This is a genomic window from Gemmata palustris, from assembly GCF_017939745.1.
Taxonomy (GTDB): Bacteria; Planctomycetota; Planctomycetia; order Gemmatales; family Gemmataceae; genus Gemmata; species Gemmata palustris.
Genome location: NZ_JAGKQQ010000001.1, coordinates 1785462 through 1843132, shown reverse-complemented (window position 1 = coordinate 1843132; position 57671 = coordinate 1785462). Strand labels below are relative to the sequence as shown.

The window sequence follows — 57671 nt, the reverse complement described above, 5'->3', positions numbered from 1 at the left end:
CAATGATTCCGGGCGCTGTCGGGAAGGGCGGTTCGCGGAACCGGTGGATCTACTGGCGCCTCACGGGTGCGACAATCGCGGTGGGACTGTTCGTGCGGTCGCCGAAGTGCGGGAGCCTGTGTTCTGGATCGCGGGATGTGGAGAAGTGGCTGCGCCCGGCGCCTGGGCGGATACGGCCGGTGTTGCCGCTCGCCGCGCGCTGTTCATTGGCCGGCGAATGACCACCGGCCGTTCACACCGGCCGTTCACCTAAATATTGGCTACTCGCCTTCACTTGCTCGGTTTACCAAGCTTCTTGCGCAGGTAGTCGAGGGCCTTGTGCCGGTACGGGTCGAGCGCGGGGTCGTCGAAGTCGAGGCCCTCGGTGCTGTCGAACGGGCGCAGCGCGTGCAAGTCGGCCCAGCGCCGCAGTTCGGCCGATTTATCCCGAGTGACCGGCACTTCCAGCCCCTCGTCCGGCTTCAAACCCCAATCGTCGGTCGGCCCACTATCGGGCTTTCGCTGGCGCGATTTCCCGTTCGGGCGGAACGATTCGCCGGTCGTCACTTTGAAGTTGAGCCCACCGAACCCGGCATCAACGACGTGCTGAATGGACGCGCGGCCCACCGTGCGCTGGCCCATCAGCACGCACCGGTTGTTGTCCCGAAGGGCCGCGGCGATCAGTTCACCACCGCCGGTCGTCTCGTTGCCGACCAGCACCACTAGTGGGTACGTGGGCGGGCGTGCGGGGCCGAAGGTGTTGCGGTACTCGGTTTCGCTGCCCGCCCACTGCGGGTTGCGGTACTTCATTTGGGCGATCGGCGCGTTGTTCGGCAGGAACAGGCCCGCGATCCGCACGCCCGGGTCGACGTACCCGCCGGGGCACCAGCGTAAATCGAGGATCAGCGCGCGGCACCCTTTTCGGTCGAGGTCCGCGAGCATTTCGCCCACCTTCGTATCCAACCCGGATTCCACCGCGCCGAGCCGGATGTAGCCGATCTTGTTCGCGCGATCGAGTAAGCACTCCCATTTGTCTTCGGGCGTGCGCGTCGCGCCGAAGGCGCTCGCCGGCGTGTAGGCCTCGCCTTTCAACTTCACGGTGAACGGCTTCGCACCCGCGCGCCGGAACGAAAGCACCCGGTCCGGCACGATGTCCAGCCCGGTCTGCGGGTCGATCATTCGGGGCGGGAGCGCGAACTGGCCGAAGAGCTTGTTCGCGTTGTCGGCCGTGATCTCGGTCCGGTTCAGGTGCGTGATAATGTCGTCGGGCTTGATGCCCGCTTTCTGGGCGGGGCTGTCCGGGATGACGCGCTTGACGCGCCACAGAGAGCCCGCGGGCGCCGGTATCGCTTCGGCGCGCGGTGCCTGTTCGAGCCAACCGGTGGTCGAGTAGTACCCGAGCGCGGTCTTGTACTCCACTTGGTAGACGAGCCACGGGTTCCCGCTCACGCCCTCCAGCTCGATCCCGACGCCGAAATCCATGTCAATAGACGCGAAAGCGTTCGCCCGCGGGCTGGCGAGTTGGCACGCCGGCTCGGTCGCCTGGCGGAAGCCGTTCATCGCCGCGACCAGCGCGCGGGGGCCGCGCAGCGCGGGCTGGTCCGCCAGGAGCAGGCGCACGTCCACAAGTACATTCAGTAGCTCGTGCCCGCTCGTGTCGCGCAGGGCCTGAGTCACCCGGTCCGGCACCGTCGCGCCGCACTCGTCGTAAAGCCCCTTGATTGCCGCTTCGATCAGCTCCTTGACCTCGACGGGGCGCGCGTACCGGAACGCCACCTGGTCGGCCGCGTTGTACACGATGCGCGCGAACTCTTGTGCCCGGAAGCGGTCCGCTTTTGGCACGGGAACCGCGGGCTGCGCGGGGACGGGGGCGGCGGGTGCGAGGAGCATCAGCCCGAGTGTGGTGATCCCGACCATAACCCCTCCGAGAAGTGTTGGGTGTTGGGCGGCGTGCGAATCGGGAGTAATGGGTCGAGGGACGAAACACAGATGGGGTTTAGTTTCCCTTCTTTCCCATTCCACCACAAGGCGCCATTCGTAACTAGAGACGAGTCGGCCTCACGGAACGAACTTATGAATGCAGCAGAGCGAACATCACCCGTGGTACCCGGAGCCCCCGATCCCCGGCGCGCGGCCGTGGTGTGGCTCGTCCGGCACGCGGAAACGGCCGCACCGACGATGTTTCACGGTGCGGAATCCGACATCGAGCTCGGTGAGCACGGCCACCGCCAGACGAGCGCCGCGATCGAGTGGTTCTCGGCGCTGAACCCCACGGCGGTCGTGTCGTCCGAGATGCAGCGCGCCCGGCAGACGGCTGCGCCCATCGCATCGGCACTCGGGGTGCCGCACCTGTTCGAGCCGCTGTTGCACGAGCGCCGGGTCGGGCCGCTGACGCGCAAGCCGCGCGCGGAGGCCGATCACATCTGGGACGAAACGACGCGCCACTGGGTGGGCGGGAACACGGCGTACTCGTTCCCCGGCATGGAATCGTTCGACGAACTGCGGGACCGCACGCTGCCCGCGTTCAACCGCGTGGTTGCCGCACATCCGGGCGGGCGCGTCGTGATCGTGTGCCACGGCGTGGTGTGCAAGGTGCTGCTGCTCTCGCTCTTGCGCGGGTACAGTTCGGCGAACTGGGCCACAATCGGCCGCGTCGTGAATCTTGCGGTCAGCGAAATCGTGCCCGACGGCGATCTCTGGGCGCCGCGACAACTCCTCGTCGTGCCGCCGCAAGTGGCCGCCATCAACGCGGCGTTCGAGGAAGTCGGGGTGAAGAAGACCGAGGCGTGAATAGAAGGCAAAAGGAAAAAGTAGAAAGGCAAAAAGGGAAGGAGACGAGCAAGGCAAAAAATGGGGAGTGGTGCGCTGCGAGAGTTTCACCCGCCCGTTAGCACTCGCGGGTTGAACTTCCACACAGGCCAGAGGTCTGTGCCACGAAAATCAGCCCAAACGCATCAGCTCAACCGGGTGCCGCTTCAGTTTTTCCTTTCTCCTTTTTCCTTTTGCCTTGTCCCCGGTTCCGATTGTGCGGTTCGTATGAAGTGTTCTCATCGGAGCAGTCGATACCACAGGCGAGCGGACCGTACAGTCCCGCCCGGAGTCGGCCCGGGCGATCGCCCGGAAGGGCGGTCGGGATGGTGACGGGAGCCGCGGTGCCGACAGTGAATGCGGTTCGTGCGCGGTTCGCGTGAGTCCGGTAACGGCGGCGAGCGCCACGGCCGAGGGGAGTCGAATCGATGACGAGCGAAGACGTGCTGGCTCCGGTCAGTGAAACCGAGGCGCTCCGGCAACAGTTACTCCAAGCCCAGAGGCTCAGCAGTGTCGGCGAACTCGCGTCCAGCATCGCACACGAATTTAACAACATTCTTACGACAATCATTAACTCCGCCAAGCTCGGCAGCCGGAACCAGGACCCGGCCGAAAAGCAGCTCGCGTTCGACCGCATCGTGAAGGCCGGGCAGCGGGCCGCGGCGATCGCGGGCGGGATGCTCGGGTTCGCCCGCAAGAGCGCCACGCACCGGCAGCACTGCGACATCGCCCGGCTGGTCGAAGAGGTGCTGATCCTCACCGATAAAGACCTGTCGAAGAACCGCGTTCACGTGGAAACGAAGTTCCACGCTCGCCCGGTGGCGTGGGTGGTGCCGGGGCACATCGAGCAGATCCTGGTGAACCTGATTCTTAACGCGCGCCAGGCGATGCCCAACGGCGGGCGGCTGAAAATCGAAGTGCGCGACAACGTGGACAGCGAAACGGCGGAGATCAAGGTCTCCGATACGGGCCTCGGCATCGCGCCGGACCAGCTCCGCATGATCTTCGAGCCGTTCTACACCACCAAGCTGCCCGACGAGTACGGCCGCGGCGGGACCGGGTTGGGTCTGAGCGTGTGTCGCCAGATCATCGAGCAGCACCACGGGCGCATCCGCGTCGAGAGCGTGGTCGGCAAGGGCTCGGCCTTCACCGTGAAACTGCCGAAGCGCCTCACCGACGACCCGGAATAAGGATTTTGGGTTGTGTGCGAGAAACCAACACGGGTGCCGAGCCCGTGTTGCTGCGTTTCGGGATGTGGGGTCCGCGCTAGGCTGAACCTGGGACCGCGGACGTCCCGTCTGCTCTTCGCTGCCAATGTCTGGAAGAGCGGACGGGACGTCCGCGGTCCCAAGGGCAAACCCCTCAATCCTCACCAATCTTCACGACGTGAACGATCGCGTCCTTTGCGGCGACGTTTTCCGGCCAGTGGTAGACGACGCGGGCGCCGGGCCGGGCGGCTTGTTCCTGTGCGAGGGGCAGCACCGGGAGCCGCGAGTGCGGGGTCGCGGCCTTGTTCTCCATCACGATGTACGTGGCACGCGATTCGGGCGGGTTGTACCCGTCCGGCCGGTAGAGCGTGCGCCCCGCGTACCACGCGGCCCAGCAGAACGGGTCGATGAGCGCCTCATCGGGCTTCATGTTGGCCGCGAGCCAGTGGCCCGCGTGCTTGTGGCCCACGCGGTTCGGGTGCATGGGCTTGAGTGCGAACGGGAGCGACGCGACCACCAGCGCGACCAGAAGCCCCGCCGCAGTGACGCGAACGCCGAGCCGCTCGACGCGCGGGAATATTTGCCCGATCCCGGTCGCCAGGAGCGGCAGGCCCGCCGCCGCGAACGGGCACGCGAGCAGCGTGAGCAGCACCGTGTGGCGCTCGGACACGTACCCGACGCGGGTCGCGAGGTACAGCAAGAGCAAGAAGTTGCACGCGGCGATGATGACCAATACCCACGGCCCGGCTTCGGCCGCGAACCGCCGGCGCAGTGCCAGAATCGCGAAGAGCGCGAGCGGCCAGATCGCGTAGTTCGCGCTCTTGCTCACCTCTTTGAAAACGGCCTGAACTCCCCACACCGTTTTCGACTTCCCGCTATCCTTTTCATCGTTCCACCACTCGGCGAACAGCGGGCCGGTGGTGGTCGTCGCGGTCGCGGCCTGCGCACCGGAGTAAACCGGGCGCGGCGGCGCGAACGGGTTCAGGAGCTCGTTCCCGGCCGGTTTGTGCGTGAACTTCCCGATCAGGACCATGTACGGCACCGCGACGAGGCACGTACCGACCACGAGCGCCGTAATGCGGCCAAAGGCTTGATCGCGCGGCCACCGGCGCAACAGCCCCAGCCAGAGGGCCACGGCCCCCGGTCCCGCGGCGATCATCAGCCCCTCCGGGCGCACGAGGTAGCTCGTTCCGGTCGCGAGGCCGCACAACAGGAACCCGCTGATGCGCGGGACCATCACGGCCCGCACTCCGAGCGCCACGGCCACGGTCGTCGAGAGCAGGTACACGCCCTCCGTGAGGCCGTCACTGGTGATCCGCGCGGGAACCGGTAACACTTGGAAGAGCAGGGCGGCTGCGAACCCGATATTTCGCCCGAACAGCATCCGCCCGATCAGGTAAATTGGGATCACGAGCAGCACGGCGGCGAGCGCGTTGGCCAGTTGTGCGGCGACCAGCGCGCGGTCCGCAACGGGCGCGGTCGACACGAGCCCCAACCCCTTATAAACCGCCAGGATCGCGAGCGGGTAGCCGGGCGGGTGCTCCGCGGTGCGGACGAGGTCGATCGCGTTCTTCGGGTGCCCGCCCTTGTCGGCATCGTTCGGCGGCGCGGCCGCTGGGGTCTCGAAACATAACGCTTGCCGCGCGAACCCGAGGCTGTCGCGGGCGGTCAGAGCGGTGTGCGTGAGGAGCCAGGCGTGGACCGCGACCGCGACCAGCACGAGTGCGGCCAACCGGAGGTAGTCCGGGCCGAACAGGGACCGCTCCGATGTAACCGCTTCCAGGCGCCCACCGACTGAGGAACTCATCTGCTGCGCTCCGTAAGTAGCGCGATTCGCGCCGGCGGACGATAGGCAAACTGCGCTGGCCCGTCAAGCCGGAGCGGGATTGACCGCCCGGGGAACGCGGGTGTATCGCACGGTTGTTGGAACTCAAGGAACTGTGCGGAATTCAGGCGGGGCCAAACACCCGCACTTTGACGAGAAACTCACATGCTCCCGATCACCGAGACCATCACCATCGCGGACGACGAACTGGAGTGGAGCTTCGCGCGCGCCGGGGGACCGGGCGGGCAGAACGTGAACAAGGTCGCGTCCAAGGCGGTGCTGCGGTGGAGGTCCGCGACCACGACCGCCGCGATCCCGGCGCCCGCGATCGCGCGGATGAAAACCACGTTCCCGAGCCGATTCACGACCGAGGGTGACGTGGTCATTCAGTCGCAGAAGTACCGCGACCAGGAGCGGAACAAGGAAGACTGCCTGTTGAAGTTGACGGAGATGGTGCGCGTTTCGCTGGTCGAGCCGACCGTGCGCAAGAAAACGAAGGTGTCGAGGGGGGCGAAGAAGCGCCGCGTGGCCGACAAGCGCCGGAACTCAGACAAGAAACAGTCGCGCCGCGCCAGCGGGGGCGATGATTGATCGCACAAGCAAAGATCGCACAGGGCTTCCGCCCGGTGCTACGAACGTCGGCCCCTCCGGGGCGAAGACAGAAAACCATGTGCCCAAAAGCGCACCGCACTGGGTGCTTCCCACGGCAGACGGCGCCCTCCGGGGTGAAGACAAATACCTTCAGTGCCTTTCCGCCCCGGAGGGGCCGGCGTTCGTAGCACCGGGCGGAAGCCCTGTGCGCTCTCCGAGGGCGAGTAATGACGGAAGCAGAATGGCTGACGTGTGTGGAACTGAAGCCAATGTGGTCGGCACTACCTCTCGAAACCTGCCTACGCAAGTCCCGGCTCTTCATGATTGCCTGCTGCCGGCGTCATTTCCACAGGGCTGTCGATCAAGAATGCAAGGAGGCGATCGAAGTTGCCGAGCGGTTCGCGGATGGCTCAGAACAGTTGCAAACACTCACTCGACTTGGGGAACAAATACCACCGTCTGATCAAGACGACTACGGAATGCCGCCTCCATTCCCTGCGGCTGCAAGATGGATTACCCGCGGCGAGTTCACACAGAGCAAAGACATACGATTTCTAATGGATCAGGTGACGCTTTTAATGCAGGATGCTGGCGGTCGGGGTGAACAGGCAGCCCAGGCCACCCTCCTCCTCGACATCTTCGGCAACCCCTTCCGCCCTATCGCTCTTGAGTCTGAATGGTTAACCTCAACAGTTCTCGCTCTCGCCGAGGGCATTTACCAAGACCGTGCCTTTGACCGGATGCCGATCCTGGCCGACGCGCTCCAAGACGCCGGGTGCGATAGCGACGACGTCCTCACCCACTGCCGCGGTCCAGGACCACACGTTCGCGGATGCTGGGTTGTGGACGTGTTGACTGGTCGGAAGTGACGGTGCTACCCACCGCCCTTGCGGGCGGGGTTCACCCCACCGCAGGCACGACCGGCGCCTCGGTCTGAGCACTGGCACCTTCTTCAGCCGTGGGAACCGCTTCACTGGCGATGATCGGCTCCAAACGCGCAATCGCCTCGCTTAGTAACTGCGCAAGATCAGGATCGGTCTCGCTCGTGGCGCGCTCGCGGAGCACTTGAAGCACGGCGGGCGCGGCCGGGGGAATCGATTCGATCATCTCGAAGGCCGCTTTGCGGACGCTGGAAGCCGGGGCCACGAGCGCATCGACCACGGCCGCGGCGGTCGCGGCATCGGCCGGGTCATCCGTGAGCAGCCGGCGCGCGGCAATGAGCCGCAACCGCGGACTGGGGTCGTCGAGGAGCGGGTGGAGGGCGTCGGCCGCGGCCCGGCCCGGAGCGGCCTGGAGCGCGAGCGCGGCGTTCAACCGCAAACCGGCGTCGGGCGCCAGCGCGCACTCCGCGAGCAGCGGAACCGCTTCGGGCGGTACCGGGTCCAGTCGGCTGATCGCGTGGGCCGCGTTCGCGCGCACCAGAACCTCGGGATCGTGAAGCGCTTCGATCAACACCGGAACGGCTTCCTCCGGGATCGCCCCCGCTTTCCGCCAGCCCGCCGAGGCCAGCTTGCGCACGCTCGGTTCGGCGTCGCGCAACCCGGTGGTGAACGCGGTCGCGGCTTCGGGCGGCTGGGCGACCGCCAGCGCGCGCATCGCTTCCTCGCGCAGCCCGGCCTCACCCGTCTGCGCGGCCCGGAGCAGTGCCGGCCCCGCCGGTGCCGCCGCCGATCCGAACTGCCCCAGCGCGCGAGCGGCTTCGGCCCGGACCCAATCGCTGTCGTCGGCCGTGAGCCGGTGGTCGAGTGCTTCGATCACTTCCGGGGTACCTTTGACCAGTCGGGGGAGCACCCGCACGACGCGCACTTTCACCTCATCGTTCGCATCGTCGAGGAGCGCGAGCAGTTCGCTCTGGAGTGCCTCATCGACCTCCCCCCACGCGCCAAGCGCTTCGGCCGCGGCCGCGCGGGTGTGCGGGTCGGGGTCCGCGAGCGCGGCACGAACCACACTTGTTGTCGAAGGTGTCGGCGCGCCGATGATGCCCAGCGCGTAGATGGCTTGCGCCCGAACCCCGCTGTCTTCGTCCGTCGCGGCCCGTTCGAGAGCGGATACCGCCGGGCGCCCGCCCGCGCCCAATTTCCCCAGTGCTTCCGCGGCGTTTGTGCGCACCTGTGGGTTCGGGTGCCGGAGCGACCGCGTCAGCGCCGGAATCGCTTCGTCGGCGGCAGCGCCCATCTCGCCGAGCGCTTCGGCCGCGAGTGCGCTCACCCAGTTGTCCGGGTCGCGCAGCGCTCGCACCAGGTGCGGGACCGCGATCTCTGCGGCGGCTTCGCCCATTTTCCCGAGCGCTTCCACGGCCTTGGCGCGCACGCGGTCGTTTTCGTCGGTGGCGGCTTCGACCAATGCCGGGGCGACGTCGGCTGCGGCTTCGCCGATAGTTCCGAGGGCTTCCGCCGTTCGCGCGCGCACCACGTTGTCGGTGCTGCTCAACCCCTCCGTGAGTGTGTTCGTCGCGGCTTCGCAAAGTGTGCCGATTTTGCCCACGGCTTCGGCCGCGGCCGTGCGGACCGCTTCGTCCCGGTCTTGAAGCAGCGGCACGAGGTGCGAAACGGCTTCGCAGGCCGCAGTTCGTAGCGCGCCGAGTGCGCGAATAGCCGCGATCCGTATCGCGGGGCTGGGGTCTTGGAGCAACCCCACTAGCGCGGCTATCGAAGCCGGGTCGCTGGCCCCCAACCGACCGAGCGCCTCTGTCGCGCGCTCGCGGACGGTTTCGTCGGCGTCCGCCAGGAGCCCCAGAAGGTCGGGCGCCACTTCCGCTGCGAGAGTCGGACCCAACTGGCCGAGAGACGCGGCCGCGGCCGCGCGAACGGACGCCGCAGAATCCCTGAGCGCGTTCCGGAGTGCGGGAACTACCAGCGCGACCGGGTCGCCGTGGGGCGGTGTGTTCCAGCGCCGGACGGCGATCACTCTCCACACGCGCCACTCCCCCCGGCGCCGGCGTGCGCGCGGAAGGGCCGGCGCGGACGCGCTCACGATTTCGCCCAGCGCCTGAGCGAGACTCAGGCGGACCAGGTCGCTCGAATCGTTGGCACGCGCGATCATCTGCGGGAGCCCCGCGGCCGCGCGCAACCGGCCCAGAGTGGCGACCGCCACCGCGCGGACGTGCTCGTTCGGGTCGTCGAGGTGGCGGATGAGGTCCGGCACGGCGGCCGGGCCGATGGTCGCGAGTACCTGCGGGAGCTGGTCCCGCTGTTCGCGCGTCAGGGTGTCGGTGGCGCGGAGCGACAGGAGCAGCGGCCCGAGTGCCACCGCGCCGTACTGCGGGAGCGCGGACCGGGCGCGCTCGTGGATCGGCTCGTGCGGGCTCCAGAAATCGGAGACTGTTTCGGTCAGCAGTCGGCCGTTCCGCACCGAGGCGAAGATCTGCTGGAGCAGCACCAGAGTGAAGAACGATTTGAACATCGCCAGCATCGTGCCGGCCGGGGCCGCTGCGGGCCGCGCGACGACGACCCGCGCGAGGTGGTGCGTGTCGGCCAGATTGAGCAGATCGACCACGCTCAGCATGTGAACGAGCACCGACGCGATGAAGTCGGAGTAGATCGGATCGGCCGCGGGCGAAGTGTACCACTTGGTCCCGAGCAGTTGAAACAGGCCGAAGTTGAGTAGCGCGAACCCGCCGATCATCCCGACGGCCGCGGACGCGAGCAGCGGCACCTCGACCTGCGGGCCGTAGCGCGCGAGTTCGGCGGCGAGCTTCTGCCCCTTGAGCGGGTTGTGGAGCGCCTTGTACCCGCGCGCCACTTCGTACCGTTCGACGTCGATGAACATGTACGCGAGGCACGCCGCGAGCCCCATCGCGAGCGGCGCGAGCGCGCACACCACGGTCAGCCCCGGTACCGCGCCGGCGCCGAGTGCCCCCACGGTGAGGAGCGCGAGCTGCGTACCGAGGAACAGCGGCCACGATGCCCACGAGAGGAACTGTTCCCACACCCGGAACCCGGTCCGCGTGCCCCCTCGAATGACCGCGCCCGCGAGCCACACGAGCCAGTCGATCACGCCAGCGAAGTACAGGAGCCCGGCCAACAGGCCGATCCCGATCAGGGCCAGGAACAGGAGCGTCGAGGACCGCACCTGCTCGGGATCGATGAGCCAGTTCGAGGCCGCGAAGGTGGCGGAGACGGGCGCCCAAGCGTCCATACGCGCTCTCAAATAAAAGGACCGGCGCCACACGATGGGCGCCGCGGTGAGATCGGAGGTTTATTGTGACGTATTGCGACGGGTCGCGTCAGTAGCGCGCCCGCGTTGACGAGTCGAGTTCGGTGAAGAGCGGGCTACGCGCGCCCGGCGAGTTCCTGTTCGGCCGCGAGCCAGAACGTCGCGCCGTCTCCGGGCGGTGACCCGGCGGCTTCCCATTTGTAGTACGCGAGTTGCCGGATTCGCTCCGCGCTCGGCGCGGCCTTCAGGGGCACGGTCGGCGCCGGTGGGGTCGGCGCAACGGTTCGGGGCGTCACGCGCCCGCCCACGAGACGAAAGGCACGCGGCGCATCAGTTTGTGGGCTTTGACGGTTGTTGCTGAGGCGGGGCATTGCGTGTTTCCTGTGTTCCTGGTCGGACTAGATATGCCCATAGCAATTGCCGTACCGCGATCCGGGTAGAAGGTACTTCGATGCACGATACCCACAGAAAGGTGCTTCGTGCGGCCACGGGGTTGGTGTACAGTGTGGGCCATTTCCCCGTTCGAGAGGTGCCCCCGATGCGAACTCTGCTCCTCACCCTGGCCGTCGCCCTGATCGGCGGCGCGCGACTGTCGGCCGCGGACGAGCCGAAACCCGCGGACACGCAACCGACACTCAAAGTCGGCGACGCGCCCCCGCCGCTGAAGGCGACCAAGTGGCTCGCCGGCTCGGAAGTGAAGGCGTTCGAGTCGGGCAAGGTGTACGTGGTCGAGTTCTGGGCCACGTGGTGCGGGCCGTGCGTCGTCATGATGCCGCACCTGGGTGACATTCAGGAGGAACTCGCCGGGAAGGTGACCGTTATCGGGTTCACCGCCAAAGACGCGAGTAATACTCCCGAGCGCGTCTCCGAGTTCGTCAAGAAACGTGGGAATAAGCTCGGCTACACGATCGCTTACGCCGACGACCGGGAGACCTACGACGCCTACATGAAGGCCTCGGGGCAGAACGGCATCCCGTGCTCCTTTGTGATCGGCAAGGACGGGAAGATCGCGTACATCGGGCACCCGCTGTTCCTGGACGAGGTGCTGCCGAAGGTTCTGGCCGGTACCTGGGACGCGGCCAAGGGCGCGCCCGAACTGGAAGCCGCGGACAAGTTGTGGGACGAGACCTACTCCGCGCTGATGAAGCCGGGCGACCCGGCCGCCCAACTGAAGCAGTGGGAAGAGTTTTCGGCCAAGTGGCCGCGCCTGGCCGCGGACCCGTACATGACCAGCGCCCGGCTCAAGCTGCTCGTCGCGGCCAAGCGGTTCGCGGAAGCTCAGAAGCTCGCCGAAACGGTGGTGACGAAGGCCGCCAAGCGCAACGACGTGGCCGCGCTGGGCACCGTGGCCGACGCGGTGTCGGCGGACGCGGCCGCGGGCCAAGCGGACCTCGCCGCGGTCGGGGTGAAGGCGGCCGAGTCCGCGCTGGCCATTGACGGGGAAACGGCCACGGCCCTGATCCGGGTCATCAAGGCGCACGCGGTCGCGGGGAACGCGGCCAAAGTGAAGGAACTCGGGCCGAAGGCCGTGACCGCGGCCGAGAAGGAAGTGACCGGGGACAAGGACGCGATCGGCACCCTGCGCGTGGCCGCAGCTCACTTGGCCGCGGGCGACAAGGCGAAAGCGAAAGCCGCGGCGGAGAAAGCGATTGGCATGGTGGACGCGCAGAACGCCGGCCTGAAGAAGTACATTGAGGATCAGGCGAAGAAGTACGTCGGCGAGTCGAAGTAGCAAGTCGTCAGCCGTGGGTGATCGCCCCTGTGAGTGGCGATCACCCACGACCCCGGCGGCGGGGTTCACCAGCGCACGGTGAGTGACCCTCCAAAGCCATCGGGTACCCCCGCGTGTGCGGTGACCTACCCCGAAGGGGTTACACTTCTCAGCCCAGGGGCGACCGCAACGCGGGCGCGCCCTGGGAACAAACTATCACCCCACGAAAACGCCTCCGGTCGTTGTGATTCCGGTCGCGAAGAATGAGTCGACCGGTTCGAGGGTGAGCAGGTCGTATCGGCGCACCGTCGGGGACGTTCCCGCGCCCGCACCGACCACGAGCGTCGATCCGCCGGCACTCACTTTAACTCCGCCCGTGAACCCGGCGTCGAACGCCAGGAAGCTCGCCTGCTCGGTCCCGGATTGAGAAAACACTTTCACGTGAGAGCCCGTGCTCGCACCGACCACGACCTTGCCCTGATCGGCGCCGACACTGATTCCGCCCGCGAACCCGGGCGCGAACGCCAGGAAGCTCGATTCGACCGCGAGCGAGGTGGCGTTGAACACCTTCACGTTGGAAGCCCCACCCGCGCCCGCACCGACGATGATTCGGCCCGTGTCACCGGCGACGGTGACTCCACCTCGGAACCCGGCGTCGAAGGCCAGGAAGCTGGCGATTCGAGCCAGGTCCGCGAACCGGAACACCGTAACGTGGGGATCGGCCCCGGCCCCGGCCCCGATGAGGATCTCGGCGCGCCCGTCCCCGTCGAGGTCCGCGGCCCCGACGTTGACCCCGCCGTGGAAGTTGGGATCGAACGCGAAGAAGCTCGCGAGTTCGGCCCCGGTCGCGCCGTCGAACACCTTCACGTGCGGCCCGGCCCCGGGTCCGGCTCCGGTCACGATGTCGGGTGTGCCGTCGTTGTTCACGTCTCCCACCGCGACGCGGGCGCCGCCTGTGAACCCGGCGTAGGGGGCCAGGGTGAAGCGCAGTGAGCCGTCCGCGTTGTACACGTTCACCCGGGCCGCAGCTCCGGCGCCCGAACCCACCGCGAACAGAGGCCTGGGTGACGTGGGCGGAACGGGCGGTGGCACGAGCCACGTGAAGGCGGTAGCGGTGGCGTCCGCGGGCGTAGGGTCGGTGACGCCCGCGGGCGGGGTCGCGGTGGCGGCGAGCGTGAGGCTGGCGGTGAGGCGCCCCGTGATCGCGTAAGTAATGGTCGCCCCGGTGGGGAGCGAAAGGGTGTCACCGACGGCTCCGGTGCCACTGACCGTGTTGCCACTCGCGCTACCGGCTGCGGAACTGGTGAACGTGACCCCGGTCAGGCCCGCGGGTACGGGAATCGCGAACCCGACGAGTGCGGCCGTTTGGGGGCCGGTGTTGGTCACCGTGACGATGTAGGTGACGGTGCCCCCGTTCGCGGCCGATGGCGAACCGGTGGCCGTCACCTGGACGTCTGCCGAGAACACGGTCGTGTTCTGAAGCAGGGTGACATCGTTGCTGCTGGAGTTGGCGACCGCGAGATCCAGTCGCCCGTCCCCGTCCAGGTCCGCTGCCGTGATCGAGAGCGGGCCGGTACCGGTGGCGACGACGGGTGCGGGGGTGAACGAGGCGGCCCCGTTGCTGAGCAAAATGCTCACGTTGTTACTGCCGAAGTTGGTGACCGCGAGGTCCGTGTCCCCGTCCCCGTCCAGGTCCGCGACCGCGATCCCAAATGGGCTGTTACCGGTGGCGACGACGGGTGCGGGGGTGAACGAGGCGGCCCCGTTGTTGAGCAAAATGCTCACATTGTTACTGATGGAGTTGGCGACCGCGAGGTCCGTGTCCCCGTCCCCGTCCAGGTCCGCCGCCTTGATCGAGAGCGGGCCGGTACCGGTGGCGACGGCGGGTGCGGGGGTGAAGGAGCCGGCCCCGTTGTTGAGCAAAATGCTCACGTTGTTACTGATGGAGTTGGCGACCGCGAGGTCCGTGTCCCCGTCCCCGTCCAGGTCCGCCGCCGCGATCCCGCGCGGGCTGGCACCGGCGGCGACGGCGGGCGCGGGGGTGAAGGAGCCGGCCCCGTTGTTGAGCAAAATGCTCACGTTGTTACTGCCGTAGTTGGCGACCGCGAGGTCCGTGTCCCCGTCCCCGTCCAGGTCCGCCGCCACGATCTCGCGCGGGCTGTTAACGGTGGCGGCGGTGGTCGCGGGGGTGAAGGAGCCGGCCCCGTTGTTGAGAAAAATGCTCACGTTGGTACTGCCGAGGCTGGCGACCACGAGGTCCGTGTCCCCGTCCCCGTCCAGGTCCGCCACCGCGATCGTATATGCGCCGTTGCTGGCGACGGCGGGCGCGGGGGTGAACGAGGCGGCCCCGTTGTTGAGCAAAATGCTCACGTTGTTACTGCCACCGCTGGCGGCCGCGAGGTCCGTGTTCCCGTCCCCGTCCAGGTCCGCCGCCACGATCCCGCGCGGGCCGGTACCGACTCCGATCGGGGAACCGGGGAACGGGGTGAAAGTGGCGGGTACGTCTCGAGTTTCGAGTTGCTCGATTTGGAGGCGCGAGGACATCAGCGTACCATTTTTAAAGGGTGATTCCTGATGGCGTTATGTTGGTACAGCGGCCCGCGGTGCGGGAGACGGATTCGTAGGCGGGGAAGAATGGGGATAAATTGACGCCGGTGTAATCGGCATAATCGATCCAATGCGACTTACAGCGTGTCCGATTCCCCGAAGGTGAGGAGGCGCTCGATCTCGTCGCTTTTGAGCCCCAGCGCCCAGGGGCGCGTGACCCCGGGTAGCGCGACCACGTCATACAGTTCAGTCACAGGGCCGTCGAGCCGCACCCAGTGGGCGGTAACGCCGGTACGCAGGTCGATCACGTTCAGCCCGCACCGCGGTTCGGCCCCGCGTGCGGCCAGCGCGCCGTCGAGCGCCAGCCCGCCGAAGCTGTTGTCCCGGCGCGGTTTCGATAGCCCCACGACGGCGAAATCGCCCACGAACGTGAGCCCGCGCAGGTACCCCGGGCAGAACGCGACCGGCTCGAACCGCCCGGCCGCGAGGTCCGCGCGCCCCAGGAACCCGGTGCCCGAGTTGTGGAGCCACAGCGCCCCGTTGTGGACGCGCGGGGAGTGCGGCATCGACAGCCCGGACAGTACCACCTCGTTGGACCGCACGTCCACCACCACGCCCCCGTCCGCGCGCCGGTCGCGCCACCCGTCGGCCACGTCGGAGGTGGCCACCGCGGTGACGTACCGGGCGCGCCCCGCGTCCAGCGCCAGGCCGTTCAGGTGGCACCGGTCTTCGGGCACCAGTGCGCTGATGAACGGGGGCTTCCACAGCGGGCGGAAGCTGGCGCGCTCGTCGACGGTGGCGAGGCAATTGAACTTGGTGTTCACGAACACGAGCCGGCCCGAGTCCTCGGGCGCGAGGTCGTGAACGTCGAGGTCGCCGGTCGTGTGGGCCGTGCGCGGGACGAACAGCCGGTCGCGCCCCTCGTGGAGCTGGTCGGGCGCGAGGGCGTTGGCGAAGCGCCAGATCTGGTAGCGCGTGGCGAGCCAAAGGGTCTGCCCGTCGGCCCACAGCCCCATGCTGTTGCGGAACGTGCGCTCGCACACGGCCGGGCGCCCGTCGGGTCCGGCCCCGAGCAATAGCAGCTTGTGCGACTGGTACGTGGTGAACGCGAACCCGACCCGTTCGCGGAGCAACCAGCCCACGAAGTCCGGGGAGCAGGTGATTTGCAGCCAGGGTTCGCCGGGCACCTTCTCGTCCGCCATCGGCCCCTCCCAGAGCGATCTCGTTTCCTCGATTCTCGGCTACTGTACCCTCTGGCGCGCGGGCCGGCCCGCTTCTCTCGTAGCGAATCGGCCCGAACCAGCCACCCACGCCGAATCAATTGCTCCGCCCGCTTTTGTCCTCCCTCTGTTAGCATCGGGCGCCCGGACGGGGGGCACCCGGTGTGGGATTATGAGTCTTGAACGTGTACCAGCCGTCGCAGGTGACTAAGTGTCCGTTCACTATTTCGTGAACCACCATTTCGCGCATCTCACTGCAAAAAAGACGGCGATTCGGCACACAAGTTCGAGATGTGATCGTGTGTTCAGAATTGTAGCGCAACCGACCGGGGAGAATGACCGAGGTTGTTTGTGTTTTTTTGAATATTAGTGTACAATTGGTTAAATTGTGACTCTGTCGACATGGTGCGGCGCCAACCACTCACGCTACGAGCCGACCGCCCTCAAAAAAGCTAACCGCGATCGGAGCCGGGTGACCCGAGACGCGCGAAATGTTGGCGATTGTTAGCCGTTATTAGCCCGCATTGGGGAAGGGTGCGTGTGCAAAGCCTTGAAGGATCAGCAATTGGGGCAATGATCGCCGTGCGACGGAGCCCTGGGGCCAAAAAGGTTAGCAATTGTTAGCCGACGGGTCGGGTGAACGTGCTGTCCGGAGTGATGTTGTGAAGGGCGCGTTCCCGAAATTCCGAGGAGCGAGAGCACGCGGTTCACAATATTCAAATCGCTGATCTGTCTCTCGCGCGGTCCCGGGTGTTATCATCGGGCCTGCTTGCGAACGCAGAGGGCGACCGATGGGCGAGGACGAATGGTTCGCTGGTTCCGACCCCGAGCTGATGCTGCAACACGTGATGGGTGCGGTCAGCGACCGGAAGTTGCGGCTGTTTGCCGTTGCGTGCTGTCGGCGGATCGGGGACTCGTTCACCGACGAAGGCGATCGGGCCGCGCTTTCTGTGATCGAGCGGTTCGCGGACGGTCTGGCCGGTGCCGTCGAATTTGCGGCGGTTCCGACCCGGACAACGAACCAAGCCATCGCCGGGGCCGCCGAAATACGCGCGAACGCGGCTGCTGCTGTGGCTTCGGCGGTCAGTGCGGCCCTGATCGCGGCCCGCGACGGTGACCCGGACCACCCCAAGGGGCAGGGCGACTACTACGCGACCGAGGCGAGCGAGCGAAAGGTGCAGGCGCGCATCCTCCGCGAACTCTTCCGGAACCCGTTTCGCACGGTGGCGTTCTCTGCGGAGTGGCGCACGGACACCACGGTCGCGCTGGCGCGCGGGATGTACGAGGCGCGCGAATTCAGCGCGATGCCGATTCTGGCCGACGCGCTCCAAGACGCCGGGTGTAACCACACCGACGTGCTGGCCCACTGTCGCGGGGCCGGTGCCCACCTGCGCGGGTGCTGGGTGCTCGATCTCGTGTTGGGGCGGGCGTGACACCGGCGTGGGCGCTCGACCGGCGCGGTCATCCGTGACGCAACCAGGGCCAAAGAACGCTTGTGCGAAGGCGCGATCCACGGACCGCGTCGAAAGCATGATGATGGGTAAAGTGTGTTTTGTTCGCGCCGGGAGGCGCGGCCGTTCGGGTGAAGCATCGAGCGAAATTTGGTGGGAGCACATTTGATTTCGCCGCGTCCATCGCTTATCCTGCCCGAAGCGCCCGGCTTGGGCGCTTCTCGCTCGCGCCTCTCCGTGGTTTCAGTCGAACTCAGTTATCCCCTGCAGATCGTTCCGGCGCGGTCAGCTCGCTCTCTGACTCTCCGTAGCGGTGCGAACGGGGTGCTCGTTTCTGGTCCCGGGGCACCGCCCGGCGATTCGAGGAACGCGGTCGGGGCGGCGCGTCCTGTGGGAGCCGGAGGGTGCCATGAGTTGGGCGCCGAAGGACGAGAGCGAACCGGGCTCCGACTCGTCCGCGGGGCCGGCGAAGAGCGCCGGTGCTTCCGCGGACGAGTCGGGTGGCCGGCGCCACTTCGTGACCGTGCCGGGAACGTGGTACTCGTTCCCCACCACCGGTGGGCCGGTGGACTGGGTGCGTGTCGGCGCGGCACCGGGCGCGTTCGCGTTCCACCCGGACCGCGTGTACGGCTTTTATGCGCCGGTCGCGGTGACGGATTCAGACCTGGAGGGGATTCGTGCACTGGCGGACGTTGCCGCACTCGTGATCTTGGTTCTCAGGAACTGTGAAGCCGTTACGGACGCGGGGCTCCTGCACCTCAATGGACTTACTGCCCTCCGCGCGCTCGACTTGTCCCAATGCCGGCGGGTTACGGACGCCGGGATCGCCGCACTCGCGGCCGCGCTCCCGGAATGCGAAATTACCATCGAGTGAGACCGAGGTCGAAGGCCTCGGGGATTGAATTTGAGTAGGTTGCCCGGGTGGAAACGATAACCGGGCAATGCGCCGAAGGCGCGCGTGCGCAAGGCGCGGCATCCTTCGTGGCGTATGATGGGCGGTGTTGTTCCGGGACGCGGTCGCATTCACTCCAATCAAAACGACCGGCGCGGGCTCGAAGCATTCCCAAGAGCCGGGTCCATCGTTCCGTTCCGAGTAGCATCGGTGGTGAGGACGGCGCCCAGCATGCCCGACGTACCCGCCGTGTTTATCATCGAGGACGACGACCTGATGCGGGATCGGGTGCGCACGCTCATCGCGTCCACCGGTCTATCCGTCGAGGCGTTCGTCTCGGCGCAAGAGTTTTTGGACGAATTGGACGAGGCGCGCCCCGGGTGCGTGGTTTCCGACCTCCGGCTGCCCGGGATGAGCGGCCTACAACTCCAGCAGTACCTGGCCGCGCGCTGGTGCCCGCTGCCGCTCATCCTGCTCTCGGGCCACGGCGACATCCCGTCCGCGGTGGCGGCCCTGAAGTCCGGTGCCCTCGACTTCCTCGAGAAACCGTTCCGCGCCCAGGCGCTCCTCGACGCGGTCCAGACCGCGCTCCGCCGCAACGCGGAGCTGCGCCGGCGCCAAACTGAGCGCGATGCCGCCCGCGCGCGGTTCGCCGGGCTCAGCCTACGGGAACGGGAAGTGCTGGACCTCATCGTCGCCGGGCACCCCAACAAGGTCGTCGCGGTCCGCTTGGGGATTAGCGAGAACACGGTGGAAAAGCACCGCGCCGCGATCATGCGAAAGACCGGGGCGGACCACGTCGGGGAGCTGATCCGGCTCGCGGTGGTATCGTCACCCGGGAACGCGGTTCCGGCCCCCGGGTGACGATACCACCGCACCGGGCGCATCTCGACCCGCCCGCCCAATTCTCCCGGCGAACGTCGATTCAACAAGGCCCTCCGGCGCGGTCACTTGCGGATCGCCCGGCGGTCGAGAACTTCGCGGAGCCGGGTGGCCAAATGCGCTATCGTGAACGGTTTCGGAACGAGCGCGTCGGCGAGGGCCGCGAGCCGAGCCCGGGACTCTTCGGGGGCGTACCCGGAGACGAGGACCACACCGGCCGCCGGGTACAGGCTCCGGAACCGGAGGGCCAGCGCGGAACCGGTCATTCGGGGCATCTGGACGTCGGACAGCAACAGGTCGATCGCCCCGCCCCGGTCCGCGGCGGCGCTCAGGGCCTCCTCGCCGTCGGTCGCGGGAACGATCGTGTACCCCAGATCGGTCAAGGCGCGCACGAGGAACTCGCGCAACTGGGCGTCGTCCTCGGCGAGGAGCACGACCTCGGTCCCGCCCCGAACCGGGGCCGCGGGTTGGGCCGGTGCGTCCCCGTCGGGCTTCGAGTCCCCGGCCCGCGGGAACAGAATATCGAACCGGGTGCCCGCCCCGGGGGCGCTCTGGATCTGGATGTGGCCGTCCCCTTGTTTCACGATCCCGTAGACCGTGGCGAGGCCCAGCCCCGTCCCCTTGCCGACCCCCTTCGTGGTAAAAAACGGCTCGAAGGCCCGGGCCATGACCTCGGAGCTCATCCCGCACCCGGTGTCCTCGACGGTGAGCTGGACGTACCTGCCGGGCGGCGGGTCCGCGCCCCCGAACGGCTCGCCCGGTAGGACGTCGGTGTCGCCCGTGGTGATCGTGATCCGCCCGCCGGAGGGCATGGCGTCCCGCGCGTTGACGACCAAGTTCATCGCCACCTGTTCGATCTGCCCCACGTCCCCCCGAATGTCCCCGAGTTTCGCGGCCGGCCGGAAATCGATCCGGGTGCCCGACCCGATCAGGCGGTCGAACATCTGCTGTAGGTCCGCGAGCACTTGGTTCAGGTTCAAGCGGACCGGGGCGATGACCTGGTTGCGGCTGAACGCGAGGAGCTGCCGGGTGAGGGTTGCGGCCCTGTCCCCGGCGGCCTGGATCTGGACCGCGTGTGGGGCGACCGCGCCGCCCCGCGCGTCCCCGATGATGAGGCCGGCGTAGCCGCTGATGACCCCGAGCATGTTGTTGAAATCGTGAGCGATTCCCCCGGCGAGGCGGCCCAGGGCGTCCAACTTCTGGGAGTGCTGGAGGGCCGCTTCGAGCGCGCGCCGGGCCGTGACATCGGTGGCGAGGCCCGCGACCCGGTGAACGGTCCCGCCCGGACCGAAAATGGGGAACGTGCGCTCCTCGATCCACCGAACGAGGCCCCCGGGGGTGACGACCCGGTAGCACGTCTGCCGGGGGCGGGCGGGGTCCGGGGCCGCGAGGTGCGCGGCGAACTCGTCCCGGTCGTCGGCGTGAACGCAGCCCAGTCGCGCGGACGGATCGGCGAGCGGGGCCGCCACCGGCGTGCCGAACACCCGCTCCCAAGCCGCGCTCACGTAAATGAGCCGCGCGCCCGCGACCTCGTACAACCAGAACACCGCGTCGATGTTCTCGGCCAGTTGTCGGAACCGCTCCTCGCTCTCCTTCAGGCCCGCCTCGGCCGCGATCCGGTCCCGGACGTGGCGCGCGGACCGGAGGGCGCGGTCGACGATCTCGGGCAGGGTCCGGAACATCTCCGGGGACTTGACCACGTAATCGAGAACCCCGGCCTTCATCGCTGCGACCGCGCGGTCCTGGTCGCCCTGGCTCGTCATCACGACGACGGGCAGAAACGTGCCCGAATCTTCGAGCAACTCGGTCGCGGCGCCCCCCGGGAGGCGCAGGTCGGCCAGAACGAGGTCCGGGGCGCGCGCGCGGAGCCACGCGCGCGCCGACGCGAGGTCTTCGACGACGCTCACCCGGTACTCGTCGGCCCGCCGGTCGAGAACGCGCCGGCAGAGCTCGACGTGCGCGGGGTCGTCCTCAACCAGGAGCAGTTCCACGGCCATGTCGGGCTCTCGTTCAGGGGCGGGCGCCGCGCGCCGGCGCGGAGTTCCGGCAGCCCCAGTAGTTGGCGAAATCGCGGAGGAGCTGGTTCAGCGAGGGGAAGTCGGCCGGTTTCGCCAGGTAACTGTTCGCGTGCAACCGGTACGCGGCGCGGACGTCGGTCTCCCGGGTACTCGTGCTCAGGATCACGACCGGAATCAACGAATAGTCGGGGTGCGATTTGAGCGCGCCGAGCACCTCCAACCCGTCGGCCTTCGGCAACTGGAGGTCCAGGAGGATCACGTCCGGGGGCGGGGCGGACGCGAACCGCCCGCGTCCGAAAACGTAGTCCAGAGCGGCCTCACCGTCCTCGACCGAAACGAGCTGTTCGACGGCCGGGTGGTTCTGAAGGCAGCGACGAACTAGTTCCGCGTGGTCGGCGTTGTCTTCGGCGTGGAGAACCGACAGTGCCCGGGCTGGCACGTCTAACATGATTCGTTCCTCGCGAGTACCGGCACCGGTTGCGCCGCGGAGTCGCGCTCGACAAATGAATTTGGTTGGTGTGAAACATGATCCTAAGTCACGCCGCGCGAACCAGCAATGAAAAGCTCCAGAAAATGAGAGCGGGTTACCGGTTCGGGCCGGGCGGCGTCGAGCGCACACCGCGCGTTCTACGTTGTTCAGTGCGGGGCGAGTTTTGGTGCGGTTTCGGTGCCGGGTGCGGGTAGCGCGACGAGGAACGTGCTGCCGGTGCCGGGTCCGTCGGACTCGACCCAGGCGCGGCCCCCGTGGGAGGCGACGATCTTGCGCACGAGTGCGAGCCCGACTCCGGTGCCCGGGGACTTGGGGTCGAGCTTCTCGAACAGCCCGAAGATGCGCTCGTGGTGGCGCGGGTCGAGTCCGATCCCGTGGTCGCGCACGGCGCACACGGCCCAGAGCGGGTCGGGGCGCGCGCGGACCTCGATGACGGGCGCGGGTCCGCCGTACTTGAGTGCGTTCTCCAGTAAGTTCTGGAACACCTCGACGAGCCGGTCCCGGTCCCCCATAACGGGGGGCAGGTGCGCGTCGATGTGGACCCGGGCGCCGGCGGCGCGTGCGGGTCCGTCGACGCGCTCGCGGGCCTCGCGGACGACGTCGGCGAGGGACACGGGTTCCGGGGGCCGGGCCACGCGCCCGACCCGCGACAGGTTGAGGAGGTCGTCGAGTAGTGCCATCATGCGGTCCGCGGCGGTCCCGATCCGGGCCATGTCGGTGGCGGCCCGGCTCGTGTCCCCGGCGCCCAGGTCGTGCTCGAGAGCACCGAGGAACCCCTTGATGGTGACGAGGGGGCTCTTGAGGTCGTGTGACACGGTGTACGTGAACTGCTCCATCTCTGTGTTGCGGCGCTCGAGTTCGCGCACCAGCTCGCCCTGGCGCGCCTCCCCCGCTTTGCGGTCCGTTACGTCGGCCGTGTGGCCGTGCCACAAGACGCTCCCGTCGGGGAGCCGCTCCGGGGCCGACCGGCTCTCGCACCACCGGGTTCGCTGGTCCGGTAGGATCACGCGGTACTCGTCGTGCCACGGGGCCAGCGCTTCGGCCGACCTCCGGATACTGGCTACCACGCGCTCGGCGTCGTCGGGGTGCAACTGGCGGGTGATCGGCTCGGCCGACTCGCTCACTTCGGCCGGCGCCACGCCGAACACCGCGCGGAGCCCCTCGCTCGCATACGGGACGCACGCGCGCCCGTCCGGGTACTCCCGGTACTGGAAGATCACTCCGGGAACCAGATCGGACAGCTTCTGGAGCACCGCGTCGCGCTCCCGGAGGCGCTCCTCGTACACGCGCCGGGCCGTCGTGTCGCGGATGTTCGCCACGATCGCGCCCACCGCCGGGTCGTCCAGGTGGTTCGCTCCGACGATTTCGACCCAGCGGTACCCACCGGCCCGGTGCCGGACCCGGACCTCCGTCCGAACGACCTGTTTCGGGGCCGTGCGGACGGACCCCAGCACCCGCGCCACCTCCGGGGCGTCGTCCGGGTGGACGAACTCCAGCGCGTTCCGGCCGTCCAACTCGTTCGTCGGGTACCCGAACATCTGCTCGGCCGAGGGTGAGTTGTACAAAATGGTCGCCCGGGCGTCGTAAAGCGCGATCGCTTCCGAACTGTTCTCGATCAGCGCGCGGAACCGGGCCGCCCGGCGCCGGACCGACACCGCGATCCCCGCGGCGAGCCCGGCCGCGGCGGCCAAGTACAGCACGGCGAACCCCGTTTGAAATGCACGCCGGGTGTCGATCAACCGGGCGACTTCGGCCTCGTCCGCGCGCGCGGATTCTTGTGCCAGCGCCACGACCCGGTCGATCGCGGCGCGGTGGGCCGCGAACAGCGGGGGCAGTGTGATTTCCAGCACCCGGTCCGCGGCGGGGCGGTCCCCGCGCCGGAGCGCGGGGACCAGCTCCCGATCGATCGCCGCGAAGAACGCCTCGGCCGGCTCCCGCGCGACCTCTACGAGCTCGGATTTCAGTGGGGCGTCGGGCAGATCGCGCCGCCAGTCGTCGAGGCGCCGGAAGTACGCGAGTTTGAGTTGCTCGTAACGGGCGACTTGGTTCTCGAGCGCCGCCGGGGTCGCCGCGCGGGCCATCAAGTGGGCCTTCAGGTACGGCTCGACCACGTAGCCCGGCGGGGGCAACACGTCGGCGAGTAGTTCCCGGTTCGCGCTGATCCGTTGGTAGTACGGGCCGTTGACTTTGACCGCGGACAGGGTGTGCAGGGCGTACGCGCCGTACCCGAACGTGGACGCGAAGACGACCCCGGTCAGGAGGAGCAACCGGACCTGGATGCTTTCGAGGCGAGCTTTCATTTGCTCCTCGTTCAGTTGGCCCCGGTTCGGTCACGAATGCCGGCGCCGACGCTCGAGCGATCCCGCGCGCAGACCGATCAATCGACCGCACCCCTGATTGCGGGCGCGCGAAATGGCGCGCCCGCAATCAGGATGCACAAGAGCGGAAGTCGGCACGTGAACCGACCGCGTGGGGCGCGCTGCGCCGCATTGCGTCCCGTAGATTGTCCCCGGTTGCGGTATCGTACCGCGCGGCGCGGATCGCGTTCGCCGGGCATTTTTAAAGTTTCTCGGGGCACCCCGCCTACGAGTGCTCGGCCGCGGGGCGGTTAAAACTCGGTGAACCCGCCGTCGCTGGCACCGAGACTATCGAGTTCGTGTGCGTGCCCGTTCTTCAGCGAGCGGACCGCCGCGGGGCGCGACTTGGTCGCCGGAATCGCCCTGGGGCGCTGGGGCCTCGGCGCGAGGCGCGGACCGCTCCGGCCCCCCTCGTCCTGGTTCAGTTTGAACCGACTCACGAGGTCACGGAGTTGGGCCGCCTGGTCCGTGAGGGTCTGGGCCGTCGCCGACATCTCCTCGGTTTGGGAGGCGTTGCGCTGGGTCACGGTGTCCATTTGGGACACGGCCTTGTTGACCTGATCGATACCCGTGGACTGTTCCTTACTCGCCGCGGCGATCTCGGTGATGATGTTGGTCACGCGCTTCACGCTGGTGACAATCTCGCCCAACGTGGACCCGGACTGGTTCACGAGTTCGGTTCCGGCGTCGACCTTCTTGACCGAGTCCTCGATCAAGGACTTGATCTCCTTGGCCGAAGTCGCACTTCGTTGAGCCAGGTTGCGCACCTCGGATGCCACGACCGCGAACCCGCGCCCCTGCTCCCCGGCCCGGGCCGCTTCCACCGCCGCGTTGAGGGCAAGCAGGTTCGTCTGGAACGCGATCTCGTCGATCGTCGTGATGATGTCCGCGATGCGCTTGGACGACTGGTTGATCTCGCTCATGGCTTCGACCGCGTTACCGACGACCTGCCCGCCCTTCTCGGCGACTTCCTTGGAGCCGCTCGCGAGCTGGCGCGCTTGCTGTGCGCTGTCGGAATTCTGCTTGACCGTGGCCGTGATCTCTTCGAGCGTACTGGCGGTCTCTTCGAGGCTGCTCGCTTGCTCCTGGGCGCCCGTGGAGATCTCGTCGCTCGCCGCCGACAACTGCCCCGACGCATCGGCCAACTGCTCGGACACCTCGCGCACGCCCTCGAGCGCGGTCCGAACCGAGACGATCGCCTTGTTCAGCGAACCGGCCATCTGGCCCACGGTGTCGGTGCCCAGGTCCGGGGCCTGTTGCGTGAAATCCCCCGCCGCCAGCGCGTTCACTGAGGTGGTGATCGCCGCGACCTTCTGTTGCAACTCGGCCGCGTCCTCCTTCACCTTCCACTCGAGTTGCTTGGCGGCCGTGATGTCGGTGGCGTACTTGACGACCTTGTAGGGCTTGCCGTTGAGGTCCAGGATCGGGTTGTACGAGGCCTGAACCCACACCTCCTTGCCCCCTTTGCCCACGCGCTTGAAATCGCTCGCGACGGACTCCCCGCGGTTCAGGCGCGCCCAGAAGTCCCGGTACTCGGGGCTGGACGCGAACGCGGGTTCGACGAACGTGCTGTGGTGCCGGCCCTGGACCTCTTGGAGGCTGTATCCGAGCGTGCGCAGGAAGTTCTCGTTGGCGCTCACGATGGTCCCGTCGAGCTTGAACTCGATCACCGCCTGGGACTTGCCGATGGCCGCGATCTGGCCCGCGAAGTCCGCGTTCTGCTCGCGCTGCTTGCCGACCACCTCCCAGTCCACTTTGTCCTGCTGGAGCGCCACCCGAAGGCCGCTGATCGTTCCGTTGAGCGCCCGGGCCATCTGCCCGAGTTCGTCCCGCGTGTTCAGGTCCACCCGCCGAGTCAGGTCCCCCCTTGAAACCCCGTCCAGAACCGTCATCGTCTGTTCCAGCGGCCGGGTCACGGTACGGGTCAAGAAAATGCCGATGCACACCGCGGCGGCGACCGCCACCGCGACGAGGGTCGTGAGCGTCGTCTTTGCGTTAGCGAATACCGTTACCGCCTCGGCTTTTTCCAGCTCCGCTTGTTCCGACTGGTACTCGACGACCTTGGTGAGGCTCTCGATCATTTTCATGCTGTTGGACACGGCGGCCGCGCACAACTTGTCGGCCCGATCGGTCTCGCCCGCGGCGAGTGCCACCATCGTCGCCTGGTGGTCCCTGCGGAACTGTTCCAGGAGGGGCTTGAAATCGGCCCACAACAGTTTCTCCTTGTCGCCCATCGGGAGGGCCTCGTAGCGCTTGAGGGCCTCCTGCGATTCCGCCCAGGCCGCGTCCTGACGGGCCGTGGTTTGCTGTTTTCGGGTCGCGTCGTTCTGATTCGCGGTCGCCAGCAACGAGCGCTCGGTGCGCTGGACCGTCATGAGAGCGGCGCGCAAATCGCCCAGGGCGTCCATTGAGGGCATGAGGGTTCCGGTCACGTTCTCCATGCCGCGGTTGATCTGGACCATTGAGCGGTAGCTCCCGTACCCGACGGCCGCCGTGAGCAGCGCGATGAGCAGGAAGGCCCCGATCATTCGGGTGCCGATTCGGAGGTTGTTAATGGCCGCGGTCAGTTGCTGAAACATGCGAGCTCCTGGAATTGGGCCGGGTTCGTGTTCCGGCCCTTCGGGTGAGCGTTCTGGGTCCGGGTTCGCAGAGCATTCCCGTGCTCGTCCCCTCTGGCGAGGGGGCGTAAATTCTTGAGCCGGTCGACGTTCCGGGGCGCCCCGCGCGGGTCCGGCGCCCGCCCGGCATCAGGCGCCCGGTTCAGCCGGCCCCGCGCCGTCCCCGAACCAGCTATGCTTCAATTTCGCGAGGGCCGCGGACAGGAGGGTCGCCGCCGCTTCAAACTCGGTGGTGTGCAGCGCTTCGCGTTCAGGGGCTCCGGCCACCGCCGCCACCTCAGCGAGGTCGCTGCCGAGCACGTGCGGGGCGATCAGCTCCTGCAGAACCGTCAACAGCACCGCGTCCGGCCAGTTCCGCACGCGGAGCCGCCCGTTGGTCAATTGGCGCAAAGCCGCTATAGCCAGGAACACGTCCGGCGCGCACCCCGTCACCCGGCCGCACTCGATCACCAGAGTGGCGCCCGGTTCCTCACCGAGCCGGCGTTCGATTTCGCTCTGCAGGACCGCCCACGTCGTAGCGGTCGCGTCCCCGATCAGTGTGAACGTGGTTCGGCATTGCTGATGCTTTTGAGCGACCAAGACCGTCCTCCGTAAAGCCGATGAGGGGCACAATTGATCGTGGTGGGTGCTTCGGATCGGTCGCGCGGTCCGCCGGTGCCGGGCACGTGTCCCGGTCGGGAGCACCGGGGCGCGCTGCGAGTGACGGCCCGGGCGCACGGCGAACCGGGCGCATTCGTTGCGACCGATTTCGCGCGCAGTTCTGTTGTTACTTCAATGGTCGAAGTGCGACACGTTTTCTGAATGGCGGTTTTCCGCCATAGGGCTACAGACTTGTAGCCAGGTGGGGCTGCTTTGCGTTCGGCACCGCAGGGATCATTTCACCGATCTCGGTCGCGCCGCGGGGCAGGTGATTGAGGAGATCTGCAGAATCTCCCACCCAATCAGCCGCACGGTAATTGCACGGTAAACCTTGTGATTTGGCCGGTTCCGTGTCTCACATGCGATGTGTACGGTTGCCCCAAATCGTTGATGGGACAACCGTTTAGCGGATCGTTCCTATTTTGTCAGTTCCTTGATGTAGATGTTCTTGAACCACAGCGGGTGGTCGTGGAACTGGAGCTCGATCGGGCCTGCCGTTGGGAGCGGCTTGCCCTTCTCCCAGAAGTTTTGGAGCCGCACCTTATCGACGATCAGTTCCCCGTTCAGCTTCACCGTCACCTCTTCGCCGATCACCGTGATGTGGAACGTGTTCCACTCGCCGACCGGCTTGTCGGCCTTCTTCAGCGGCTTCTGCCCCTTGGAACCGGCCGGACTGTTGTTCCACAACCCGCCGGACCCCAAGCCCGCGTCCGCCTTCAGACTCGGGTCGAGGTTCTCTGAGTCCCAGATTTGAACCTGCGGTTGCCCACGGAGGTAGATCCCGCTGTCGCCCCGCTTTTCGATCTTCCAGTCCACCATGAGCTCGAAGTTGCCGTAGTCCACCGCGGTCTGGAGGCTGACGCCGCCCTTGCCGGTACACGTGATGACGCCGTCCTTTACCGTCCAGTGTTCGAGCGCGGACTTCGTGCGCTGCTTCAGGAGCTCGTCCTGCTTCTCCTTCGTCAGCGTGCGGCGCTGGTTCATGTCGATGTTGCCCTGCCACCCGTCGAGGTTCTTACCGTTGAAGAGGGCGGTGAATCCCTCGGGCGGCTTGTTGTCTTCGCTGCGGGCGGTGGGGGCCGCGACCGCGATGAGCGCGAGTGCGGTGAGGTGTACGATGCGGGACATCGAGCGTGTCTCCGTGAACGTGGTACGGGAAGGTAGGCGGCATCAAGCTACCCGCGTGGGTGCGAACGGCAAGGGTTCGCGCCCCGCCCCATCGGTTCGTGTCCCGCACCCGCTACGTTCGGGCTAACATTCGCTAACATTTTCCGCCCCGGAGAGTCGCGTGGGCGGACTTCTCAGCGTGTGCCAACGCTCCTCTTGCACAGTAAATCACTGCACATTCTCGTTCTCTCGCGGGGCGCGGCTGACATTCGCTAACATTTTGGCCCCTCACCCGATTTCGACCCCGCGGAGCGTGCTTCGCGCGATCCCGGTGACCGCAAATGCACGACTTCTGCCTGCTGGATTATATCGCGCGCCGCTAGTGATCTAAGTGTCATTTGTTGCAATTTATGGTACGTGATGCACCGCTCACAACGTGGCGTTGCCATCCCAGCAGACACCAATCCGCACGACTTGGCGTCATTCGCTCGCAGCGAGCGTATCGCGCAGGAGGTTCGCAGCGTCGGCCCACTTCGCATGTCGGGCGCTTGTGGCAGCTTCGATTACCAATTCGATGAGGTGCGGTGTGTACGGCACGGCTGCGCCGCCGGGAGGGGAGGGGAAGTTTGCGATCAGGGCCGTTATCAGTTCCGGCAACCCCGCGCCGGTTTTCGCCGATACGGGGATCGCCTTCACGGTCCCGTCGAAGTGGGGCAGGGCGGTCACGTCCCACGCGGCCGGTTGATCGCACTTGTTCGCGACCACAATCCGTTCGCCGTTTGTGGGCAAATCGAGATCGGGTACGCGGGCGCTCGCGTCGGTAATATCGGTCACCCACACGAGCCGGTTCGCGGTTCGGAGCGCTTCGTGCGCGCGCGCAATTCCTTCGGCTTCGAGTCCCGTCGCGTCGCGTAAGCCGGCGGTGTCGATCAGTTCGACCGGCCATCCCTCAAGCGCCACCCGGACACTCACGACGTCCCGCGTGGTGCCGGCCACCTCGGACACGACCGAACGCTGGTACCCCGCGAGTGCGTTGATGAGCGAGCTCTTCCCGACGTTCGGCGGACCCGCAATGACCACCTTCCACGGCTCGGTGAGGTGCCGACCGACGGTGTTGCCGAGTTCCGCGAGTTGACGGAGCGAGGCTTGTGCCTCCACCGGAGCGGTTTCGATAAGAGCAATAATGCGCCGAACCTCGCGCTCGAACGCGCCGGTGAGTTGATCGAGCAGGATGGACGCGGTACGGAGTGTCGGGGCGCGCTGCAGTAGGTCGAACCCCTCGTTCTGTGGAGGCGCGGCGCGTTCGAGGCACCCGCGTGTCAGGAATTGTTCCATCACCCAGCGCACGACCCGGCGCCCACCGTGGCAGTGAATTTCGATGGTCGTAGTCGTTGCCCCGCTCCCTTGCGATCGCGGCTCGTTAGCCGACGTGATCGACGAGCCGCGACCGCAAGGGGGGGCCGTGACCGCGAGGACGACTTCATCGTTTCCGAGGGTGCCGAACCAGAAGCGGTTCACCGCGGGCGCTTCCGGTAACGGCTTGCCCGCGGGTTTGAAGAGTTGTCGGGCGAGTTCCCACGCACGCGCCCCGCGCACTTCGATTGTGGCGATCGCCCCGGCGCTGGGCGGCGTCAACAGTGACACCGTGGTGTCACTCATGGCAGTGTCTCCGCCGCGATGCGGATACCTTCGAGCGTCAGCGTCGGAAGTGCCTGCGTGCCCTTAAATCGCGCGCCGAAGTCGAACTGCTCGAGGTCGCCCGCGGCCCCCCCGGTGACGAACACCCAGGGCGTCGCGTCGTCTTCGGCGTAGTGATTGACGAGCAGAATCGTGGCGCCGACGATCGCCGCGCGAATACCGGCCAGGATCGCGTCCGTGGTGTTCTTACCCGGTGCAACGACGGTGGGGAGCGTGTCGGCATCGACGAGCGGGAGTTTCGCCGTGTGTGCGTGTAACGAGTAGGCCATCAGGCGCGGCCCGGGGAAGATGACGCCGCCGTGGAACACGCCCCGTTCGTCGATCAAGTCGATGGTCACCGCGGTGCCGACCGAAATCACAATGGCGGGGTGGGGATGAGCGAAGCAGTGGGCTGCGAAAGCGTTCGTCAGCCGATCAATTCCGACTCGCTCCGGGTGGTCGACGTCGTAGCTGAGCGGCACGTCGCGGTAGTCGCGGAGGAACACGACCTCACTGTCCGCGCCCGTCACCCATGCCTGGAACTGGTCGCTGACGGCCGGGTTCACGCTCGCCGCGGCCCAACTCAGCGAGATTGGTAAATCCCAAAGGGCGAGTTGTTCAGTCCAACTTTCGGGTTCGTCGAGCGGAAGGGACACCATCTCCGTGACGCGCCCGCCCGTACACCGGCCCCACTTCATTCGCGTGTTGCCAATGTCCACCACCACGTCCGGCGTCACGGCTTGGCCTCGTCGCTCGGCGGGGTGATGCTCGCAACCGAAGTGGTTTGGAAGTCACTGGTGCGGATCGCGCCTTCGGTCGAGAACTCGATCGGCTTCTTGCGCGCGGCGGCTTCGGCCTCTTCGCGCTTGATGGTGTCGAGCATCTGCGCTACGCGGCCGACCACGAGCTGAAGCCCCTCGCCGGTTACGGCCGAGATGAGCAGTACCTCGCGCCCGAGGTCCGCGGCGAGCTGGTCGCGCACTTCGTTTGCGCCGGTCAGTTCGGCCTTGCTCACGCACACCACTTCCGGTTTGCCGTCGAGTGGGATTGCGTACTCGCGCAGTTCCTTCCGGATCGAGTGGTAGTTCTTGACCGGGTCGGCGCCGTCCGATGGGAACGGTTCGACGAGGTGAATGAGCACGCGCGTGCGCTCGACGTGCCGCAGGAACTCGTGGCCCAACCCCACGCCCTGCGCCGCGCCCTCAATGAGCCCGGGCAGGTCGGCGAGAACGAACCCGTTGTCGCCGATGGTGACGATGCCGAGGTTCGGGGACTTCGTCGTGAACGGGTACGAGGCGATTTCCGGCGTGGCGCGCGACACGCGCGAGAGCAACGTGGACTTGCCCGCGTTCGGGAACCCGACCAGGCCCGCGTCCGCGATCACCTTCAGTTCGAGCGAGATCCAGCGCTCCTCGCCCTCTTCGCCCGGCTCGTACTCGCGCGGCGCGCGGTTGGTCGAACTCTTGAAGTGGACGTTCCCGCGCCCGCCGCGCCCGCCCTTGGCGACGATCACTTCGTCGCCGGGTTGCACGAGGTCTTTGAGCACGTGCCCGCGCTCGCGGTCGCGGACAATGGTCCCCGGCGGCACGAGCAGCACAATGCCCTCGGCGTTCTTGCCGGCGCACTTCGCCCCCCCTCCGGCCTCGCCGCTCCTGGCCTTCCAGTGCTTTTTCATCGTGAGGCCGGCGAGGTTGTCCGCGTTCGGGTCGGCGCGGACGATGACCGACCCGCCGTTGCCCCCGTCCCCGCCGTCCGGCCCGCCGAGCGGGATGAATTTTTCCCGGCGGAACGACGAGGCCCCGCGGCCCCCGTCCCCGCCCTTCACGAACAGTTCAACGCGATCGACGAACATGGGTTTCTCGTAGGGTGGGTCGAGCCGGCTTTGCGGCGAAGGCCCACCTTTTCCGCCGTTGGTTGGTGGTGGGCCTTCGGCCCGCGAAGCGCGAACCTCGACCCACCCTACATGATATTCACATGCGCTCGACAACACGAATGCCGAGTAAATCGAGCGCCTGTTTGATGACCCGGCTGACCAGATCGACCAGCAACAGGCGGCTGTCTTTCAGTTCCGGGGTCTCGGCCTTCAGCACCGGGCAGTTCTCGAAGAACACGCTGTAACTCTTTGCCAAATCCCACAAATAGCTGGTAATGAGGTGCGGCGAGTAGTCCGCCGCCGCTGCTTCGACCGCTTCCGGAAAGCGCAGCAACTGGAGCACTAGCGCGCGTTCGGCCGCGTGTGAAGTAATCAGCGCCGGCGGGTTCGTGCGGAAACGCGATTCATTAACCTCGCCCTTGCGGAAGATCGCACGGCAGCGCGCGTATGCGTACTGCATGTACGTAGCCGTGTTACCGTTCGTCGCGAGCATTTTCGCGAAGTCGAACGTATAATCGGTGGTGCGGTTTTGACTCAGGTCCGCGTATTTCACCGCACCGATTCCGATCGCCGATGCGATATTGGTTTTCTCTTCTTCAGCGAACTCGTCCCAGTTTGGGACGTCGTGCCCCTGCGCGCTGCGCTTCCAGTGGATCAACTCGAACAGGCTGCCGCCGAGTTCAACCGCCCGTTCGAGCAGTTGCATCAGTTCCGTGGCACCGCCCTCGCGCGTCTTGAGGGGCTTCCCGTCCTTGCCGAGTACCGAACCGAACTTCACGTGTTCGAGTGCCATTGAGGTGTACCCCCAGCGGCGCGCGCCCTCGAACACGTTGGCGAAGTGCTGTCCCTGGCGGAAGTCCACGACGTACAGCGCCACATCCGGCTTGAACGTCTCGGCGCGGTACTTGACCGTCGCGAGATCGGTGGTGGTGTAGGTGAACGCGCCGTCGCGCTTGCGGATCAGAGACACGTTCTCCGGCCCGAAGCGGATGATGAGCGATCCCCCCTCGCCCTCTTCCGACACCCCCGCGGCCTGGATCGATTCGACCACGTCGGTGAGCATGGGCTGGTAGAAGCTCTCGCCGTGCTCGTGGTCGAACGGCAGGATTTCGAGCTTCCTGTAAACCTTGTGGATCTCCTCCATGCACGGCGGCATGAACTCGTGCCACAGTTTCAGGTTCTCCGCGTCGCCGGTGTGGAGTTTTGCAGTTTCCTCGCGACAAGCGTTCGCGACTGGGTTGGGAGCGGGCGGCCCTTTCGCCCCACCCTCGTCGTCATAGTCGTCGGGATCACTCGCGCGCTTCAGCCCGTTGATGTACACGCGCGTCAGTTCCGCGACCGCGTTCGTCTGGAACGCGGCCTCGTCGCGGTGGTGCGTGAACCCGCGCGACAAAATATCGACGGTCGTCGTGAGGTTGCGGATGAGAACGTACAGGCGCGCGAGTTCGCGCACGGGGTTCTTTTTGTACGCCTCTTTGTTGAGGAACGTGCGGTATCCGTAGAGCAGGATGCCGAACTGTGTCCCCCAGTCACCGAGGTGGTTGTCGGCGATGACCGTGTGACCGAGGAACCGGAGGACGCGAGTAAGTGCGTCGCCGATGATCGTGCTGCGGAGGTGCCCGACGTGGAGCGGTTTCGCCACGTTCGGCGAACTGTAGTCGATTACGAACCTCTTCGATTTCACCGCAAGTGAAACACCGAGCTTCGCGTCAGTGGCGATTCCCGCAATCGCTTTGGCGAGGAAATCCGGTTTCAGGCGCAGATTGATGAACCCCGGACCCGCGACCGTGGGAGCTTCTAACACGTCGTTGGCGGGAAGGGCGGCGATGATCTCTTTCGCGACTTGTTGCGCTTCTTTTGGGCGATTCAAAGTCTTCGCCAGCGCCATCGCGCAGTTCGCCTGGTAGTCGCCGTGGTCCGCGTTCGAGGCCGGTTTGATGGCGGCGAGCAGGTCCGGTACCTTTGCTCGGTCCGGCGCGAGTGCGGTCAGCGCCGGCTCGAACAGCGAACGGATTTGCGTCAGCAGGTTCATCTCAGCGGCCCGGGGGTCTCGGCTAAAGCGACTGTCGGCCGAAACCGACACCCCTTAGAGGCGCAGTTCGGCCGACAGGTTCGTTATAGGAAGGCTCACGGGAACATCCCGTGAGCGGTAGCGGGTTTAGTCTTCGTTCTCCCAGTCCACCTTGATCGCGTCCGCCCACAGCTCTTCGAGCTTGTAGTAGTCGCGGGTGTCGGGGTCGAACACGTGAATCATGATGTCGCCGTAGTCCTGCACGATCCACTTACTCGCCTCGTACCCTTCGATGCCGATGCGGGTGTCCCCTTCGGCGCGGAGGGCGGCGTCCGTTTCCTCGGCCAGAGTGTGAATCTGGCGGCGGCTGGCGCCGGTGGCGATGATGAAGTAATCGAACAAAGGGGTGCAGGGACGGAGGTCCAGCACCAAGATGTCGCGCCCCTTGTTGTCGGCGATGGTTCTCGCCGCGAGGCAGGCCCGGTGAAGGGCGCTGCTAATGGGGCGGGCGGAGTGTGGGGCGGGCACCGTGCTCACCGTGTTCAACGTAGCGGTGTTCAAGTGGCCTCCTTCAGGGCATGGGTGTTGCCTCCGGAGGGGCGGGGTGCCGCGTCCCAACAGGTGTGAAATGCACCGTTGTCGTGGGCCTTCCTCCGGGGTCGATTCGTCGACCGAGCCATGCCGGCTGATGCGCGGTGCGGGACGTCCGCACCTTCTAAATGTATCATCAGCCGGGTTGTGTCATGCGTCAAGCAACATGGCCTCGATTCACAAAATGCGGCGCATTAAACGCGCCCCAGCCCCTACTTTTGTTCCCTAATCCTAACGTCCCGCCGCCCCGACCTTAACAAAGCCTTCAAATCCGTGGGTCCGGGGCTTGGCGGACGGACACCGTGTCCTAGTCGCGGGTTCGTTTCCGGGCGCGTCATTCACAACACGGACGCGAATCTGTATCCTTCTCGTAACACCGGGTACCGGGTATCGGGAGACACGGGGTTCGGAACCACATTACTGCGGCTCCATTCACCGACTCGACCGTACCGGCTCTTCTGCTTTCGCTACCCGGCTCACCAATTTTGAACCCGAAGCAATCTCCCATGAGTCGCCGCGTCCTCGTCGCTCCCGCCCCGCTCCGCGAGATCGAGTTCACCTACGGCCCCATTCTTCGGGGAGCGGGATATACTATTGAATACCCGCCGCGCGACAACGTTCTTACCGAACAACAGATGAGTGTGGCGGAACTGCTCGCCCAGTTGCCGGGGTGCGTCGCCTCGCTCGCGGGCAGCGAACCCTACACGCGGGAAGTGATTGCCGCGGCCGCGGGCGCGGGCCTGAAGGTCATCGCCCGTGCGGGGGTCGGGTACGACGCGGTGGACCTACAAGCTGCGACCGATCACGGCGTCGCGGTGTGTTACGCGCCCGGCACGAACCAGGACGCGGTCGCCGAACACGCCTTCATGCTCATGCTCGCGCTTTCTCGCAAACTGCGGGAACAGGACACCGAAATCCGGGCCGGTTTGTGGCCGCGCCGGGCGGTCGGTAACCTCCGCGGGCAGACGCTCGGGATCGTCGGGCTCGGGCGCATCGGGAAGGCCGTGGCGAAGCGCGCGGTTCCCTTCGACCTGAACGTGATCGCGACCGAAATCGAGCCGGATCACGCTTTCGCCGCGGCTCACAACGTCAAACTCGTGCCCCTCGAAGAGCTGCTGAAGCAGTCGGACATCGTCACGCTGCACGTCCCGAAAACGCCGCTCACGAAGAACCTCATCAACCGCGAGACGCTCGCGCTCATGAAGCCGACCGCGTTCGTGTTGAACACCTCGCGCGGGGGCGTGGTTCACGAAAAGGACTTGTACGAAGCGCTCGTTGCCAACAAAATCGCGGGAGCCGGGTTGGACGTGTACGAGGTCGAGCCGCCGAAAACGAACCCGCTGTTCGGACTCGATAACATTATTCTGACCGCGCACACGGCCGGTGTGGACCAACAGTCGCGCCAGGACATGGCCCGGCTCCCGGCGAACGCCATCGTCAAATTACTCGCGGGCGAATGGCCGGCCGACTGGATCGTGAACCCGCAGGTCAAAGAAAAGTTCTTCGCGCGGGCCGTTTAGCACCAATTCGCAGACGAGCGTGGCTGATGCCCGAAGACGTGATCGAAATCGACCGCCTCGTAGTGCGTTACCGCGGGAAATCGGCCCTTGATGGGTTGAACCTGCGGGTGCCACGCGGGTCCGTGTACGCCTTCCTGGGCGACAACGGTGCGGGCAAGACCACCACGATGAAGATCCTCACGGGGCAGGCGCCGCCCGACACCGGGCGCGCCAGCATCCTGGGGCTGGACTGCTGGGCAAAGGCCACGGAGCTACGGTTCCGCGTCGGGTACATGCCGGAGCGCCCGCGATTTTATGAGTGGATGAGCGTCGGCGACATCGGCTGGTTCACGGCCGCGTTCCACCGCGCGGGGTTCCTGGAGCGCTACCGCGAGTGGGCCGGCAAGCTCGGGCTCGACTCCGCCAAGCGCCTTAAAGACCTCTCGAAGGGCGGGTACGCCCGGGTGGGGTTGGCCCTCGCGCTCGCCCCGGACCCGGAAGTGTTGCTCCTCGACGAACCGACCTCCGGGCTGGACCTGCTCACGCGCCGCGACTTCCTCGCGAGCCTCGCGGACCTTGCCGCGAGCGGGCGCACGATATTCATCACGAGCCACTCGATCGCCGAACTCGAACGGGCCTGCACGCACGTCGGGCTGCTCCGGGACGGGCAGATGATCCTGTCGGCCCCGCTGGAAGAGGTGCGGAAGAAGATCCGGCGCCTCAGCCTGCGGTTCACCGACGGCCCGCCCGACCCGTCCGGCCTCGGAACGGTCCTGGAGCGCTACGGCACCGGGCACTACTGGCAGGTGCTCGTGAAAGACCCCAACCCCGAAGCGGTCGCGGCCCTCCGCCGGCGCACCGACGTCTCCGATTTCGAGGACGTGTCGGTGTCGCTCGAAGAGGTGTACGCCGCACTGATGGCGCGGGCCGCGGGGCCGGGCGAGACCGGCGCGGTGCCGATGGTGCAGAAGGTCGAGTAGTCTCGTTTCAGGATCATCGTGACGAGCCGCGACCGCAAGGGAGCGGGGCGCCTCTCGCCCCTTGCGGTCGCGGCTCGTCATCAGGAACCGAGAACAGGACCGGTTCTCATCTTGAAGTCGGATGTGCTCTTTGTCTTTGCTCGGGCGGCCCGCGCAACATCCCTCTGTTCGCTCCGAATACCGAACCCGAACGCGCCCCAGTCAAGCGAGTGCCCATGATCCGCGCCATCGTGTGGAAGGAGTTCCGCGAGCAGTGGGTGATCGCCCTCATGCTGATCGTGTTGGGCGGCGGGCTGCTCGTCGGCGCCGCGCAACTCGGCGACCCGCCCTCGACGGGGCGTCCGCGCTCGACGTGGTCCGGTCGCTCGGGCTCGGCCGCCTGGCCACGCTCATGCTCGTGGTCACGTCGGGGATGGTGTGCGGGGGCGCTGTTCGCGGCCGAGCGCGAGGCCGGGACGATGACGTTCCTGGAGGTGCAACCGGCCGCCCGGTGGGCGCTGTGGCGGGCGAAACTCGTGGCCGGGATCACCCTCGCGCTGCTCCAGACCGCGGTGATTTTGGCGCTCGCGGCCCTGCTGGAGCTGGCCGACCCGTGGTTCGCCGCGCGGCTCGTGATGTACGGCTTACTGGCGTTCGCGTGGGGGCGCTCGGGTCCACGCTGGCGCGGACCACCCTCGGTTCGGTCGGGGTCGCGATCCCGGCCGCGACGATCGCGACGTTCGTGTTCCTCCTGCCGATTTGTATCGCGTTCGCGCGCGGGTCGAACTTCCCCGGCCGATCGGCTGGGTCGTGTTCGAGGCGCTCATGCTGCTGACGCCGCTCGTGGTGTCGGGCTGGTCGTTCACCGCGCCCGATCGCGCGGGCCGCGCGGCGCGGGGGCACACGGTTTCGTCCCTCCGCGCGCTCGTGTGGCTGTCCCTGCGGCAGCTCCGGCTCACCGGGCCGGTTCTGTCGGCGTTCGCGCTCGCGTTCGGGTTCGTGCTGCTGGTGCCGGAGGCCCGGCGCTGTTCGTTTGGCCGCCACTGGCGCTGGCCGCCGGGGTGCTGGCCGGGGTCACCGCGTTCGGCGACGAGCAGGCGCACCGGATCGCGCCCTTCTGGGCCGAGGGCCGGCTCCCGATCGGGCGCGCGTGGCGGGTGAAGATCGGCGTTCACCTGGCCCTGACCGCCTGGTTGCTGTTCCTGGTGGTGCTGCCGTGCGCGGTCCGCACTCAATTTGAAACGCACACGCGGTTCAGTTACGGGCGCAGCCCGTTCGCGACGATCTTCCACGACCGCCTGTTCGACGAGCTCGGTCCGCAGGCGTGGACGTACCTTCTGGTCCCGGCCGTGTACGGGTTCGTGGTCGGGCACCTGTGCGGGTTGTTGTTCCGCAAATTGGTCGTCGCGTGCGGGGTCGCGCTGATGGTCGGCGGGTGCCTGTCGGCCCTCTGGGGGCCGTCGCTGTTGGCGGGCGGGCTGCGGCACTGGCAGGTGTGGCTCCCGGCCGGCGCGCTGCTCCTCACCGGGCGGCTCGTCCTGCGGTCCTGGTCATCCGATCGGGGCGTTCAGCGCGGACCGCTGCTGCGCTTGACCGGGGGATCGGCGCGCGCTCGCGTTCGCGGGCGCCCTCGGATACCGGGTGCTAGAAGTGCCGGACCAACCGGACGGGGCCGCCGACGTCGCGTTCGTCGGGGCGCTGCCGGCGTTCGACGAGAACGTCGCGGGGCGAGTTCCGCGCCGCGGTCGAGCGGTACGCGCACGGTGACCGCGATCGCGCAGGAGCCCGAGCGCCAGGGCGGCGCGCCCGCGCCAGCGGATCGACGAGCGGTTGGAAATCGTGCTCCGGCAAGGTTGGCCGGCCCACGACGCGGAACTCGCGACGTGGTTGGACCGCGTGTATTCGGGCCCTGGCCCCGGACGAGGCGCCCTGGCCCGCGATGGCCGCGCTCGCGGGGAGCGGCCGGTCGGCGTCTTCGAGTCGCCCCAGTTGGTCAATACTGCGGCCGTGACCGCGGGGAACCTGGAGAACGCGCGCGCATGGCGGTCGCGCTGCTGGCCCGCGGGCTCCAGCGCCAGGCGGGCGGGGAGCCGGGGCGTTCTTACCCGCGCTGCGGACCGTCATGGCGCTGGTTCGGAACCTGCGCAACGGGTCCGGATCTTGGCACTCGTGGTCGGCATCGAGGTCGAGCGCCAGGCCCTCTTCGCCGCCGACCGGTGGTTGGAGCGGTTCGCCGGGTCCGCCGCCGACCTCCGCCGCGGGCCGGGTGTTCGAGCACCACGACGCCCCCGGCGACCTGGACCTGGTCCCGCACTACCTCGCCGACCGGTACGTCCTGCGCGAACAACTGCGGGTGCCGAGCCCGTGGCTCACGGGGCACCTGATTTCGGCGGGCGTGAACGAAGAACTGGCCGCGGCGGAGGCGGACCTGGTTTCGTTCGCGTGGACCGTGCCGTGGGAGCGCGAGCGCACGCGCCGGTTGCTCGGGCTCGGGTTCGAGCAGGGGTTCCCAGGGCCGCCCCTGGAGCACGCCGTGCTGCTCATCGGGCGGCCCGGGGCCGGGTTGCTACTCGCCCGGAACCGGGCCATCGGCGACGTGACCGAAACCGAACGGTACCTCCGGGTTCTGCGCCGGGTAACGGTCATCAAGTTCGCTTGTCGCGCGCACCTCGTGGACCGAAAGGCCGCCCGCGGCGCTGGCGGACCTCGTCACCGGCGGGTACCTCGGTGCGGTCCCGGCCGACCCGTATGCCGAAGACCGGGCGTTCGGTTACCGGATCTCGCCCGGGAGGAGCTCCGCGCGCGCAGCAGCAGGCCCCGGAGCGCAGATCACCGGGCGGGGCGGACCGGGCGACAATCTGGCACCTCTTCCCATCGAGCGCGGGCAGATCGTCGTGTGGAGCATCGGCGCCCGACCGCACCGACCAGGGCGGTCGGGTCGTACCGGGGGAGCACGCGGTCGGAAGACCTCGTGTTCCTCGTTCCCATGCTCCCGGCGGAATTCAAGTAGGCAGAGGACAAAGGACAGAAGACAGAGCCGCAGATCAACGCAGATAGCGCGGATCAAGACAAAGAGCAGATCAATTCAAGCGCAGGGCTTCCGCCCTGTGCTACGTCAGACGGCCCCTTGTATGTTTCGTAAACCGAAGAGTGGTGGGGTAGGCCGCACGCCCCTTGGGAGTGAAATCCCGTCCCGGAGCAAGGACCACCCCACGACTCTCGCACCCTCGCAGCCCGAACAGGCGCGTGGACCCCAACCGGATTCGCAAGGCCGGGCCGAACGGGTGCATCGGGGCACCACCATGACGACCGCATGTTTCGTGGGGATCGATGTCTCCAAGGATCATCTCGACCTCCACGCGCGGCCCGACGGATCGGCCGCGCGCTACACCAACGACCCGACCGGTATTGCGGCCCTACTCGCGCGTGGGCGAACGGGCGCCCGAGCGCATCGTCCTCGAAGCCACCGGGGGTTCGAGGGCGCGGTGGCCGCGGCCCTCGCCGCGGCCGGGCACCCCGTGGCCGTCGTCAACCCGCGCCAGGTACGGGACTTCGCCCGGGCCACCGGCAAGTTCGCCAAGACCGACGCCATCGACGCCGCGGTACTGGCCCATTTCGCCGAGGCCATCCGACCCGAGGTCCGGGCGCTCCCCGGTGCCGAGGCCGTGGCCCTCGCGGGTCTCGTGGACCGCGCCGCCAGCTGTTGGAGATGCGCACGCGGAGGCCAACCGCCTGGCCCTGGCGACCGCGCGCGTGGCGACGAGCGTGCGGGCCCACATCGCGTGGCTCTCAAGCAACTGGACCAGGTCGACAAGGAACTGGCCGAGCTCATTGAAGCGCGTCCGGTGTGGCGCCAAGGACGACCTGCTCCAAGGGGTTCCGGGCATCGGACCGGTCGTGAGCCGGGTGCTGGTGAGCGAGCTCCCGGAGCTGGGAACGCTCTCGAACAAGCGGATCGCGTCGCTCGTGGGCGTGGCCCCGATGAGCCGCGACAGTGGCCGGATGTCGGGCACCCGTTCGATCGCCGGCGGGCGCGGGGCGTTCGGCGGCCTGTACATGGCGATCCTCTCGGCCGTGCGGTACAACGAGCCGATCCGCGCGTTCTATCAGAAGCGGCGAAAGGCGGGTAAAGCGATCAAGGTCGCGCAGGTGGCGGCGATGCGCAAGCCCTCGTCATCCTTAATGCCATGATCCGCGACAACAAACCGTGGACCCCGAACGTCGCCACCGCCTAATCGCGTGTTTTTCCCTTGACCTTCAACACAGGCGCCCGGGGCGAAGACCACAAACCATCTTCCGCCGCGGAGCGGCCGGCGTTTGTAGCACCGGGCGGAAGCCCTGTGCGCTTGAATGTTCGGCCCCGCGCCATCACACGACCAGTTCTTCGCGCTGAGCGAGCCAGTCGTTCGGGATGCCCTTCTCGCCCACCGCGAGCGCCACGATGCCGCCGACGATCGCGCAGTTGGTGTCGATGTCCCCCCGTGCGCGGATGGTCTGTACGAGGGCGGTCTGGTAGTTGTGGAGGTGCATCGCGGCCACCCACAGACAGAACGGAACCGTGTCCTGACAGGAAATGTGCGAACCGTTTCCGAGCGCCCGCACCACCGGTTCGATGGACAGGTCAAATGGGACCACGGCCGCGCCGCGCCCGACCAGTCGGACCTCGGATTCCGTCGAGAGGTCGAAGGTGAACGTTCGGGCGCGCTCGATTCCGTCTCGCACCAGTCCCGTCGGCGTGTGTGCGAGTGCCGCGTCGAACAGTTCGCGCCGCGTGGCCTCCTCGGTGGGTCGCGCGCGGTTCCTCCACACGCACGCTCCCGCGACGGCCGTGGCGATGGCGCCCGCGATGCCCTCGGGGTGCGCGTGCGTGACTTCGGCCGAGAGCCGTGCTTGCTTCGCGACGACGGAATAGTCACCGTCCGCGAAGTACGCCGCGAGCGGGGCGATCCGCATCGCGCTACCGTTACCGAAGGAGCCGCCGGGGAACACGCCCTCGGCTACCGCGCGCCACGGATAGCCGTTGCCGACTTGCTCCAGGAGCCGGTGTGCCCCCCCGCCGTAGCCGCGCCACGGCTGCGCCTTGTACCGGGCCGCGAAGCGCTGCGCGAGCCGATCCTGGTCGATGCGGCCGTGCTCGTTCAGCACGTCGTAGACGCTGATCGCCATCTCGGTATCATCGGTAAACGGCCACGGGCCGCGCGCGGTTGCACGCGGGTCTTCGAGGATCGCTTCATAGTTGTGGTCGCGGAAACACGTTTGTCCGAGGGCGTCACCCACGGACAGGCCGGTGAGGGCGAGTCGCGCACGGTGCATGCGGTCTGTGTGATCGGCGGGTAGTGGCGTATTCATAATGCCCCACGGACGCGCGAACGGGAGAAAAGGTTCAGAACACCTGGGACCGCGGACGTCTCGTCCGCAAAAGCGACGCGGGCCGCCCGGCCGCGGCCGGGACGTCCGCGATCCCAGGAGAAGCCCCTCTATCATTCCCGAAAGCGCGCCCGCACGAAAGGTGCAGATGTGGATCTGGTGTTGGGCGAGGAGTCGCGGTTCGGTCGGTGGTGTTGACTTTAGCCCCGGTAGTCTACCAGGGGTTGCGCGTTGCTCCACCCCTGGCTACGCTCTGTCGCCCCTAACCGGGGCTAAAAACCAACTCACGTTCGCTCTCTGCGTTCTGTTCTCTGTTCTCTGTCTTGATCCGTGTTATCTGCGTTGATCCGTGGCTCTGTTCTTTGCTTTTTGTCTTTGCTCCTCACACTTGCAGAACGCCCGTTTTGAACGGCTTGCCCTCATCGAAGCGGGTGGCGACGGCCAGCGCGGTCAGCAGAGCGGCGCGCGTGTCTTCGGGTTGGATGATCGCGTCCACCCAGAGCCGGGCCGCGGCGAAGCGGATGTCGGTCTGCTCCTCGTAGCTGGCTTTCACCTTGTCGCGCAGGGCCGCGAGTTCGTCCGCGTCGGGCTCCTTACCGGCGCGCTTCAGTGCCTGGACCTGCACATCGAGGAGCGTGCTCGCGGCCTGGTTCCCGCCCATCACCGCGTACTGGGCCGTGGGCCACGCGAGGATGACGCGCGGGTCGAACGCCTTCCCGCACAGCGCGTAGTTCCCGGCCCCGTAAGACCCGCCGGTGATGAGCGTGAGCTTCGGCACCACGCTGTTCGAGATCGCGTTCACCAGTTTCGCGCCGGCCTTGATGATCCCGGACTGTTCGGAGTCCTTGCCCACCATGAACCCGTTCACGTTCTGCACGAACAGGATGGGCACGCGGAGCTGGTTGCAGTCCATCACGAACCGGGCGGCCTTCTCCGCGGAATCGACGTAGATCACCCCGCCGAACTGGAGCGGCCCGTCCTCGAAGTGGCCCGGTTTGTCGGCGGCGCCCTTCGCGGCCGGCACGGTGGCCCGGACGCGCAACTTCTGGTTCGCCACCACGCCGACCGTTTGCCCGCCGAGTTTGCCCCACCCGCACACGATCGTGCGCCCGTAGTCGGCCTTGTACTCGTCGAAGGGCGCATCGTCGAAGACCCGTTTGAGCAGGTCGCGCACGTCGTACTCGGGCTGGGTGAAGTCGCTCCACTCGGCCCCCGCCGGTGCGGGCGGGCTCACCGCGCCGGCGCGCTTGTCCTCGGGCAGCGCGGCCACCAGGCGCCGCAAGCGCTCGAGGCACGCCTCGTCGGTCGGTTCGCGGTAGTCGATGGTCCCGCTGATCGCGGCGTGCATCTTCGCGCCGCCGAGCGATTCCGAATCGACCACCTGACCGATCGCGGCCTTCACCAACGCCGGCCCCGCGAGGTACAGCCCGCTCCCCTCCGTCATGAGGAGCACGTCGCACAGCACCGGCAGGTACCCGCCGCCCGCGACGCAGTTCCCCATGATCGCGGCGAACTGTGGGACACCCGCGGCCGAGATGACCGCGTTGTTGCGGAAAATGCGGCCGAAGTCGTCCTCGTCCGGGAACACTTCGTCCTGCAGCGGCAGGAACACGCCGGCGGAATCGACGAGGTACACGAGCGGGAGCCGGTTCTCGAACGCGATGCGCTGCGCGCGCAGCACCTTCTTGCACGTCATCGGGAAGAACGCGCCGGCCTTCACGGTCGCGTCGTTCGCGATCACCATGACGTGCCGCCCGGAGACGGTGCCCACGCCCGTCACCACTCCGGCCGAGGGCGCGCCGCCCCACTCGGCGTACATCTTCCACGCGGCCCACAGCCCCAACTCGAACAACTCGGTGCCGGGGTCGAGGAACTGCGCGACGCGCTCGCGCGCGGTAAGGCGCGACTTCTCGTGCTGCCGGTCGATGGCCTTGGCGCCCCCGCCGAGGCGGATTGCATTTTCTTCGGCGGAGAGTTCGGTGAGAGGTGTCATGTCGGGAATTATATTGCGGACGCGGCCACTGCTTCGGCGGCACAGGGCCGAGGTTTCTGGCCCGCGCCGCCGGAGCCAATCACCAAGTGGCCCCCAGGGATGATTTACAGCGCGCGGCGGAAGAGGTCGGCCGCGAGTCCGATCGCGAGTCGCGCGGTGGACGGGTCGTAGCGCTCGCCCTCGTCGCGCAGGAAGGCGTGTGCCGCGTTGAACTCGTGCCAGGTGAACCACGCGCCGGCCGATTCGAGCGCGTCGTAGATCGCTCGGCGCCCGGCGCCGGGGACGTGCGGGTCTTGGCGGCCGAACACCATCAGTAGCTCCCCTCGTACATCTTTGGCACGGGCGAGCGAGTCCGCGCCGCCACCTTTCCCGAGAGTACCGGTGTGCAAATCTGTGGGGTAGAAGCACGCGGTCGCGCGCACGTCCGGCAGCAGTGCGGCCCGGAACGCGAGGTGCCCGCCGAGGCAGATGCCGACGGCACCCACACTGCCGTTACAGGCGCGGTGCCCCAGAAGCGTATCGACCGCGGCCCGGGCGTCCGCGTCGAAGTCCGACATCGGGATGATCTGCTTCAGCGCGTTGCCGCGATCCTTCCCCGCGTCGTCGTAGCCGAGCACGCACCCGGCCGGTTCGTGCGCGTGGTACACCTCCGGCACCGCGACCAGGTAGCCCAGACTCGCGAACTGGAGCGCGAGCCGGCGCACGGGGGGCGTTTGCTGAAAGATCTCGGAGTACAGCACCAGCCCGGGGCGCGCGGTCGGTGGGCGCCCCGGTTCGTGCGGCGCGTAGAAGTACGTCCGCATCGGGCCGGTGGGCGTGGGGACGTCGGTGACGGAGTCGGTGACAATCATCGGCGGTTCTCGAAGTGATTTGAGATTAAGGGAACGGGTCCGTTGCGGAGGAGTAGAAGGATAGTTACTCTTTGCTCGACTTGCTGGAATTGAGTTAGTGATACCAAATCGGGTTGATCCGTTCTTCTTCAAGTATGCCGCAAATTGCTCGCGAATCGAATTTTGCGGCCGATCTCGATGGTTGCGAATTAACCCGATTTGGTACGAGTCGGGGTGAGTAGACGGGTGCCGTCCCGTCCGGGACGATGGCGTTACCACATGACCATCGCCCCGGACGGAACGACCATGCCATTATCGCATCCGCTCCCGCCCTCGTGCCAATTGTTTTCTACTCTCACGGCGGCCCTCGCGGGATGCTCGACCAGCACCGCCAGGGGGAACTTCTCGATATGTGAGTGCAATGACCCTGGGTATTGGTCCAGTTCCACGCCCCGAGCCCGGCCAGGCAGTTCGGGTTCGGGACCAGTGCGTCCATCTCGGCCGCGAGTGCGTCAGCCAGTGCCAGCCACGCCGGGGTGTCGAACGCGACCCCGCGCGGTCATCGGGGTGATCGGCACCCCGCACCTCATCTCCAGGTCCAGGGCGCCCGTGAGGTTCAGGGCCACGGCCCGCGTGCGCGGCGCGAGTTTGGTGGCCCACCGACGAATGGCCGTGGGACCACCAAGCTCGCACACTGTGATGTCGAGGAACAGGTGCTTGCGGTTCTGGGTGTGACGGGGGGCGGGTAGGGACTCGAAGTACGAACCGATCGATTCTACGGGCGCCCGCTCGGTTGCCATACGTCACACCGAGCACCCGCGCGGTCCGTCACCACACGAGCGGCGCTCGAGCGCAGAGTGCGAACCATTCTCCAAGGGGTAGAGCGGCGAGGCACGGCGCGCAAGGCCACGCCGCTCCCCCAGCTATGCGCGTTGGCCGTGGGTTAGTAGCTGATCTGCCACAATTCCAGCCCGGCGTTCTCAGCCCACCGCGTGCATGCCCTCCGCACTCGTCCTTGAGTTTGCAAATCCCGCTCTGGGTGGATGTTCAGTGAGAAAGTGATTCGTTGGTCCTTCGCCAGTTTCAGTTTCTCAATGGCCGCCCGGACCGACTTGTCCACATTCTCAGGAACCCAATCGTCGGTTTTGCAGTCGAGGCGCGGGTACACGTCCAGAAACGCGGCTGATTGGGTCCGCACGCGGCTCAAGGGCGTGCGCACTGGGTACGCTCGAACGCGCTCGTCGCCGATGCTATTCTCTGTCTCGTCTGCTCCCTTATTGTCCTTTAACGGAGCAATGTAATCTTCAAATGAGAACGTTTTGTTGTGAGTGGTACTCAGATCCGCTGGATCACCGGGAGTGAATCCGGCGCTCACCAGCGCACCATTGAGAGCCGATCCGATCCAATCGGCACCGTTACGTGACGTGTCGTCACCGAGCCCGTAATGCACATCAATATGGGCTACGGACCGGCCCTTTTCGGGGCGGAGTGGTGCGAGCGCGGTTCGGAGTTCCTTCAAATTGAGCGCGTCCGTGTTGAGCGTTTTGGGATCTTTGAACAGTGCCGACCCGTCCACGATCACGACCGCGGCCGAGTTCGGACCGGCGCCACGGTAGAGCCGGCGCTGGAGTTCCGTGGTGATGGGTGCAACCGCAAACGTCTTGCTTACGACCGCTTGCGGGGGCTTCTTGTCAGGTTCTTTGGCGCCCGGAACCGGTCGCGGGGGAGGGGAGGGCACGGGTGGTTCCGCGCTCGACCGTAGCCCGAAAGCCAGACAGACACATAACACGGTGGCGCCGGTACCAAAACGGAATGCCTTCTTCACGAGCGTCATTCGGATCTCCCGTTTTGCGAGTTCGAGCACCGGAGCGGAAACGAGCGGGTGCTTCTTCGTGGCGAAGGCGACAGCAGCGCGCGTCGTTGCTGCCGTAAAGGATGACGAGACGGCCAGGGCCGTCGGTACGATTGCAGAAAGCGACACGCCGCGTCGGGTCAGCAGGGCCGCGAGTTTGTCTTTGGCGCGTGCCACTCGACTCGCGACCGTACCCACCGGCCACCCGAGCCTCCGCGCGGCTTCCGCGTGAGTCAGCCCCTCGAAGAAACACAGGAGGACGAGTGTGCGGTGCGGTTCGGAGAGGCGATCCAGTTCTTCGTGAAGAACGCGGTCGAGAGTGAAGTCCGGCGCAAGAATCGGCGGGGGCGCGGGGAGGGCATCAAGGTCCGCGACCGGAACGGTCGGCAGCACGTGCCGCCGAGTGGACCGGTTGGCAACCCGGCGCGCGACCCGAAACAACCACCCGGCCGCGGACCCCGCACTCCCGATCGCCGGAGCTTGTCGCGCGAGTGCCAGGAACACGGCTTGAGCGGCGTCTTCGGCCGCGTGGTGATCGCCCAACACGCCCCGACACGTGCGCAGCACCAACCCGGCGTGCCGCCAGACGAGTAGCTCGAACGCTCCCGCGTCTCGGTCGGCTGCGAACCGGGCGAGCAACTCGGCGTCGGTCGGCTCTGCCAGTTCTGAGCCGAAAGTAGCGATAATTCGGCGGACGGGGTGCGACATCGGCTCCTCCTTACCCATTCAGTAGCCGGTCCGCCCGCTCCGCGTCCCCGGATTCTTCAGAATCCCGAGAAACCCACCGCACGACGGCACCCAATTGATGCTCTGTTCGGTTGTCGTGGTGCGACGGCGGGGCCGGGTATCCTGCCCGCTATTGTTGGTTCTCAAAAGGGCTTGAGTACAAGCCCGCGCTTCGTTATGTCCCGGCTCCGCCTTTCGGGGGAAGGGCACATCGCTTGCGGGGGCTCGCCATGAGTCGTGTATTTGTGCTGACGATCGCCGCGGGGCTCGCGGCCTGCTCGGTGGGGTGTTCGTCGGCGCGTTACGTGTCGAAGCAAAGTGATTCGGGCGTGGTTGCGATTCCGTCGAACACGAACTCCTGGCCGTTCCACTACCGTCAGGAGGCGGAAGCCATGATCCGCCAGCACGTTGGGGCGGATTACGAGATCGTGGACGAGCGCGAGGTCGTTACCGGTGCCCGCGTTACGAACAACGAGCAGACCCAGCACGACTTTACACCCAACAAGAAGCAGCCCAACTTGCCGGGCGAACGGGTGACCACGAACGGTACCGTGACGAGCAACAACATCTCGGAGTGGCAGATCACGTACAAGAAGCGTCAACCGTTTATGAACATCGGTAACGCTCGGGGGCCGGGCACCAATTCGCCCGTGGGTGTGCAGCCGGCGGGCGGGACCGCGCCGACCGGACCCGGGGTGAACGTGTTACCGTATAATCCGTAAGTAATGTGCCCGCTGCCGATTACGGCTTGAGCACGACCTTCACGCACTCGTCTTTCTTCGTCGCAAACTCGGCGTAAGCCTCGGCCGCTTGCGACAAGTTGTACCGGTGCGTGATGACGAACGACGGATCGATGTCGCCGCGCTCGATGCGGCTCATGAGCGGCTTCAGGTACTTGTGGACGTGCGTTTGCCCCATCTTGAAGGTCAATCCCTTCGCGAACGCAGCACCCATTGGCAGTTTGTCGAGTAGCCCGCCGTACACGCCGGGGATCGAGACCGTTCCCCCCTTGCGGCACGCCATGATCGCCATTCGCAGTGCTGTAGGCCGGTCGGTCGCCATGTAGGTCGCGGTTTTCACGCGGTCGTAAAACCCCGCGAGGCCGTTCCCGTGTGCTTCCATCCCGACCGCATCGATGCACGAGTCCGGTCCGCGCCCCGCGGTCGCCTCATCGAGCCATCTGAGCAAGTCCACGTTCTCGAAGTTGACCGTTTCGGCCCCACACAACTCGCGCGCCTTCTTGAGCCGTCCTTCGACCGAGTCGATCCCGATTACGCGGGCCGCGCCGAGCATGAACGCGCTCTTGATCGCGAATAAACCCACCGGCCCGCACCCCCACACCGCGACCGTGTCGCCCGGCTCGATGTTACAGTTCTCTGCGGCCATGTACCCGGTGGGGAAGATGTCCGAGAGGAACAGCACCTGTTCGTCCGACAAGTGAGAAGGAACCTGGATCGGCCCGACGTCCGCGAACGGTACGCGGACGTACTCGGCCTGACCGCCCGCGTACCCGCCCAGCATGTGCGAGTACCCGAACAGCCCGCTGCCCGAGTACGCGTACACGCTCTCCGCGATTTCCGCTTTCGGGTTCGAGTTGTCGCACAGGGAGAAGAACTGCTTGTTGCAGAAGAAGCACCCGCCGCACGCGATGGTGAAGGGCACCACCACGCGGTCGCCCTTCTTCAAGTTGGTCACGTCGCGCCCGGTCTCGACCACCTCACCCATGAACTCGTGACCGAGGATGTCCCCCGCCTGCATGGTCGGGATGTACCCGTCGTACAGGTGCAGGTCGGACCCACAGATGGCCGTGGTGGTGATTCGGATAATCGCGTCCCGCGAATTGGTGATCTTCGGGTCCGGCACCCGTTCGACCGCCACGTCTTTCTTCCCGCGCCAGCACAAGGCTCGCATTGGTTGTGTCCTCTATTAGAAGGTGTGGAATCGGTCCTGTTTTGGGCACGAGCCGCGTTCTCGAGTGTGGTCCGCTCGCTCCGCGAGCGGTTGAGCCGTGAACTGAAAGGCGGTGTCACTGAGCCAGGAACTCGAACCCGCTCGCGGAGCGAGCGGACCACACTCGAGAGCCTGGTGAGCAGTCCTCGACTGAACTACCGCTTACCGTGGGGTTGGCCGTAAGTGGTGGGGATCTCGCCGGTTTCGAGGATCTGGCGGAACCGGCGCATGTCGGCCTTGATTTGCGCTTCCGGGGACTGGCCGATCAGTTTCGCGAGCGCGGTGCCCAACTTGCCGCCCGGGGGATCGTACTTCAGACTCACGCGCACCTCGGTCCCGCGCCCGTTCGGCAACTCCTTGAAGTGGACCGAACCGGTCGTGTCCACGTCCGCGCCGTCGAGCGAGCGCCACGAAATCACCTCGTTCGGGTGATCGGTTACGATCTCCGCATCCCACTCGACCTTGATGCCCAGCGGCCCGCGGGCGATCCAATGCGAGCGGTTGTCGGTGGTCGTGTCCACGTCCACAAGGTGCGTCATGAAGCGGGGCAGGTTCTCGAAGTCGCGCCAGAACCGGTACACGTCGACCACGGGCTTGTTCACGGTGATCGCGTGCTCGATTTTCGTACCGTGCCCGGCGGCGATGGCCGTTTGCGGCTTCGTCGAGTCGGAGGTGCTGACCCCGAGGGCCTGGTACAGCGCGCAGTTCCCGGTCGTACCGCGGTAAATGAGACCCGCGCCGAGCAACGAGGACAGCAGCGTCGGCCCGCGCCCGAACCCGAGTACCGCGAGCGCACCGCCGGCGGCCAGCGACACCCACCGTTCGTTGCTGCTCACGTTGGTACGCGCTTGTGGGAGTCGGTCGACGGCGCGGGCGACCCTGGAATCGGGACCGGCGACGGATTTAATTGTTGTGGTGAGAAGGGTACTTGCCATGAATCACCTCGGGGAGCACATCGGACGGAAACACTGATGCGGGAGCAATCCCGGTGCCGCGGGTGGGGTGGTTTCGTTTACGTTGTTCGAGCGCTCCAGATTGGGTGGTGCGGACGACGTGCCGATCGTGGCGAGCAATCGGCCGCTCATGGTCGGGCGCCGTGGGGCGCGATTGTATGTGCGTGCCATTGTCACAGTGCTGGAATGAAGAGACCTGATACCGGCACCCGAATTGCTTGCCGTTACCCTCGTATCCTTCGCCCACAGGGGTTATCCAGTGAAGCGCGCACTTCTACTCACGGGACTCGGCGCAGTGGGGTACCTCACGTACCGGGCGCTGAAGCCGAGGTACGATTTCCGCAACAAGCACGTTCTCATTACTGGCGGGTCGCGCGGTTTGGGCCTCGTTATGGCCCGGCAACTGGCCAACGCGGGCGCACGGATCTCGATCTGTAGCCGTGAACCGAATGAACTGCTGCGTGCGGTCGATGACCTGAACCGGTACGGCGAGCGGGTCGTCGCGGTCGAGTGCGACGTGACCGATCGCGACCGGGTCCATGAGTTTGTGGCCTACGCCCAGCTCCGAAACGGACCGGTCGATGTGCTGGTCAACAACGCGGGTATCATTCAGGTCGGCCCGCTCGACGAAATGCGCGAGGAAGATTTTGCGCAGTCGCTCGCGACGCACTTCTGGGCCGCTCTTTACACCACACTCGCGGTGCTCCCAGAAATGAAAGCCCGGCGCGCGGGGCGCATCGTGAACATCGCCTCGTTCGGCGGTAAGGTCGCGGTGCCGCACCTGCTCCCGTACTCGGCGGGTAAGTTCGCGCTCGTCGGGTTCTCCAACGGCTTGCGGAGCGAACTGCGGCAACACGGGATCGTGGTGACGACCGTGTGCCCCGGGCTGATGCAAACGGGCAGCCACCTCAATGCGGACTTCAAGGGGCGGCACGAAGAAGAGTATGCGTGGTTCGCGACCGGCAACGCGGTGCCCGGGTTCTCGATGGTCGCGGAAATGGCCGCGTCGAAGATCATCTCCGCGTGCGCGCGGGGGGATGCAGAACTGGTACTCGGGCTGCCCGCAAAACTGGCGGTCGCGTTGCAAGCGATCTGCCCGAACCTGACGGCCGATCTGCTCGAACTGACCAACAATCACATACTCCCGGCTCCGGGCGGAATCGGCACCGCGACCGCGAAGGGGAAGCACAGCCGCGGCTCCCTACCCGACGCGGTCACCGCGCGCACCGACCGCGCCGCAGCACGGAACAACGAAATCGCCGGCGCTGCGGTCGTGCCTCCCCCACTACCGTCCGCCTGACGCTCGTTACATCGCACTTTTTCCGCGTGCGAGAGCGAGGATGCGGTCCTCTGGAAGCTGTTCCGTTGCGATCAGGTTTCGGGCCGCGTTCACGGGCTGTATGTCGCCTTCGCGCACGAGGTAGAACTCGCCGGCTTTTTGCTCGGCGAGTTTGTCCGCGGCACCCGGTTTCGCTTCCAGCATCGGCTTCAGTTTCCCGATCGCGACCGGTTCCTTCACGCGCCCGATGAGCCACGTCAGTATCTGGTCCCGACATCGGTAGTCGAGATCGCCGGGGCTCTGCGTCGCGAGAAACAACCCGATTCCCGCCGAACGTGCCCGCTTCAGGAGGCTCTCCATCGGCCCCTTCGTCGCGGGCTTTCCGACGGCTGGTAGGTACAAATCGGCCTCATCAAACAGGAACGTGGCCTGGAGCGCGCCTTCTGGCGCCGGGTTCTTCGCCCGCCACCGGTCCACCGCGAGCAACAACTGCGACACCCAGAAGTCCGTCGTCGTCGCGTCGCCCAGGAACTGCGTGTTGATGACACTCAGCCGCGTCTTACCCGGTGCCGTGCCCGACCCGCGCCCGAGTAGCGCGTCCACGTCCAGGGATTCGGCGCCATCGAGCAAGCGACGGTGCTGAAGGGAGAGCGTCAGCAGGTCCGTCGCCAAATTCTTGAAGTGTTTGGCCTCAAATTGTCCATCGAACTGTGCCAGCAGTGCTTCGTCCTGATCCGCGACCAGCCGCTGAATCGCTCTCACGCTGACCGTCTGACCGGGCGCGGCCGCCAGTGTTTCGATGCCCTTTTGCAAGATGACGAGCTTTGGGTCGGGCGTTCGGGACTTGTAACCCATCATCACGCCGAGCCCCGCTGCTGCGAACTGCGCGGTCTGCTCGCGGTCCGCGGTCGGCGCTGAAGCGAGGTCAGACGGAACCACCGAGATCGCGAGCGGGCGCCCGCGGTCGGCGCCGGGTGTGTAAAGGACCACATCGATTGCTTCCTGGAGTTGGGCACGCCGGGCCGCGCGATCCGGGTCGGGTTCGGGCGCGGTCCACGCCGTCGGGTCCGCGTACCGGGCGAGATCCCCCTTGCGATCAAGCAACACCGTCGGGATGCCGGACAGGAGTAACTGCTCGATAATGGTGAGCGCGGCCGTCGTCTTCCCGCTCCCGGGACTCCCGAGAAACGCCGCGTGCCGACACATCGACTTGGGCTGCAACTCGACCGGCGCCGCAACCGCGCTCCGCGTCAGCCCGAACCGGATCGCATCAAACTTTGTGACGGGAGCCTGTGGGGTGACTGTGGGTGTGATCTCCTTCGGCTTCCCCTCGGGAGGAAGCGGTGGGGCGGGTGGAAGTGGCTTCGGGGGACCGGCGGCTTCGAGTTTGTCGAGATCGAGAATCTTGCGAAGTGAAGGCAGCGTGACTAGCGGGCGCGCCGTCTTGTGCCAATCCACGAAACCCGGCTCGTTACGGTGCCGCTGCTCGAACGTGCGGAACGCGGTCATTGCGCGCCAGTCCGTGTTCGAGATCACCGTCTTGCGGTGTGTTCCAACGGGGGCGCATATTTGCGCGAGCTGTTTTGCAATACCCGTGCTCGGTGACTTTGAGAAGTCGGTTGAGCGAACAAGAACGGCGGGGAGATCACCAGCGCGCTTCACGGTATCATCGATTTGTTTGCCGAGGTGCCCGCCCTTGGAAGTTTTATCGCACACTGCGACCAGGAGTTTGTCCACGGCGTTCCCACTTTGTACCTCGACTTGCACGAACCGATCGTCCGGGTCTGTGCCAAAGATCAATCCATTGCGCAATTCGTCCGTCGCGGTCCGAATCGTCCACGCGAGCAGTTCGGCAAGCTTCGACTCGTTCGCTGTCGGTCCGTTGACGGTCGGTAGGAAATCGCTCCACAGTCGGGCAAAGTCGTTGGGTGGCGGAGGCGGAGGTGGTGGGAGGGGGTCGATCGGACTGAGGGGGACAATTCGTTTCTGCTGAACGCACTGCTCGCGGTGCTTGCGGAAGAAGTCGAGCACGTCGCGCGTGCGCAGACCGACCAGTTGGGTCAGGTCCGAGACGGTGTACGGCGCGAGCGGGTTGTCTGTAGCGGGCACGGTTACCGTAGCGTACAGTTCATCTAGGCGCCGCGCGAGCATCGCGCGGATCTCGTCCGCTGTTCGCTTACTCGCGAGCCGGATGGGGGCGGGATCGCGTTCCAACCGGTCCAGCTTCGGGCGCGATAAGAACTGCGCGTGTTGGGCTTGTCTGAACAGGTCTTCAAGACAACCGATCACGACGACCGCGTTCGGTAGGGCATCGACGACATCGATTAGCGCGTTGATTGCGGCGCGGAATTGTTCGCCCGGTTGGACGTCGCCACGCGCCTGTTCGATGATCTCGTCGATTTGGTCCACGAGCAGCACGAGCGCGGCCGAATGGACGGCGTGTATCAGTTGACCGAGACTTACGATCGTCTTGAGCGGCATCTCCGAGCCGGGGCGTGGGACCAATCCACCGAGTGCTTCCTGGTCGTATTTCGGCAGGTCTTCGCAACGCAACCAGCTCAGCACTTTTGGCCGGATGCGTCCGTCGTTGGGCAGCAGGAACAGCACCGCCCGGAGCACATTAATATCGATGTGCGCGAATCTCTTTTCCTGTACTGCGGCGTCCGCGAAGCGGAACACCAAGCGCGCCATCTCCTCCGGTTCGAGGTGGTCTTCGCAGAGACGCTCCTGGTCGTCGGCGTTGATCGGCAGTGCATCAAGGAGTCCACGGGCCAGGCGCGCCAGTCCGGTCGTCGGGTCGCCCGATTTGTACGGCTGTTCGAGCGAATCGATTAAGTAGCTAAGAACGTACCGCGGGTAATTGTCGGACCGGCTGAGCATCTGCATGTAACCGCAGTACCCGGCCCCGGTTTTGTGAGACGAATTGCGGAACGCGCGCATCAGGTGGGTTTTTCCGCTCCCGGCTTCGCCGAGTAACAACAGGCTTTTGCCGTGTGGTGGCAGGTCGGCGTCTGATGCACGATCCAAAAGGCGCGAGAACGCGGCCCGGGCCTCGGGGTGGACGACCTCGACGTCGAACGGGTCGGGCGTCCAGATTTGATTACCGTGGACGATCGTACTGAATACTTCGGGGCCGTCGGGAGAGCAGTAGACAGCGATTCGCGGATCGACTGCGGTCGGCGTTGGGGCAGAAGCAACGGTGGGCGGCATGGCTCAGTTCCCCTCAACGAGGATAAAGTGGAAAGTCGCAGTGAGGTAAGTCGTTTCGGACGCACGGACATCGGCCGGGTCCATTAGTTGCACGAGGTCAGCACGGCTGAGCGTGAGCAGGTCGGCGCGGTTGGCCTCAATAAGCTTTGCCTTGAACCCGTCGAAACCAAGGGCGGCAAACCTCGGCTCGTCGCAAAGCTGTTTCCAGACGTGGCTGATGAATACCTTGTTGTCACCGAACCGCCCGGTCGGGCACGTGCGTGCGACCGACTTCACCGTGTTCGCGAACATCTCCAGGTCGAACGGCTCGTCAATCACCGGCTCGATGTGCCGGCTGGTACGAGGTTCGTCGAGGCGTCCATCAAGTATGGCCGCGTACAATTTTTTCTTGTCCAATTGCGACACGTTCAGGCGAACGCGGGGAAGCACCTTTTTCGCGTCCGCTTGGCTGATCGGATCGCCGCCAATGGCCTCTCCGAGCTTCGCTTGGATCAGGGTCTTGAGTGCTGTGAAGTCCGGGTGGCCGAGGGCGCGACAGAGCAACGCATCTACTATCTTCGTCAGCGTGTGCCCCGTGCTGGCCGGGAGGCGTAGTTGCCTTTTCAGCAAAAACGCTGCGAGATTCTCGCCAGTTTTAGCCTTCTCGTATTCTTCGGAATCCAGCGATGGGCCGAGTGCTCTGGGGACGAGATACTTCGCCTGGACCGTCGTCCAATTCGCTCTCGGGGGGAGCTTCTCGATTCCCAGGTACTCCAGCGCCCGCGCGCGGCCCGCGTCGGTCGCGCGCTGACCTTTCGGAGCCACGAACCCGTCGGCGCGGAGTTCGGTAAGTGCGTCCTCGAGGTGCTCGGCGGACATCGGGCGGCGAAAGAATACCCCCAGGTCCGTGTGCAGTTGCTTCAGTTGGATGCTTGCCTTCGTAGGTAGCAACCGAAGCAGGATCAGATCAGCCAGGGAGACGGCCGGCGCCGGGCCGGTGGTGGTCGGCGGGTCGAGGAGTGCGGGTTCGCTCACGCGGCACCTGTTGGGTGTGCGGAGGCGCGCCGGAGTTCGACGGCCTCCAGGATCGTGTTCAAAACCAGTTCGAGATCGCTCACCACGTCCTCCGCGAGAAAGCGGAGGACCATGTAGCCGTGCTTCTGGTAGAGCCAGTCCTTGCGTCGGTCGCGGCGGAACTGGTCGGCGGTCAGGTGGTAGTGGGCGCCGTCGACTTCGATCACGAGCTTCAACGTCTCGGCGAGGAGGTCGGCTTCGGCGGCCTGATTGCCGTGACGGAACTCGAGCGCGCGATTGGGCCGGAACAACCCGGCCGTTTGTGGCATCGATTCCAGTTGCCCGAACAGGAACTCTTCGTGGACGCTGCGGAAGTCGGAGGTCAGGTCCGTGGCGGTCGGGGCGCGCACGGCCCGCGTCGCATCGACGAACGCGGTCGCGACTTCGTCCGCCAGGCCGTCCGCCGCGAGCCGGTCCACCGCGGTCGCCGGGGGTTCGAGTCCGGCCCCGCGCAGGCGCTCATTTAATTCGTTCCCGGAAACTCCGCGGACTTCGACCAAACCCTCCCGAATGAACGCCGTTACGCGCGCGTCGGGGTACTTCGTGCCGAAACGCTCGTACTCATCGGGATCGAGCGCCAGCGCGACTGGCACGCGCGGTTCGGTGGTCGCGATCGATTCGAGGAGGCGCAACGCGGGAAGCAGTTCGTCGGGCGCGGGAACGAGGAGCAGCGCCGGCCATTCGTTCGGCGGGTACAGAGCGGTAATCGCGCGAACGACCTTTGTTAAGCCATCTGTGGTGCTCGCGATCGCGCGAACAAAATGCGCCGGGTGGGGATCGGTGCCGACCGCGCGGTCGGACAGGATCATGTGCGCTGCGATTGCGCCCGGTGCGTGCGGATCAATCGGGAGTGCGCGCCACAAAACGTCGAGGTCGTAGCGGGTCATCCGCTCGACTTCGCGTGCGAGTGCTTCGGCGTCGCGTTTGGTTACCGCTGCTAACCACTCGACGGCCCTCTCTGCGGGAGTGGCGGTGCTAAACGCGGAACCCACCCAGGCTTCGAGAACGGCGATCAACTCCGCGCTGAATGCGATCGCACACGGGCGCTGGTCCACTTCGGCCCACGCGCGCCACGCACGCAGACCTAGCCCGCGCGGTCCCACAAGCGCGGAAACGGTCGGCACGTTCTGCGCGCGACGCGCCTGATGGCGCAGGAGTGCAGCGGTGATCGGAGCAGCGTTCATGGGCGTTGGTGTGTTCGGAGCCGAGTTAATAGTCTTTCGCGATAGCAACCGTAGATCCAGTGAATTCACACGAAAATCTGATTGCTAGCCAGACACGACCGAGCTGTGACCGCCTTAAAACTGGGTCCGCGCTCATTGGGTGTTGCTATTTGGAGGAGAGGGCGTG

At 66.4% G+C, this 57671-nt stretch carries 44 protein-coding genes and 1 pseudogene (1 of these 45 only partly in view); 17 read left to right on the top strand and 28 right to left on the bottom strand.

The genetic code is table 11. From position 1 onward, the window contains the following. Positions 1–270: 270 nt before the first annotated feature. On the bottom strand, positions 271–1896 hold the full coding sequence (locus tag J8F10_RS07420; protein ID WP_210653204.1) for a S41 family peptidase: 1626 nt from the start codon (positions 1894–1896) through the stop codon (positions 271–273). A 183-nt stretch (positions 1897–2079) separates the two neighbouring features. On the opposite strand from J8F10_RS07420, the gene J8F10_RS07415 reads away from it, so the two are divergent. Then, positions 2080–2769 carry a histidine phosphatase family protein gene (locus J8F10_RS07415; protein ID WP_210653203.1) on the top strand — a complete coding sequence of 230 codons (690 nt, stop codon included), beginning with the start codon at positions 2080–2082 and terminating at the stop codon, positions 2767–2769. A gap of 446 nt (positions 2770–3215) precedes the next feature. Beyond that, the gene (locus J8F10_RS07410; RefSeq protein ID WP_210653202.1) at positions 3216–3977 is read left to right on the top strand and encodes a sensor histidine kinase; all 762 of its coding nucleotides are present in this window, start codon (positions 3216–3218) and stop codon (positions 3975–3977) included. Between the two features lie 172 nt (positions 3978–4149). Here the strand turns inward: J8F10_RS07410 and J8F10_RS07405 are convergent, their stop codons facing one another. Further along, positions 4150–5802 (bottom strand): ArnT family glycosyltransferase, encoded by a 1653-nt coding sequence (locus J8F10_RS07405; protein ID WP_210653201.1) that lies wholly within the window; start codon positions 5800–5802, stop codon positions 4150–4152. Positions 5803–5985: 183 nt separating this feature from the next. Between J8F10_RS07405 and arfB the strand changes: the two genes are divergently transcribed. After that, positions 5986–6411: an alternative ribosome rescue aminoacyl-tRNA hydrolase ArfB gene (gene arfB, locus J8F10_RS07400; RefSeq protein WP_210653200.1), complete on the top strand. Its 426-nt coding sequence runs from the start codon at positions 5986–5988 to the stop codon at positions 6409–6411. A gap of 227 nt (positions 6412–6638) precedes the next feature. Next, positions 6639–7280 carry a hypothetical protein gene (locus J8F10_RS38555; RefSeq protein ID WP_246523022.1) on the top strand — a complete coding sequence of 214 codons (642 nt, stop codon included), beginning with the start codon at positions 6639–6641 and terminating at the stop codon, positions 7278–7280. A gap of 31 nt (positions 7281–7311) precedes the next feature. Here the strand turns inward: J8F10_RS38555 and J8F10_RS07390 are convergent, their stop codons facing one another. Both J8F10_RS07390 and J8F10_RS07385 read right to left on the bottom strand, forming a co-directional pair. Continuing rightward, complete coding sequence (locus J8F10_RS07390) at positions 7312–10548, bottom strand: HEAT repeat domain-containing protein (protein ID WP_210653199.1); 3237 nt, start codon at positions 10546–10548, stop codon at positions 7312–7314. A gap of 134 nt (positions 10549–10682) precedes the next feature. Beyond that, entirely contained in the window at positions 10683–10937 is a 255-nt protein-coding gene (locus J8F10_RS07385; protein ID WP_210653198.1) for a DUF2934 domain-containing protein, read from the bottom strand. 167 nt (positions 10938–11104) lie between these two features. On the opposite strand from J8F10_RS07385, the gene J8F10_RS07380 reads away from it, so the two are divergent. Next, positions 11105–12298, top strand: a complete 1194-nt coding sequence (locus J8F10_RS07380; RefSeq protein ID WP_210653197.1) for a TlpA family protein disulfide reductase — start codon at positions 11105–11107, stop codon at positions 12296–12298. Positions 12299–12493: 195 nt separating this feature from the next. Here J8F10_RS07380 and J8F10_RS07375 read toward each other — a convergent pair whose 3' ends face one another. Both J8F10_RS07375 and J8F10_RS07370 read right to left on the bottom strand, forming a co-directional pair. Next, positions 12494–14821 carry an FG-GAP-like repeat-containing protein gene (locus J8F10_RS07375; RefSeq protein WP_210653196.1) on the bottom strand — a complete coding sequence of 776 codons (2328 nt, stop codon included), beginning with the start codon at positions 14819–14821 and terminating at the stop codon, positions 12494–12496. Between the two features lie 140 nt (positions 14822–14961). Continuing rightward, positions 14962–16026 carry a TIGR03032 family protein gene (locus J8F10_RS07370; protein ID WP_210653195.1) on the bottom strand — a complete coding sequence of 355 codons (1065 nt, stop codon included), beginning with the start codon at positions 16024–16026 and terminating at the stop codon, positions 14962–14964. Positions 16027–16835: 809 nt separating this feature from the next. Between J8F10_RS07370 and J8F10_RS38550 the strand changes: the two genes are divergently transcribed. The 3 genes from J8F10_RS38550 (at position 16836) to J8F10_RS07355 (ending at position 19251) form a co-directional block, all read left to right on the top strand. Beyond that, positions 16836–17477 (top strand): hypothetical protein, encoded by a 642-nt coding sequence (locus J8F10_RS38550; RefSeq protein WP_246523020.1) that lies wholly within the window; start codon positions 16836–16838, stop codon positions 17475–17477. Between the two features lie 427 nt (positions 17478–17904). Then, the gene (locus tag J8F10_RS07360; RefSeq protein ID WP_210653194.1) at positions 17905–18369 is read left to right on the top strand and encodes a hypothetical protein; all 465 of its coding nucleotides are present in this window, start codon (positions 17905–17907) and stop codon (positions 18367–18369) included. 249 nt (positions 18370–18618) lie between these two features. Further along, a complete protein-coding gene (locus tag J8F10_RS07355; RefSeq protein WP_210653193.1) occupies positions 18619–19251 on the top strand; it encodes a response regulator transcription factor in 633 nt (210 codons plus the stop codon). 83 nt (positions 19252–19334) lie between these two features. Here J8F10_RS07355 and J8F10_RS07350 read toward each other — a convergent pair whose 3' ends face one another. The 11 genes from J8F10_RS07350 to rsfS form a co-directional block, all read right to left on the bottom strand. After that, positions 19335–21266 (bottom strand): hybrid sensor histidine kinase/response regulator, encoded by a 1932-nt coding sequence (locus J8F10_RS07350; RefSeq protein ID WP_210653192.1) that lies wholly within the window; start codon positions 21264–21266, stop codon positions 19335–19337. Positions 21267–21279: 13 nt separating this feature from the next. Beyond that, a complete protein-coding gene (locus J8F10_RS07345) occupies positions 21280–21735 on the bottom strand; it encodes a response regulator (protein WP_210653191.1) in 456 nt (151 codons plus the stop codon). 188 nt (positions 21736–21923) lie between these two features. Next, on the bottom strand, positions 21924–24077 hold the full coding sequence (locus J8F10_RS07340; protein ID WP_210653190.1) for a sensor histidine kinase: 2154 nt from the start codon (positions 24075–24077) through the stop codon (positions 21924–21926). A gap of 308 nt (positions 24078–24385) precedes the next feature. Beyond that, positions 24386–26713, bottom strand: coding sequence for a methyl-accepting chemotaxis protein (locus tag J8F10_RS07335; protein WP_210653189.1), 2328 nt, complete (start codon positions 26711–26713; stop codon positions 24386–24388). Between the two features lie 168 nt (positions 26714–26881). Continuing rightward, positions 26882–27331, bottom strand: a complete 450-nt coding sequence (locus J8F10_RS07330; RefSeq protein ID WP_210653188.1) for a hypothetical protein — start codon at positions 27329–27331, stop codon at positions 26882–26884. A gap of 477 nt (positions 27332–27808) precedes the next feature. Continuing rightward, the gene (locus J8F10_RS07325) at positions 27809–28519 is read right to left on the bottom strand and encodes a 3-keto-disaccharide hydrolase (protein ID WP_210653187.1); all 711 of its coding nucleotides are present in this window, start codon (positions 28517–28519) and stop codon (positions 27809–27811) included. A 459-nt stretch (positions 28520–28978) separates the two neighbouring features. After that, positions 28979–30157, bottom strand: a complete 1179-nt coding sequence (locus J8F10_RS07320; protein WP_210653186.1) for a GTPase — start codon at positions 30155–30157, stop codon at positions 28979–28981. Next, positions 30154–30912, bottom strand: coding sequence for a type III pantothenate kinase (locus J8F10_RS07315; protein WP_210653185.1), 759 nt, complete (start codon positions 30910–30912; stop codon positions 30154–30156). The genes J8F10_RS07320 and J8F10_RS07315 overlap by 4 nt, the downstream gene beginning before the upstream one ends. Next, the gene (gene obgE, locus J8F10_RS07310) at positions 30909–32027 is read right to left on the bottom strand and encodes a GTPase ObgE (RefSeq protein ID WP_210653184.1); all 1119 of its coding nucleotides are present in this window, start codon (positions 32025–32027) and stop codon (positions 30909–30911) included. Before obgE ends, J8F10_RS07315 begins: the two co-directional genes overlap by 4 nt. Positions 32028–32145: 118 nt before the next feature. After that, positions 32146–34080, bottom strand: a complete 1935-nt coding sequence (gene argS, locus J8F10_RS07305) for an arginine--tRNA ligase (RefSeq protein WP_210653183.1) — start codon at positions 34078–34080, stop codon at positions 32146–32148. A 126-nt stretch (positions 34081–34206) separates the two neighbouring features. Next, positions 34207–34620 carry a ribosome silencing factor gene (gene rsfS, locus J8F10_RS07300; RefSeq protein ID WP_210653182.1) on the bottom strand — a complete coding sequence of 138 codons (414 nt, stop codon included), beginning with the start codon at positions 34618–34620 and terminating at the stop codon, positions 34207–34209. 536 nt (positions 34621–35156) lie between these two features. Here rsfS and J8F10_RS07295 point away from each other — a divergent pair. From J8F10_RS07295 to J8F10_RS07285, 3 genes are all read left to right on the top strand, one after another. Continuing rightward, the gene (locus J8F10_RS07295; RefSeq protein WP_210653181.1) at positions 35157–36170 is read left to right on the top strand and encodes a phosphoglycerate dehydrogenase; all 1014 of its coding nucleotides are present in this window, start codon (positions 35157–35159) and stop codon (positions 36168–36170) included. A 26-nt stretch (positions 36171–36196) separates the two neighbouring features. Next, the gene (locus J8F10_RS07290) at positions 36197–37129 is read left to right on the top strand and encodes an ABC transporter ATP-binding protein (RefSeq protein ID WP_210653180.1); all 933 of its coding nucleotides are present in this window, start codon (positions 36197–36199) and stop codon (positions 37127–37129) included. A gap of 804 nt (positions 37130–37933) precedes the next feature. Continuing rightward, the gene (locus J8F10_RS07285; RefSeq protein WP_210653179.1) at positions 37934–38269 is read left to right on the top strand and encodes a hypothetical protein; all 336 of its coding nucleotides are present in this window, start codon (positions 37934–37936) and stop codon (positions 38267–38269) included. Between the two features lie 97 nt (positions 38270–38366). Here J8F10_RS07285 and J8F10_RS07280 read toward each other — a convergent pair whose 3' ends face one another. Further along, positions 38367–38633, bottom strand: a complete 267-nt coding sequence (locus J8F10_RS07280; protein ID WP_210653178.1) for a hypothetical protein — start codon at positions 38631–38633, stop codon at positions 38367–38369. A 741-nt stretch (positions 38634–39374) separates the two neighbouring features. Between J8F10_RS07280 and J8F10_RS07275 the strand changes: the two genes are divergently transcribed. From J8F10_RS07275 to J8F10_RS40700, 3 genes and pseudogenes are all read left to right on the top strand, one after another. Then, the gene (locus J8F10_RS07275) at positions 39375–40118 is read left to right on the top strand and encodes a hypothetical protein (protein ID WP_210653177.1); all 744 of its coding nucleotides are present in this window, start codon (positions 39375–39377) and stop codon (positions 40116–40118) included. A gap of 121 nt (positions 40119–40239) precedes the next feature. Then, a pseudogene (locus J8F10_RS40705) lies at positions 40240–40755 on the top strand (IS110 family transposase); the annotation flags it as partial. A 184-nt stretch (positions 40756–40939) separates the two neighbouring features. Beyond that, positions 40940–41299 carry a transposase gene (locus J8F10_RS40700; protein WP_390891101.1) on the top strand — a complete coding sequence of 120 codons (360 nt, stop codon included), beginning with the start codon at positions 40940–40942 and terminating at the stop codon, positions 41297–41299. 177 nt (positions 41300–41476) lie between these two features. On the opposite strand, the gene J8F10_RS07265 is transcribed toward J8F10_RS40700, so the two are convergent. The 5 genes from J8F10_RS07265 to J8F10_RS07245 all read right to left on the bottom strand — a co-directional run bounded on the left by J8F10_RS07265 (position 41477) and on the right by J8F10_RS07245 (position 47858). Continuing rightward, positions 41477–42457 (bottom strand): ADP-ribosylglycohydrolase family protein, encoded by a 981-nt coding sequence (locus J8F10_RS07265; protein ID WP_210653176.1) that lies wholly within the window; start codon positions 42455–42457, stop codon positions 41477–41479. A 400-nt stretch (positions 42458–42857) separates the two neighbouring features. Further along, positions 42858–44468, bottom strand: a complete 1611-nt coding sequence (locus J8F10_RS07260) for an acyl-CoA carboxylase subunit beta (RefSeq protein WP_210653175.1) — start codon at positions 44466–44468, stop codon at positions 42858–42860. A gap of 104 nt (positions 44469–44572) precedes the next feature. Next, on the bottom strand, positions 44573–45319 hold the full coding sequence (locus J8F10_RS07255) for a dienelactone hydrolase family protein (RefSeq protein ID WP_210653174.1): 747 nt from the start codon (positions 45317–45319) through the stop codon (positions 44573–44575). A gap of 491 nt (positions 45320–45810) precedes the next feature. Continuing rightward, complete coding sequence (locus tag J8F10_RS07250) at positions 45811–46098, bottom strand: hypothetical protein (RefSeq protein WP_210653173.1); 288 nt, start codon at positions 46096–46098, stop codon at positions 45811–45813. 143 nt (positions 46099–46241) lie between these two features. After that, entirely contained in the window at positions 46242–47858 is a 1617-nt protein-coding gene (locus J8F10_RS07245; protein WP_210653172.1) for an RNA polymerase sigma factor, read from the bottom strand. Positions 47859–48106: 248 nt separating this feature from the next. Between J8F10_RS07245 and J8F10_RS07240 the strand changes: the two genes are divergently transcribed. After that, a complete protein-coding gene (locus J8F10_RS07240) occupies positions 48107–48598 on the top strand; it encodes a hypothetical protein (protein ID WP_210653171.1) in 492 nt (163 codons plus the stop codon). 19 nt (positions 48599–48617) lie between these two features. Here the strand turns inward: J8F10_RS07240 and J8F10_RS07235 are convergent, their stop codons facing one another. Then, entirely contained in the window at positions 48618–49787 is a 1170-nt protein-coding gene (locus J8F10_RS07235) for a zinc-dependent alcohol dehydrogenase (protein WP_210653170.1), read from the bottom strand. Positions 49788–49981: 194 nt separating this feature from the next. Continuing rightward, positions 49982–50761, bottom strand: coding sequence for an SRPBCC family protein (locus J8F10_RS07230; RefSeq protein ID WP_246523011.1), 780 nt, complete (start codon positions 50759–50761; stop codon positions 49982–49984). 277 nt (positions 50762–51038) lie between these two features. Here J8F10_RS07230 and J8F10_RS07225 point away from each other — a divergent pair, with 277 nt between their 5' ends. Then, the gene (locus tag J8F10_RS07225) at positions 51039–52079 is read left to right on the top strand and encodes an SDR family NAD(P)-dependent oxidoreductase (RefSeq protein WP_315854086.1); all 1041 of its coding nucleotides are present in this window, start codon (positions 51039–51041) and stop codon (positions 52077–52079) included. Positions 52080–52085: 6 nt separating this feature from the next. Here J8F10_RS07225 and J8F10_RS07220 read toward each other — a convergent pair whose 3' ends face one another. The 3 genes from J8F10_RS07220 to J8F10_RS07210 are packed head-to-tail and all read right to left on the bottom strand — an operon-like array spanning position 52086 to position 57505. Then, entirely contained in the window at positions 52086–55268 is a 3183-nt protein-coding gene (locus tag J8F10_RS07220; RefSeq protein WP_210653169.1) for a helicase HerA domain-containing protein, read from the bottom strand. A gap of 3 nt (positions 55269–55271) precedes the next feature. Then, positions 55272–56282 (bottom strand): hypothetical protein, encoded by a 1011-nt coding sequence (locus J8F10_RS07215; protein ID WP_210653168.1) that lies wholly within the window; start codon positions 56280–56282, stop codon positions 55272–55274. Beyond that, on the bottom strand, positions 56279–57505 hold the full coding sequence (locus tag J8F10_RS07210) for an endonuclease domain-containing protein (protein ID WP_210653167.1): 1227 nt from the start codon (positions 57503–57505) through the stop codon (positions 56279–56281). The genes J8F10_RS07215 and J8F10_RS07210 overlap by 4 nt, the downstream gene beginning before the upstream one ends. A gap of 163 nt (positions 57506–57668) precedes the next feature. Between J8F10_RS07210 and J8F10_RS07205 the strand changes: the two genes are divergently transcribed. Further along, positions 57669–57671, top strand: the start of a protein-coding gene (locus tag J8F10_RS07205; RefSeq protein WP_315854085.1) for a MarR family winged helix-turn-helix transcriptional regulator. The gene runs 495 nt beyond the window's last position; only the first 3 of its 498 coding nucleotides appear in the window; it begins with the start codon at positions 57669–57671; its stop codon lies beyond the right edge, outside the window.

Coding starts and splice junctions, on each gene's coding strand:
- J8F10_RS07420 (WP_210653204.1), bottom strand. CDS start 1,896: ATGGTCGGGATCACCACACTCGGGCTGATGCTCCTCGCACCCGCCGCC.
- J8F10_RS07410 (WP_210653202.1), top strand. CDS start 3,216: ATGACGAGCGAAGACGTGCTGGCTCCGGTCAGTGAAACCGAGGCGCTC.
- J8F10_RS07405 (WP_210653201.1), bottom strand. CDS start 5,802: ATGAGTTCCTCAGTCGGTGGGCGCCTGGAAGCGGTTACATCGGAGCGG.
- arfB (WP_210653200.1), top strand. CDS start 5,986: ATGCTCCCGATCACCGAGACCATCACCATCGCGGACGACGAACTGGAG.
- J8F10_RS38555 (WP_246523022.1), top strand. CDS start 6,639: ATGACGGAAGCAGAATGGCTGACGTGTGTGGAACTGAAGCCAATGTGG.
- J8F10_RS07390 (WP_210653199.1), bottom strand. CDS start 10,548: ATGGACGCTTGGGCGCCCGTCTCCGCCACCTTCGCGGCCTCGAACTGG.
- J8F10_RS07385 (WP_210653198.1), bottom strand. CDS start 10,937: ATGCCCCGCCTCAGCAACAACCGTCAAAGCCCACAAACTGATGCGCCG.
- J8F10_RS07380 (WP_210653197.1), top strand. CDS start 11,105: ATGCGAACTCTGCTCCTCACCCTGGCCGTCGCCCTGATCGGCGGCGCG.
- J8F10_RS07375 (WP_210653196.1), bottom strand. CDS start 14,821: ATGTCCTCGCGCCTCCAAATCGAGCAACTCGAAACTCGAGACGTACCC.
- J8F10_RS07370 (WP_210653195.1), bottom strand. CDS start 16,026: ATGGCGGACGAGAAGGTGCCCGGCGAACCCTGGCTGCAAATCACCTGC.
- J8F10_RS38550 (WP_246523020.1), top strand. CDS start 16,836: ATGGGCGAGGACGAATGGTTCGCTGGTTCCGACCCCGAGCTGATGCTG.
- J8F10_RS07360 (WP_210653194.1), top strand. CDS start 17,905: ATGAGTTGGGCGCCGAAGGACGAGAGCGAACCGGGCTCCGACTCGTCC.
- J8F10_RS07355 (WP_210653193.1), top strand. CDS start 18,619: ATGCCCGACGTACCCGCCGTGTTTATCATCGAGGACGACGACCTGATG.
- J8F10_RS07350 (WP_210653192.1), bottom strand. CDS start 21,266: ATGGCCGTGGAACTGCTCCTGGTTGAGGACGACCCCGCGCACGTCGAG.
- J8F10_RS07345 (WP_210653191.1), bottom strand. CDS start 21,735: ATGTTAGACGTGCCAGCCCGGGCACTGTCGGTTCTCCACGCCGAAGAC.
- J8F10_RS07340 (WP_210653190.1), bottom strand. CDS start 24,077: ATGAAAGCTCGCCTCGAAAGCATCCAGGTCCGGTTGCTCCTCCTGACC.
- J8F10_RS07335 (WP_210653189.1), bottom strand. CDS start 26,713: ATGTTTCAGCAACTGACCGCGGCCATTAACAACCTCCGAATCGGCACC.
- J8F10_RS07325 (WP_210653187.1), bottom strand. CDS start 28,519: ATGTCCCGCATCGTACACCTCACCGCACTCGCGCTCATCGCGGTCGCG.
- J8F10_RS07320 (WP_210653186.1), bottom strand. CDS start 30,157: ATGAGTGACACCACGGTGTCACTGTTGACGCCGCCCAGCGCCGGGGCG.
- obgE (WP_210653184.1), bottom strand. CDS start 32,027: ATGTTCGTCGATCGCGTTGAACTGTTCGTGAAGGGCGGGGACGGGGGC.
- argS (WP_210653183.1), bottom strand. CDS start 34,080: ATGAACCTGCTGACGCAAATCCGTTCGCTGTTCGAGCCGGCGCTGACC.
- J8F10_RS07295 (WP_210653181.1), top strand. CDS start 35,157: ATGAGTCGCCGCGTCCTCGTCGCTCCCGCCCCGCTCCGCGAGATCGAG.
- J8F10_RS07290 (WP_210653180.1), top strand. CDS start 36,197: ATGCCCGAAGACGTGATCGAAATCGACCGCCTCGTAGTGCGTTACCGC.
- J8F10_RS07285 (WP_210653179.1), top strand. CDS start 37,934: ATGCTGCTGACGCCGCTCGTGGTGTCGGGCTGGTCGTTCACCGCGCCC.
- J8F10_RS07265 (WP_210653176.1), bottom strand. CDS start 42,457: ATGAATACGCCACTACCCGCCGATCACACAGACCGCATGCACCGTGCG.
- J8F10_RS07260 (WP_210653175.1), bottom strand. CDS start 44,468: ATGACACCTCTCACCGAACTCTCCGCCGAAGAAAATGCAATCCGCCTC.
- J8F10_RS07255 (WP_210653174.1), bottom strand. CDS start 45,319: ATGATTGTCACCGACTCCGTCACCGACGTCCCCACGCCCACCGGCCCG.
- J8F10_RS07250 (WP_210653173.1), bottom strand. CDS start 46,098: ATGGCAACCGAGCGGGCGCCCGTAGAATCGATCGGTTCGTACTTCGAG.
- J8F10_RS07245 (WP_210653172.1), bottom strand. CDS start 47,858: ATGTCGCACCCCGTCCGCCGAATTATCGCTACTTTCGGCTCAGAACTG.
- J8F10_RS07240 (WP_210653171.1), top strand. CDS start 48,107: ATGAGTCGTGTATTTGTGCTGACGATCGCCGCGGGGCTCGCGGCCTGC.
- J8F10_RS07235 (WP_210653170.1), bottom strand. CDS start 49,787: ATGCGAGCCTTGTGCTGGCGCGGGAAGAAAGACGTGGCGGTCGAACGG.
- J8F10_RS07230 (WP_246523011.1), bottom strand. CDS start 50,761: ATGGCAAGTACCCTTCTCACCACAACAATTAAATCCGTCGCCGGTCCC.
- J8F10_RS07220 (WP_210653169.1), bottom strand. CDS start 55,268: ATGCCGCCCACCGTTGCTTCTGCCCCAACGCCGACCGCAGTCGATCCG.
- J8F10_RS07210 (WP_210653167.1), bottom strand. CDS start 57,505: ATGAACGCTGCTCCGATCACCGCTGCACTCCTGCGCCATCAGGCGCGT.